We start from the raw sequence: 44,976 nt of genomic DNA on the forward strand, positions 1-44,976 counted from the left end.
GTCGCAAACTCTTGCAGGGTTGCTGCACGAAACCACGACAAACAGCGGGAAACAATACATCGAGCACTGCAAATGTTTGCGATCAGCCCGCCGGACGTTGGTAGGTGATCGCCATCCGCAGCGGATGCGAGCGCCACTCGTTGACCGCCATCCCGGCGATCAGGCCGATGCCCACGACGGACTCCCGGGTCGCCGGCGCGCTGCGGCTCGGTGAGCCGGCGAGCGGTCCTTCGGTCGGCGCCGGCGAGAACTGGGCGATGGCCATCGGCTGGCCCTCGTGCGGCTGCACGGCCAGCAGGACGTGCGGATCCGCCTGCCCGCCCTGGTTCTCGATCGGTTCGAGGGAGAGGTACTCGCCGCGTTCCGCCGCCTCGCCGCACATCTGACCGGCCCACCGGAAGGCGTCCAGGACGTCCTCGTCCGAGAGCTCGGCGTCCGCCTGGTGCAGCGTGACCTGGGTCAGGCGCGTGCCGTGCGCGGTCATCTCGCCGTTGGTGGTGAAGCGGTCGGGGATCATCGCCTCGCCCGTCTCGGGGTCGATCATGAGCATGTCGCGGAACCTGGTCTCGGCGAGCGGCGACCGGCCCATCAGGCCACGGCCGAGCATCTCCCGCAGCTTCGGGTCCGTCATCCGCCAGAACGTCGTCTCCTCGCCGATCTGCAGGCCGACGAAGTCCTTGACCGGCAGGCTCGGCAGCGCGGTCACCAGCGTCTGACCTGGCGCGACCGGTGGCGGCGGCTGAACTTGGAACGGCGGCAGGGAGGCGAACTGCGGATCCACCTGTGCCGTGCGGACCACGTGATGCGCCCACGCCCGTGCGCGCGACAACGGGTGGTCGGGGAACCGTGCGTCGTGGCGTGGGTCATCGCCCGCGTGGAACGGCAGCACGCCCTGCAGTTCAGGCGCGTACGGGTGCGGCTTGATCCAGTTCTGGAACCCGATCTCGGCGGCCAGGATCGCCTCGCGGGTGCCCGTCATGCCGCGTTCCATCGCCCCGAGCTGCAGCACCGCGCTGCAGTTGGCCTTGGGGATGGTGAAGGAGCAGACGAAGCCCTGCCCGTTCGGCTGGTTCGGCAGCGGCATCTTGACGATCCGCAGCAGCGCGGGCACCCCGCCGAGCTGGACGACGTGCGCCTCGATCAGGCAGCCGGTCTCGCCGTGGATCAGGGCGAGGTGGTGCCTGAGCCTCTGCAGGTCGTCCAGTCCGGCGGGTAGGTCCGGGTCCACGCCGTAGTAGGTCAGTTCGGCCTGGTCACCGCTCGGGTGCTGCCAGTTGTTCTGGTCGAGCTGACGGAAGCCGGAGGTGTCGAACGAGATGGGCACCCACCGACACTACGTCTCGCGTCAGGCGGCCCTGAGCGTTTTGGACCAGAGCGAAGCGCCCGTCGCGTCGCGCAGCCACACCGTGAGCTCGTGCTGCGACGCCTTGACCTCGCCGAAGTGCTGGAACCCGTCCAGCGGCGTGGTGTTGGCGGCGGGCGGGGCGTGCACGAACACGGCCTGCGGGCCGAACGTCGGGTCGAGCGTGTTCGGGCCGAACGCTCCGGCGTGCAGCGGGCCGGACACGAACTCCCAGAACGGGTCGAAGTCACCCACGGCCGCGCGGTCTGGCGAGTAGTGGTGCGCGGCGGTGTAGTGGACGTCCGCCGTCAGCCACACGGTGTTCTTGACGCGGCGGCGCTTGAGTTCCCTGAGCACCCACGCGATCTCGTGCTCACGGCCGTTGGGGGCGCCCGGCAGGCCGTTCGCGACGCCCTCGATGTCGGCGCCGTCCGGCACGGTCAGTCCGATCGGCAGATCCGCCGCGATGATCTTCCACGTGGCGGTGCTGCGGCTGAGCGCGTCGACGAGCCACTTCGCCTGCCGGGCGCCGAGGATCACGCCCGGCTGGTCCTTGGGCGAGGTGTTCTTGTCCTTGTAGGTGCGCATGTCGAGCACGAAGATCTCGACGTTCCGCCCGTACGCGAACTTCCGGTAGACGCGGCCGTCGACCGCGCGCTTCCGGTCGATCGGCATCCACTCGTGGAACGCCTGGAAAGCGCGCTGTGCCAACACGTCCACGCGCTTCTCGGTGTACTGCGGAAGTTCCAGGATCTCGCCGGGGTACCAGTTGTTCGTGACTTCATGATCATCCCACTGTGCGTAGACCGGCACCTGGGAAGCGAAGCGCTTCACGTTGTCGTCGAGGAAGTTGTAGGCGAACTGGCCGCGGTACTCGTCGAGCGTCTCGGCCACCTTGGACTTCTCAGGCGTGACGACGTTGCGCCAGATCCGGCCGTCCGGGAGCGTGACGCTCGCCTGCATCGGGCCGTCGGAGTAGACGCTGTCGCCGCTGTGGACGAAGAAGTCGGGCCTGCGGTCGGCCATGGCCTGGAAGATCGGCATGCCGCCGATGTCGGGGTTGATGCCCCAGCCCTGGCCCGCGACGTCGCCGGACCACACGAACCGCACGTCGTCGCGGCCGAGCGGGGCGGTGGTGAAGCTGCCCGTGACGGGTTCGCTGCGGGTGCGGCCGTGCAGGTCCTCGGCCGTGACGCGGTAGTAGGCGGGGCGGCCGGGCAGCAGGCTCGACACCCTGACCTGCCCGGTTCCGCCGGTGTCCGGGGTGAGCAACGGGCCGCGGACGCGGCGGGAGAAACGGAAGTCGGGGTCGTTGGACACCTCGACGAGCATCCGCGAGGGACGGTCGGCGCGCGTCCACACGATGCCGCCGTCCCAGGTGACGTCGCCGGACTGCACGCCGTGGGTGAGGATCGGGCGGTCGGTCTTCGCGAGGCTGATGCCCGAGGGCACCAGCGCCGCGGCCGTGCCCAGTGCGCCTGCCTTGAACAACGTGCGACGGTCGAAGGTCATGCGCGGTTTCTAGTCGCCGGTTCTGGCCAGTTCTGAAACCCGAGGTGAACTTCAGCAGCGCTTGTCGGTCCAGCCACTGACGTAGCCGCCGCCCGGCACGGTCACGCTGGAGACCGCACGGGTGCACTTGTCGAGTGTGGCCGCACCGGCGCCCCACAGTTCCTGCTTGGTGCCGCTGCGGAGGTCGCCGCCGGGGTACTCCTCGGTGCCGTCGATCACCGCGATCCAGTTCGAGACGCGGTAGGTGTGGTTCCTGGCGTAGGAGTCCCAGACCCAGGTGTAGGCGAAGTTCTTGCCGCACCCGGCGAACTGCTTGACCGACGCGATGGTCGCGCCCTGGTACTTCACGTAGCCCGTGGTGCCGATCTGCTGGGCAGAGGCACAACCGGGAACGGTCTCGGCGTGGGCGGTGCCCATTCCTACGGACAGCAGCGTCGCGGCCAGTGCGGCGGCGATGGCGAATGGCTTTCTCACAGCCGCGACGCTGCGGCAGTCCGGTTATGCGGCGGTAAATCTCTTACGTGAGGCGCTTGAGCCAGTCCGTGATGATCTGGCGTGTCGCCGGCGTGGCGTGCACCCACGTCTGGTGGTTGTGGTCGGTGTACTTGACCACGAGCCAGCGGCCGTCCTCGAAGTCGATCGTGGTGAGGAAGGTCTTGGCGCGCTGCCTGCCCTCGCCGTTGCGCTTCGCCGCGTACAGCTTCGCCGTGCCCTGGCGGGGCTGGGCGAGCAACTGGCGCAACGAGATCGACGGCGACGCCTTGCCAGGCTGGTGCACGTTGATCTCGGTCGCGTGCACGTTGATCGACGCGCCACGCCCGGCCGGCACGTCCGGCAGTTGCATCGCGAGGACCTCCGGCGCGTTGTCGGGCCGGATCGGGTGCAGCTGCACGAACCCGTTGTCGTGCACGGCGAGCACACCGTGCTGCGAGTTCGCCGCCACGACCACGGGCCTGGTCTCGTTCGGCGTGACCGCGATCCAGGCCGAGTAGTCGTGCTCCGCCTTGGCGATCAGGTGCAGCGTGCCCCGGACGTCCGGGTGGTCGAGCCCGACCCGGCGCAGCTCACCGATGACGTCGCGCTCGATGAGCACGCGTTCGTCCTCGGTCTCACCAGGCGAGTCGACGGACAGCGCGGGGTGGTACTCCCCCAGTTTCTCCTGCTTCCACAGCACGTCGAAGGCGAGGTCAGACAGTTGGATGGACGACCGAAGCACGTCACCCCCCGATCGTCGGCGGTGCGACCATCGGCATGTCACCGATGATCTCGTTCGTGTTCTCCTCGGTGATGAGGTAGTCGGCGGACTTGTGCTCCAAGTCGTCCTCGCCCTGGCCCTTCTGGCCCTGACCACCCATCCCGCCCATGCCGGCGCCGCCCGCGCGACCCGCCGCGCCTGCCGCACCACCTCGACCGGCCGCGTTCGCACCGGTCTCGCCCATGCCGCCGAACACACCGGCCTTGCCGCCGGGCTGCTGGGCGGACGTGCCACCTGTTCCGCTGCCGAGGCCGCCGGAGCCGAACTTGCCCGCTCCGCCCGCACCCGCGCCGCCGCCGAACTTGCCTGCTCCGCCGGGACCGCCGATGCCACCGGGGCCTCGACCGGGGCCGGTGCCACCAGGTCCGCCGGGGCCTCCCGTGGTGGGGCGGACGGGCACGCCCATGGGCGGGAGGCCGGTGTTGTTCGGCCTGTCGATCACGCCGCCGACCGGGGGCTTGCCGGTGAGGTTGTCACCGACGGAGGGCCTGCCGGTGTTGTTGGTGTTGCTGGTGTTCGTGGTGTCGGACGAGCTGGTGGTGGTGGTGGTGGTCTGGTCGCCGTTCGTGGTGGGCACGGTCCAGCCGGTGCTGGTCGTGCTCTGCGGCGTGCTCGTGGAGTTCGGGAGACCAGACGTGGACGAGCGCGAGGTGGTGGTGCTGCTCGTCGTGGTCTTTTCCTCACCGTTGTTGCCACCGGTGTTGGCGATCTCGACCTGCAACGTGTCGGCCGTGACGCCGGGGAACTCCTTCGGCAGCTCACCGCGGTTGGTGTTGCTGGCGCTCTGGAACTCCTTGTAGACCTCGCGGTTGTGCTTCTCTTCAGCGTTGTAGCTGTTGACCTTGTCCTCGGTGTCGGTGTCCCAAGGAGTCGCGTCGTCCCAGAAGCTCGTGTCCGGCTTGGCCGCCGGCATGTCCTTGAGCTGGTTCTTGTTCAGGTTGAACTGGTAGACCTGGTTCGAGATCGAGTGATCGGCCTGCCGCAGCGCGTCCTGCATCTGGATCATGGCCTGGTTGATCGGGTTGGCGGCGGCCTGAGCGCCGTCCGCACTGGCCCCGGTCCACGCCTCGCCGAGCGTCTCGCCGACCCGCCTGAGCCGCGCCTCGATGCCGGCGTAGCCGCGCTCCAACGCCGCGGCGGTGGTCGCCGCGGCCTGCGCCGACCCCGTACCGGGACCGCTGGTCATCTGGGAGTAGATCTGAGCTCCCGACAACCCCTCGGCTCTGGTGTTGTCCTCGGTGAAGCAACTGGGCGCGGGCCGTGTCATTTCGCACCTGCCTTGATCGTGGTGACGGCGAGATTGGCGAACTCGGTGATAGCGGCACACGGGTCGGCGAACCTAGGACTGCCTTGGTCACTCTGGAGCGAGATGAGCAACGCCTTCTGCTCGGAGACCCCGACGAGCACAGAGCAGTAGCCGTTCTTTCGGCTGTCCGCGACCAGCGCCATGTACGTCGGGTAGCCCTGGATCGCGGGCAGCGACTCGAACTTCTCGTACGTCGTGTCCTTGTTCGGGAGGATGGTGGAGAGGTTCGTACCCTCCGGCAGGATCGTCACGCTGGGGGCCATCTTCGCCGGAATGCTCAATCCCAACCAGGCACAGGAAGCACCGGGTGAGGTGGTGTTCACCCTTCCAGTCACCCCAGGCAGCCCGAACGCCTCAACCTGAGCCGGAGTGACCGTGCTGCACGGGTCGGCTTCGAAGGCCTTGACGTCGAGCGGGTTCTCGATCTTGGGAGCTCCGCCGCTGTCGCTGGTGCTGCTCGACTGGGTGGCGGTGGTCGGCGTGCCGGTCGTACCACCGCTGTCGCCGCAGCCGGCCAGCAGTGCGAGTGCTGCGATGCCTGCGACGATGGTTCGGATGCGCAACAGCTCAGTCCTTCTACTTGAGGTTGTCCAGGTTGCCCTGCTCGGTCTGCTCGTACTGCCGCAGCGTGGCCTTCAAGTTCTCGATCCGAGTGTCGAGCGTCTGCTGCAACTGCTCGTTGGACAGCTGGTGCCCCTTGCCGGCGGCGCTCGCCCAGTTCGCGTAGACCTGACTCGGCATGTCCTTGCCCGCACCCTTGACGGTGATCAGGGCTTCACCGGACTTGTGAGCCAGCGCGAGCTCTTCCTTGACGGACTCGTACTCCTTGATCGCGGCGCGCAGTGTCTCCAGATCGACCTTGGTCCCGCTCATCCCCAGTGCCCTCCCTGCAGAATCGTGCGTCTAGCAGCATAGCGCCAGGTCGCGGGACCCGTCCCGGTTTCAAAGCACGATCGGGTGAACAAGGCGAGGTGGCCGCGGCATTGCGACGAGCAGCGGTACGAACTGCTTTCTCGTTGGTGTTTCCCATCAACGAGAAAGCAGCGGGTATCGGGAAGGAGACGCAGTGGGACCGCATTATTATCTTGCGGCCATCACCGGTAAGTACTCGTGCGAAATCGCGCAGGGCGCCCAGAAGCAGTCCGGTCGCAACAAGAACCTTCGAATTCGCCTGGGCCCGGGAATGGGCGTGTCCGACCCGACCAGTCAGGACTGCTGTTCGGCCTGCTTCTGTTGCTGCGCAGGCAACCGGCCTTCGGCCATCCGCTTGAGCAGGTCCTTGCGCAGCCACAGCAGGTACGCCCAGACGAGCCCGAAGATCACGCCGATCACACCCATCGCGGGCAGTAGCAGCCAGGTGGCGATCAGCAGCACGTGCAGGCCGACGACGGCGCCGATCGCCCACGGTTTGCGGACGAACGCGCACATCGCGATGAACACCGCGATGAAGCCGAAGGCGATCCAGCCGACCAGGGACGTGACGCCGCCGTGCAGTTTGGCGATCACCGGGAGGGCCAGGGCGACGACGATGACCTCAAGGATCAGCGTGCCGGCCATGATGCCCCGGAACGCCTTCATCGGGTCCTTCTTCAGAGGGGCCGGGGTGGTCATGCCGGCTCCTTTCCGAACAGCGCGCGGGCTTCGCCTGCGGTGACGACGGAGCCGGTGACGATCACGCCGCCGCCGGACTGTTCGTCCTCGATGAGGTGGATGGCTTCCTCGATGGCGTCGACCAGGCGGGGGCGTACCTCGAAGCGGTCCTCGCCGAAGATCGGGACGGCCAGGCCGGCGAGGACGTCCGGGTCCATGGCGCGCGGGGAGGAGTTGGTGGTGATCACCAGTTCCTGCACGACCGGCTCCAGCGCGGCCAGGATGCCCTCGGCGTCCTTGTCGGACATGACGGAGACGACGGCGACCAGCTTGCGGAAGCCGAACTCCGACTCCAGCGCGCGAGCCAGAGCCGCGGCGCCGTGCGGGTTGTGGGCGGCGTCGACGAAGACGTTGGGGGCCGAGCGGACTCGTTCCAGGCGGCCCGGAGTGATCACCGAGGCGAAGCCCTCGCGGACCATCTCGATGTCGATCTTGCGCTCGGGACCCGCGCCGAAGAACGCCTCGACGGCGGCGAGCGCCAGTGCGGCGTTCTTCGCCTGGTGTTCGCCGTGCAGCGGCAGGAAGATGTCCTCGTAGACGCCGCCGAGGCCCTGCAGGGTGATCATCTGGCCGCCTACGGCGACCGCGCGCGTCAGGACGCCGAACTCGCTGCCGAAGCGGGCGATCATGGCGTCCACCTCGGCCACGCGTTCGTGGATCACCCTCATGACCTCGGGCGTCTGCTCGGCGACGATCGCGACGGCGCCCGGCTTGATGATGCCGGCCTTCTCCACCGCGATGTCCTCGGGACCGGTGCCCAGGTACTCGGTGTGGTCGATGCCGATCGGGGTGAGCACGGCGACGCGGGTGTCCACGATGGACGTCGCGTCCCACGTGCCGCCCATGCCCACCTCGACGACGGCGACGTCGGCCGGCGCTTCGGCGAAGGCCGCGTACGCCATGCCGGTGAGCACCTCGAACTTGCTCATCCGGATCTCGGACTGGGAGTCGACCATCGCGACGTACGGCTCGATGTCGCGGTAGACCTCGACATAACGCTCCGGGCTGATCGGCTGGTTGTCCAGGCTGATCCGCTCGGTCGCGAGCTGCAGGTGCGGGCTCGTGAACCGGCCGGTGCGCAGGCCGATGCGCGTGAAGAGCGCATCGACCATGCGCGACGTCGACGTCTTGCCGTTCGTGCCCGTCAGCTGCACGACCGGGTACGACGTCTGCGGGTCGCCCAGCACGTGGGCGAGCGCCTTGATCCGGTCCAGCGACGGCTCGAGCTTGGTCTCGGGCCACCGCTGGTTGAGCTCGTTCTCGACGTCGAGGAACTCGTCGAGGTTCGTTTCCACGGTGCTTACGCCTCCGGGAGCGCGGCCAGGCGCTCGTTGATGCGGGCGATCTCGGATTCGGCGGTGGCCTTGCGCTCCTCGATCTTGGCCTTGACGTCGGCGGGCGCCTTGGCGAGGAACGCCTCGTTGCCCAGCTTCTTCGTCGTGCCTTCGAGTTCCTTCTGCGCCACGCTCAGGTCCTTGGCGAGACGCTTGCGCTCGGCGGCGACGTCGATCGTGCCGGACAGGTCCAGCTCGACCTTCACCGCGCCCTTGGGCAGGCCGACCTCGAGCGTCGCGGAGACGGTGAACTCGTCGCCCGGCTCGGTGAGCCGCGTCAGCGACCGCACGGAGGGGACCTGGTCGATCAGGCCGACGCAGCACGCGCCGCGGACCTTGCCCGCGACCTTCTGGCCCGGCTTGAGGCCCTGCTCGGAACGGAACCGGCGGATCTCGGTCGCGAGCTTCTTCAGGCCCTCGATCTCCGCTGCCGCGTCGGCGTCCCGCTCGGCACCCGAGACGGACGGCCACGAGGCGACGACGAGCGACTCGCCGCCGGTCAGCGACGTCCACAGCGTCTCGGTGATGAACGGGATCGACGGGTGCAGCAGGCGCAGCAGGACGTCGAGGACGTGGCCCAGGACGGACTGCGTGGCCTCGGCGCGGCCGTCCGCGATCTGGACCTTCGCGATCTCCAGGTACCAGTCGCAGAACTCGTCCCATGTGAAGCTGTACAGCGCCTCACAGGCACGGGAGAACTGGAACGCCTCGAAGTTGCTGTCCACAGTGGACACCAGGGCGTCGAGCTCGTCGAGGATCCAGCGGTCGGCCGCCGTCAGCTCGGAACGCTCCGGCAACGGGCGCTCGACGGTGGCGCCGTTCGCCAGAGCGAAACGGGTGGCGTTCCACAGCTTCGTGGTGAAGTTGCGGGAGCCGGCCGCCCACTCCTCGGCGACGGCCATGTCCGAACCGGGGTTCGTGCCGCGCAGCAGCGTGAACCGGGTGGCGTCCGCGCCGTAGCGCTCCATCCAGTCCAGCGGGTCGATGCCGTTGCCCTTGGACTTCGACATCTTCTTGCCGTACTGGTCGCGGATCAGGCCGTGCAGGAAGACGTGGTCGAACGGCTGGACCCCGTCCATCGCGTACAGACCGAACATCATCATCCGGACGACCCAGAAGAACAGGATGTCGTAGCCGGTCGAGAGAACCGACGTCGGATAGAACTTGCGAAGGTCCTCAGTGGACTCGGGCCAGCCCAGCGTGGAGAACGGCCACAAGCCCGACGAGAACCACGTGTCGAGGACGTCCTCGTCCTGACGCCAGCCCTCACCGGTCGGGACCTCGTCGTCCGGTCCGACGCAGACGACCTCGCCGTTCGGGCCGTAGAAGACCGGAATGCGGTGGCCCCACCACAGCTGACGCGAGATGCACCAGTCGTGCAGGTTGTCGGTCCAGTCGAAGTACCGCTTGTTCAGCTCGGCCGGGTGGATCTTGGTGCGACCATCGCGGACGGCGGCGGACGCGGCCTCGGCGAGGGTCTCGACCTTGACCCACCACTGCAGCGACAAGCGGGGCTCGACGACCGTGTTGCACCGCGAGCAGTGGCCGACGGAGTGGACGTACGGCCGCTTCTCCGCGACGATCCGGCCCTCCGCGCGCAACGCGGCGACGATCGCCGGACGCGCCTCGAGCCTGTCCATCCCCTCGAACGGACCGTGCGCGGTGATGGTCGCGCGGCCGTCCATGATCGTGAGGTTCGGCAGGCCGTGGCGCTGGCCGATCTCGAAGTCGTTCGGGTCGTGGGCGGGCGTGACCTTGACCGCGCCCGTCCCGAACTTCGGGTCGACGTGCGCGTCCGCGACGATCGGGATGCGGCGGCCGGTCAGCGGCAGCTCGACCTCGGTGCCGATGAGGTGCTGGTAGCGCTCGTCGTCCGGGTGGACGGCGACCGCGGTGTCGCCCAGCATCGTCTCGGCGCGCGTGGTCGCGACGACGATCGACGCGTCCCCGTCGCCGTAGCGGATCGAGACGAGCTCGCCCTCGTCCTCGCTGTGGTCGACCTCGATGTCCGACAGCGCGGTCTGGCAGCGCGGGCACCAGTTGATGATCCGCTCGGCCTGGTAGATCAGGCCGTCGTCGTACATCTTCTTGAAGATCGTCTGGACGGCGCGCGACAGCCCCTCGTCCATGGTGAAGCGCTCACGCGACCAGTCGATGCCGTCGCCGAGGCGCTTCATCTGGTCGAGGATCTTGCCGCCGTACTCCTCTTTCCACTCCCAGACGCGCTCGACGAACTTCTCGCGCCCGAGGTCCTGCCGGGACATGCCCTGCTTGGCCAGGTCGCGCTCGACGGCGTTCTGGGTCGCGATGCCCGCGTGGTCCATGCCGGGCAGCCACAGGACCTCGTAGCCCTGCATGCGGCGGCGCCTCGACAGCGCGTCCATCACGCTGTGGTTCATCGCGTGGCCCATGTGGAGGCTGCCGGTGACGTTCGGCGGGGGCAGCACGATCGTGAACGGCGGCTTGTCGCTCTTGACGTCGGCCTCGAAGTAACGCCGGTCGACCCACCGCTGGTACAGCTCCGCCTCTACCTCCGCCGGAGTCCACGCGGCGGGGAGGTCAGGACGCTGGGTTGCGGTGTCGAGTTCAGTCACAGCCGTGAAGTCTACGGAGGCCAGGGTCTCGACTTGAAACGAGATACCTGATAACGCCCCCGCGGCAACCGCAAGCCGGTCGACAGCGTGGTTCGGAGTGACCGAAGATGTGCCCCGAACATCTGGGGGGAACGTTGCAGTACGACATTGATGATCATCCTGATCTGAAGGACGCGGCCTGGATCCGCGCCGCGAACAAGCGCGCCAGGCGGGACGTCCGCAGGCAACGCCGCAAGGCCAGACGAGGCAGACACAGCGGCAAGGTCGTGTCCGCCATCGCCCTGGTCGTCATCGGCGCGGTGCTGTTCGGGCTCTACCGGGCGGGGAAGTTCGGCGAGGTCTCGATGCCGGACGTGAAGCTGCCGCATGCGGGGGCGAACGTCGAGGTCCCGTTCGCCGGCACGCCCGCGGAGCAGTGGCCCGACGGCGACAAGGGCATCGTCGCACCGGACGCGAATCCGGCGTTCGAGCAGGTCCGGCAGGCGCTCATCGCGTCGCACCTCGACCCGGTGATGCTCGGCGAGCACAAGCCGGACCGGTTCCTCGCGATGCTGGCGCCGGAGGTGCGCGAGTACGTCGTGAAGGAGATCGCGGGCTGGACCACCCGCCTCAAGCAGGGCACGAAGCTGCTCCCGAACGGCATCAAGGTGTCCGGGAAGATGACTCTCGGGGAGAAGGACGGCTATCCGGCCGTGACGGCGGACTACGTGTTCGCCTACGCGTTCGAGCCGCCGGAGCCGAAGAAGCTCCTCAGCCAGATGGAGATGGTCGCGGCGGTCCGCGAGAAGGTCACCTACTCGATCACTCCCGAAGGACTGTGGCCCTCGGACTCGACGGGTTTCCAGTACTCGATCGCGTGCCAGGCGGCGAAGGACGGCTTCCTCGCGCCGCAGTTCACCGAGCCGCCCAAGCACGGTGAGGGCGTCGCCGGTGACGACAGGAAGTACTTCTCCGTGGACGGACAGGTGCCGACCGAGAACAGCTGCGATTGATCACTCTTTCAGAGGTGCCGGACGAGAGTGACGGCGCTCACAATTGACCGTCACGGACCGTTCAAACCCCTTGGGGCCCGTGTCGACGGCGCCGCCGCGTTCTTCGGGGGCGCTGGCGGCGCCGACCTCGATCAGCGAACAATGGACGTATGAGCAGCAAGCCCCCGCAGCACGACGTCGACGAGTCCGCGCTCGAAGTCAGCACCCCCAAGACCTGGGCAGCGGGTATTCCCGGTGTTCTCGTCTCGCTCGACCGCGCGGTCGAGCAGATGGGTGTCGGGCGCACGGTCAAGACGTTGCGACTGCTCAACCAGCGTGAAGGTTTCGACTGTCCTGGTTGCGCGTGGCCCGAACCGCAGGGTCACCGCAAGATGGCGGAGTTCTGCGAGAACGGCGCGAAGGCCGTCGCGGAGGAAGCCACCAAACGACGAATCGGGCCCGAGTTCTTCGCCGAGCACTCCATCGAGAGCCTGCGGACGAAGACGGACTACTGGCTCGGCCAGCAGGGCCGGATCACCGAACCGATGGTCCTCAGGCCCGGTGCGACGCATTACACACCGATCAGCTGGGACGCGGCGTTCACCCTCATCGCCGAAGAGCTGACATCGCTGTCATCACCGGACGAGGCGATCTTCTACACCTCCGGCCGCACCAGCAACGAGGCCGCGTTCCTCTACCAGCTGCTGGTGCGGTCGTTCGGCACCAACAACCTGCCGGACTGCTCGAACATGTGCCACGAGTCGTCCGGCTCGGCGCTGAACGAGACCATCGGCATCGGCAAGGGCTCGGTGTCGATCAAGGACTTCGACCTCGCCGACCTCATCGTGGTCATCGGCCAGAACCCCGGCACGAACCACCCGCGCATGCTCAGTGCGCTGGAGGACGCGAAGAAGAACGGCGCGAAGATCATCGCGATCAACCCGCTGCCGGAAGCGGGCCTGATGCGGTTCAAGAACCCGCAGAACGTCGCGGGCGTCGTCGGCCGCGGCACCGCGCTGAGCGACGAGTTCGTGCAGATCAAGGTCGGCGGCGACCAGGCGCTGTTCCAGGCCATCGGTCACCTGCTGCTGCAGTGGGACAAGCTCGACAGGACGTTCATCGAGGCGAAGACGCACGGCTTCGAGGCGTACGCGGAGAGCCTGCGCGAACTCGACTGGGACGGCGTGCTCACCGCGACCGGCCTGACCCGCGAGCAGATCACGCGCGTCGCCGGGATGTTCGTCGACTCGAAGCGCACGATCGCCTGCTGGGCGATGGGTCTGACGCAGCACAAGCACAGCGTGCCGACGATCCGCGAGGTCACGAACGTCATGTTCCTGCGCGGCATGATCGGCAAGCCGGGCGCGGGCCTGTGCCCGGTGCGCGGCCACTCGAACGTGCAGGGCGACCGCACGATGGGCATCTACGAGAAGATGCCGGAGAAGTTCCTGCTGGCGCTGGAGAACGAGTTCAGCATCTCCGTGCCGCGCAAGCACGGTTTCGACACCGTCGACGCCATCAACGCGATGCGCCAGGGCCGCGGCAAGGTGTTCATCGCGATGGGCGGCAACTTCGTCAGCGCCACCCCGGACACCCCGGTGACCGAGAAGGCGCTGGAGCAGTGCTCGCTGACGGCGCACGTCTCCACGAAGCTCAACCGTTCGCACGTCGTCCACGGCCGCACCGCGCTGATCCTGCCCGCCCTGGGCCGCACCGAGAGCGACGTCCAGCACTCGGGCGAGCAGTTCGTGACGGTCGAGGACTCGATGTCGGTCGTGCACCGCTCCCGCGGCCGGCTCAAGCCCGCGTCGGAGCAGCTGCTGTCCGAGGTCTCGATCGTCTGCCGGCTCGCCCGCAAGACGCTCGGCACCTCGCACCCCGTGGCGTGGGAGGAGTTCGAGAAGGACTACGACGTCGTTCGCGAGCACATCTCCCGTGTCGTGCCGGGCTGCACCGACTACAACACGCGCGTCCGTCAGCCCGACGGTTTCGTGCTGCCGCACCCGCCGCGTGACTCGCAGGAGTTCGCGACGGCGACCGGCAAGGCGAACTTCACGGCGAACGAGATGACGGTCATCGAGATCCCCGAGGGCCGCCTGATCATGCAGACCCTGCGCAGCCACGACCAGTACAACACCACGATCTACGGCCTGGACGACCGCTACCGCGGCGTGAAGGACGGCCGTCGCGTGGTGTTCGTGAACCCCGACGACATCAAGGCCTTGGGGTTCTCCGACGGGCAGATGGTGAACATCATCTCGGAGTGGAAGGACGACCCGACGGGCGTCGTCGAACGCCGCGCCGAGTCGTTCCGGATCGTCTCCTACTCGACCGCGCGGGGATGCGTGGCCACGTACTTCCCCGAGGCGAACCCGTTGGTGCCGCTGGACTCCAAGGCGGACATCTCGGGAACGCCTACCTCCAAGTCGGTGATCGTGCGCCTGGAAGCTATTTAGCCATGACCGTGTGGTGGGGGGGGGGGGGGGGGGGGGGGGCCCACCCCCCCCCCCCCCCCGCCGTGGGGGGGGGGGGGGGGGGGGGGGGGGCGCCCCCCCCCCCCCCCCCCCCCCCCCCCCCACCACACGGTGGCACTTTCTTCTACTCGACAAGCACCGTGTAGTTGCTGGCACCGCCGTTGGGTCCCAGTTGGACCTCCCCCGCCCGGAAGCCCTTGGCGTACAGGCGGAAGGTCTTCGGGGACCCTTCGGTGTTGACCAGCTGCTGGCCGCTGTCGAGCCACAGCGCGTCCATCCACGGGCGTTTGCCGAGCCGCGTGTCGACCGCGACGTAGACCAGCGCGTCGCGGTTGATCGTGAAGCGCGCCAACGGGTTCTGCGTCGCCGACTTCGAGTCGTTGGCCGTGCGGATCCACTTCGCTCCCGCCACCTCGCCCGGTACCGCGCTGAACGTGAAGTCGCGGTCGCCGTACTGCGCGACACCCGTGCGCAGGCCGGTCTGCACCGACCAGTCGCCCGCGTTCCCGGTGTCCGCCACGGTCAGTCCGCTCAGTTCCAGTTCCGCGGGCTGGTCGCCGACGGTCAGGATCGCGACGGCCGAGCGCGTGATCTGACCGGCCGCGCCGATCACGTTGATGTTCGTCGACCCGTGCGGTGTGTCCGGCAGCGTCGCCACGGTCATCGTGGACGTCTGACCTTGGTTGATCGTGGGCGGACTGAACTGCACGACGGTCCCGGCGGGCACGTTGTCGGCGTTGAGGCTGATCGGGCCGGGCGAACCGGTCGAGGCCGCGCTGACGGTGAACGACGCCGTCTCCCCCGGCTTGACCACGCGCGACGCGGGGTCGACCGCGAGGCTGAAGTCGTTGTTCACCCCGCACTTCTCGGTCGAACCGGTGTTCTGCACGCGTGGCGAGCCCGAGTTGCGGACGCAGAAACCGTTGGTGTTGCGGAAGAGGAAGTCCGTCGGACTGCTCGTGCCGCGTTCCCAGCCGAACGTGTCGAACGTGAGGTCGGTGGAGTTGTCGGCGATCACCGCGGGCCTGCCGTCGTTGCTGGTGAACGACACCGCGCTGGCGAGGAACTTGATGCGGTCGGCGTAACGGACGTACCAGCCGTACGCGGGCCGGGTGCCGATGCTGTTCGGGTTGTAGTTGGTGCGGTCGTTGCTCGGCGGGTTCGTCGACATGGTGCCGTTGCCGCCGGGCACGTTGATCTTGACGTTGGTGAAGGTCACGTCGGTGACGTGGCCGTCGACATCGCCCATGATCGTCGGGCTGAACGACGGCGAGGCGCCGTTGATAGTGATGTTGTCGTAGGTGATGTTCTTGATGGTGCCGACGCCGGGACTGTTGCCGCAGCGTTTGCGGGCGCCGACCTTGAGCATGATCGGCGACCGCACGCCGCTGACGGTGATGTCCCGGTAGTGCACGTCGGAGATGACCGCGCCGTCCATCGAAACGAGTCCGAGCCCCGACTTGTTGGACCCCTTGACGTCGATGCGCTGGAAGTCGTAGCCGGTGAAGTCGCCGCACGTCTCCGAGCCGAACATCAACGCGTTGCAACACCCCGCGCTGAGCTTGGTGTCGTAGACCTTCACGTTGCCGTTGCTCAGTTTCTGGCCGAGCGCGTAGTCGCTCTTGAACGCCAGTGCGTCGTCGTTGCCCGCGAAGTTGCCGTTGGTGATCGTGACGTTGGTGGTGCTGATGACGTTCCAGCCGTCGCGGTCGCTCGCGGTGTCGATCGTGAGCCGGTCGGACGTGACGTTGCGGCAGCCGTTGATCAGCATCGCGAAGTGCCCGCCGCGGCGGAGCTTGATGCCGCTGACCGTGAGGTTCTCGCAGCGCGTCAACGAGATGATCTTGTCGGCCTGCCCGCTGTCCGGATTGCCCGTGATCAGCGCGCCACCGCCGTCGATCGTGCCAGCGCCGACGAACCCGATGTTGGTCAGCCGGTCGCCCCAGATCATGGCGTTGTGGAAGTGGCTGTGCCCGTAGTCCTGGTACTTGTCGTTGGGGTTGGGCTCCGGCTTGTCGTAGCCGCTGCCGCTCGCGCCCATGATCGTGGCGCCGGAGTCGAGCTGGAGCGTGACGTTGCTCTTCATGTGGATCGAGTTGGGCGAGCGGTACGTGCCGGACGGGAACCGCACGGTCCCACCACCCGCCGCGTTCGCCGCGGTGATCGCCCTGTCGATGGCCGCTGTGTCGTTCGCGCTGCCGTTGCCGGCGGCCCCGTAGTCCCTGACGTTGAAGTCCGCCGCCTGAGCGGGTTCCGCCAGCATCGTGATGCCCAGCAGTGCCGCGGTCACCGCCACGCCGAGTCTCCGTAACACGGATGTCCTCCCCGTTGTAACGTCGTGAAAACGTTTACGGCGGCGGGGAGGTCACACGCTACGCCGGTCGAACGCGCCCGAACAGCCTCCAGCGGCGACGACCCGTGGCGAGTAAGCCTCCGCCGACCCGCTTCTCGGGCCGCGTGGCTTCCTCAGGTGCGCGAACGAGCCTGCGCGCGGCCGCGTCGGCCTCGAAGTCGGCCTGGCGCTGCTTTGCGATAGCGAACGTGTCGTGGTGCGAGAACATGACGATTCCCCTCAGTTCGTTGGTGCTACTCGGGCGAGATGGTGGCGCTCAGGAAGAAGCGGACCGGTTTGGAGTTCTCAGGGCGCAACTCCGGGTTCTCCACGCGCTGCTCGAACCGGTACATCACCGCCCGCAGTTCCTCCTGTGCTTGCTTGAGTTCCTCAGGAGTGAGGAACGCGGTGGCTCCCGTGATACCCACGTGCTCGCGCCAGTCCGCCGGCAGGTGGTCGTACTGCCGCATGCGCTCGCGGGTGCGCTCGAACTCCTGATCAAGGAAGGCCAGCGCGGCGGTCTCCGCCGCGAGCGCGGCCTCGCCCTCCAGGCCCTCCGTGGTGATCGACTGGTGCCGGTTGACGATCCGCCAGGGCTTCTGCCTGCCGGGACCCTCCACCTCGACCACGAACCCGTACTTGGCCAGCATGTTCAGGTGGTACGAGCAACTGGCGACACTCTCTCCCACCCGCACCGAGCACTGGGTCGCCGTGCTCGGCCCCTCGTCCGTGAGCAGGGTGAGCAGCTTCCACCGAACGGGGTGCGAGAGCGCCCGGAGCGCCTTGGGGTCAGTGATCGGACTGTCGGTCATGACACCACGGTACCCACATCAATAAACCTTTAGCAAGGTTCCTTGATATATAAATCCTGATATAAACCGCCCAAGATCCGCCAGGCTGTGCGCATGACACGGGGACAGCTGTGGCTGCTGGGGGCGTTCGGTGCGTTGGTGGCGGTGACGTGGATCAACCCGCCATGGCCCGCCGAGCAGGCGTTGCACAGCTCGTTGACGGCGGTGGCGATCGTGGCGTTGTGGTTGCTCAGGAAGCGCCTCGACACCGCGCAGTGGGCGTGGGCGCTCGCCTTCCTCGCGCTGCACACGATCGCGGCGAGGTGGATCTACTCGTTCGTCCCGTACGACGACTGGACGAACGCGCTGTTCGGCGTGCGGCTGTCGGAGGCGTTCTCCTGGGATCGCAACCACTTCGACCGGCTCGTGCACTTCGCGTACGGCGTGTGCCTGACCGCGATCCTGCGGCGGAGGTGGGTGCGGTCGGTGGAGATCGTGCTCGCGACGAGCGCGCTCTACGAACTGCTGGAGTGGGCGATCGCGATGACGCTCGCCCCCGATGTCGCCGAGGCCTACAACGGCCAACAGGGCGACATGTGGGACGCGCACGCCGACATGGCGCTGGCCGCGTTGGGCGCGCTCGTCACCAGTCTGGCGAGTTGCGCGCTACGGCGGTCACGAGCGGAAGCGACTCGATCACCGGCACCCGCAGCAACTCCGCCGGAACGTCCGGGTCGCGAACCGGCTCGATGAGCTCACGCAGCAGTGCGCCGACGACGTCGTCCGCGGCCTGGTCGACCTCGTGGATGAGGTCGCGCAACTGGTCCGCAGCCTCGTTGAGCACCCGCGGCCGTTGCGGTTCCTCCAGCATCAACGCCGCGAGCCGCAGCACCCGGCGGCAGGTGCGCAGACGAAGGCTCCTGCTCGCGGACTCGCGCGTGCCCGCGAGGCCCAGCCGACCGCGCGTGCGTTCGATCCACGGCTCGACCGTCTCGCGCCGCCAGATCGGGCCGGACGCGAGTTCCGCGTCAGGCTCAGGGATGCCGTGCGAGCGTCTCTTGCGCCAGACAGCCACCAGCTGCCGACTGAGCCCCATGGCGTCGGCGATCTCCGCGATCCCGTAGAAGTCCCCCACGCCGCCAACTGTAACCAGAGATGACGCGGAGTGTCATCAAAAATGTCTCAAATGCGTTCGAGAACCGCGTTCGCCGCGTTGTGGCCGCCGATGCCGCTCACGCCGCCACCGCGCCGGGAACCCGCGCCGCAGACGAAGACGTTGTCCACGTCGGTCTCCACACCCCACTTGCCGACCTGGTCGTCGCTCTCGGCGAACGGCCAGTCGAGCTCGCCGTGGAAGATGTTGCCACCTGGCAGGCCGAGCTCCTCCTCCAGGTCCAGCGGAGTGCGCGCCTCGATGCACGGGTTGCCCTGGGCGTCGACCGCCAGGCAGTCCTGGATCGGCTCCACGAGATGCGCGTTGAGCTGGTCGAGGTAGCGCTTCACCAGTTCGTCGCGCAGCTCGGTGTTGCGGCCCTCGAACAACGACGCCGGCAGGTGCAGACCGAACAACGTCAGCGTCTCGTGACCGGCGAGCGACGGCCCGAGGATCGACGGGTCGGTCAGCGAGTGGCAGTACATCTCACCCGGCAGCACCGACGGCACCTGGCCCGCGGCGCTCTCCAGGTAGGCGGTCTCCAGCTGGTCGTAGGACTCGTCGAGGTGGAACGTGCCCGCGAACGCCAGCCGCGCGTCGACCCCGGACTTCAGCTCGGGCAGCCTGCGCAGCAACATGTTGATCTTCAGCTGACACCCCGGCGCGTCGTGGACTTCGAGGCCCCGCAACCGTCCCAGCACCGACGGCGCCACGTTGGACAGCACGAACCGGGCCTCGACCGTCTGGTCCCCGTACGTCACTGAAGCGGTCCTGCCGTCCGACTCGACGGAGGTGACCTCGGCGCCGGTGATGATCCGCGCACCGGCCTCGCGCGCGACCCGTTCCAGTTCGGCGGTGACCCCGCCCATGCCGCCGACCGGGACCTTCCACTCACCGGTGCCGTTGCCGATCACGTGGTAGAGGAAGCACTTGTTGGCGCGCAACGAATGCAGCGACGAGTGCGTGCCGATCAACGCGTCCGTGGCGACGACCCCGCGCACCAGGTTGTTGTCGAACAGCTCCTGCAGCGTGGCGCCGATCGGCCGTTCGAAGACCTGCTCCCACAACCGGCCGCGCACCACCTTGTCGACGTGCACGCGCAGATGTTCCCGTGACACCAACGGTTCCAAAAGAGTCGGCGCCAATGCCTCCGCCATCAGCTCCAGGTCGGCGTACCAGCGTTGCCACCGCTCCCAGTCCTCCAGCGACCCGCAGACGGCCTCGAACGACGCCACCGTCGCCGCGCCGGGCGAGCGTTCGACCAGCAGCCCCGACCTGCCGTTCGGCGTGTACGAGGAGGCCGAACGAGACTTCAGTGCCAGCTTCAGCCCCAGATCCGACACGATCCGGTCGGGCAGCAGCGACACGAGGTACGAGAAGCGCGAGAGCCGGGCGTCGACGCCCTCCCACGGTGAGGCGCTCACCGCCGCCCCGCCGACGTGCGGCAGCTTCTCCAGCACCCTGACCGATTTCCTCGCCTTCGCGAGGTACGCGGCCGCCACCAGCCCGTTGTGGCCGCCCCCCACGATCACGACGTCGTCCATGCCCCGGAATCCCTCCCACGTAGCCTGGTCGCTGGGGAACATAGCGTTCCGAAGGAGATGTGCACATGGGCCGAGTGACGGTGCGCCGAGCGGTCGAACGCGTGTCGCCGAGCGGTCGGCGCCGCAGGATTGACGCGCTCGCCGCCGAGGAACCCATGGAGTTGCGGGTCAACGGCAAGGCTTTGGCCGTCACGATGCGCACTCCCGGTCACGACGTGGAGCTCGCGCACGGCTTTCTGCTCAGCGAAGGTGTCATCGGGTCGTCGGAGGACATCTCGATCGCGCGGTTCTGCGAGGGCACCGGGCCGGACGGGATGAACACCTACAACGTGCTGGACGTCGCGCTGGCCGAGGGTGTGCCGCCGCCGGACACGGGGGTGGAGCGGAACTTCTACACCACGTCGTCGTGCGGGGTGTGCGGCAAGGGCGCGCTGGACGCGGTGAAGCTCAAGACCCGCTACTCCCCCGCACTGGACGAGGTGAAGGTCACGGCCGAGGCGTTGACGGGCTTCCCGGACGCGTTGCGGGAACGGCAGAAGGTCTTCGAGAGCACCGGCGGGCTGCACGCGGCCGGGCTGTTTGTCGATGGCGAGCTGCTGGTCGTGCGCGAGGACGTGGGCCGGCACAACGCCGTCGACAAGGTGCTGGGCTGGGCGGTGCTGCAGAACCTCGTGCCGTTGCGCGGCGCGGTGCTGATGGTGTCCGGTCGGGCGTCGTTCGAGCTGGTGCAGAAGGCCGCTATGTCCGGGATTCCGGTGCTCGCGGCGGTGTCGGCACCATCGTCGCTCGCCGTCGAACTGGCCGAGGAGCAGGGCATGACTCTTGTCGGCTTCCTGCGCGGCGACTCGATGAACGTCTACACCGGTGGGGAGCGCGTGGTTGAGACCGCTTGACGGTGTCGTGGTGGTGAGCCTGGAGCAGGCCGTCGCGGTGCCGTACGCGACGCGGTTGCTGGCTGATCTCGGCGCGCGGGTCGTCAAGATCGAACGGCCTGGCGCCGGCGACTTCGCGCGTCACTACGACTCGTCGTGCGGCGAGGTGTCGTCGTACTTCGCGTGGACGAACGTCGGCAAGGAGTCGGTGTCCCTGGACATCTTCCACCCCGACGGCCGAGAGGTGCTGGAACGGCTCGTCGCGCGCGCTGACGTGCTGCTGTGCAACCTGTCGCCACGGGTGTGGGAGCGGCTCGCGCTGGAGCTTCCCGCGACGTTGATCGTCGGTGAGCTGTCCGGCTACGGCTGGGACGGCCCGTACGCGGACCGCAAGGCGTTCGACGCGCTGGTGCAGTCCGAGGCCGGGCTGGTGTCGCTGACCGGGGAGGGCGACGTGATGGCCCGCGCCGGGATCTCGGTCGCGGACATCGCGGCGGGCGTCCAGTTGCAGGCGGCGGTGCTCGCGGCGTTGCTGCAACGGGGCCGGACGGGTGAAGGCGCCCGGTTGCGGTTGTCACTCTTCGCAGCGATGGCCGAGTGGATGCACCAGCCGATGCTCTACGCCGCCGGAACGGGTGCCGCGGCCCCGCGGTCGGGCGCGCACCACCCGAGCATCGCGCCGTACGGTCCGGTGGCCTGCGCGGACGGCGCCGTGCACCTGGCCGTGCAGAACGACGGGCAGTGGCAGCGTCTCTGCGACCTGATCGGGCTCGCGCCGGAGGAGAGGTTCGCCACAGTGGCCTCCCGCGTGGAGCATCGCGCGGAGCTCCAGAAACTGCTCGAACAGGCGTTTTCGGACCTCACCGCGGCCGAGTCGCTGACCGCTCTGGACGCCGCCGACGTGCCGGCCGCGCTGACCCGCCCGGTCACCGACCTGCCCACCCACCCGCAGCTCGACACCTGGGTTGACGTGCGCGTTCCCGGCGGAACGGCCCGGATGCTGCTGCCGCCGGTGGCCGGTTTCGAGTGGACACCGGGTGCGGTCCCCGCCCTCGGCGAGCACAATGACGACGTGCTGACGTGGCTGGGCTATTCGAGTGAGGAACTGTCTTCCTTACGCGTGCGTTCCGTCCTCTGAGAAGGAAACGAGGAACGGTGCCCACGCGATGAGGTGAGCATGGGGGAACCGAGGTACAGCCGCCGCACCCTCCTCGCGGCGATCGGCGTGGTCATCGCGACAGCCACCGGCGTCGCGACGTACGTGTCGTCGTCCAACGCCGTAGAGCAGCAGATCGCGACCGCGGACCGGGTGAGGACCGCCTCGGCAGCGAAACCGGCGATCCGCTTCGAACGCGTGTACTCGGCCGCCCGCCACCGTGACGTCACCCTCGCCTTCTACCTCCCGGCCGGCGCGAACCCCCGCGGCCTGCCGATGTCGATCCTGCTGCACGGTCTGCACGGCGACGCCCGGCACGCGGCCGTGGGCAACCTGCCCGAGGTCCTGGCCGGCGCCGTCGCGAAGGGCTCGGTGCCCGCGTTCGGCTTCGTCGCGGTCGACGGCGGCGACAACTACTGGCACGAGAACGTCCCCGGCGACAACGCGATGGCGATGCTGCTCGACGAGGTCCCGCGCTGGCTCAAGGAACGCGGCTACGGCGAGCCCTTCGCGGTGACGGGGGTGTCGATGGGCGGCTTCGGTTCGCTGCTCTACGCCCGCCGCAGGGCCGAACGCGGGGACCCGATCGCGGCCGCCGCGGTCATCTCCCCCGGCCTCATCACGACGTGGCCGGAGATGGCCAAGCGCAGGGCGTTCAAGAACGAGGGCGAGTGGGCGTCGCTCGACCCGTTGCGCCACATCAGGTCCACCGGCCCGACCGCGCTGGGCGTGTGGATCGGCGACCGCGACAAGTTCATCGAGGGCACCCGCCGGTTCATCCGCGAGGTGCGGCCCGAGGTGAGCGCGGTGAAGGGCGGCGGCCACGATGACGGGCTGTACCGGAAGGTGACGCCCGACGTCGTGCAGTTCCTCGCCAAGTACGCCAAGCGCGCCGTCTAGACCCGGCGGGCCGCGCGACCCCAGTGCAGCCACTTCACCCGGTCCTGCTCGTCGCGTCCGCACAGGACGGCCACCGCGTGGTACCCGTCCGCGCTCTCGACGGCGATCAGCGCGTCGTCCCGCAGTCCGGTGAACTCGTGCTCGTCCCCGTCGACGAAGGCTTCCCAGTCGGGGTTGAGCCGCTCGTACCGCAGCTTGACCCTGCCGCCGTCGCCTTCGGTGACGTGCAGTTCCAGGCCGGTGGACCGGTACACGCCGACGACCCGTTCGACGTCCACCGGCACCGGCCACTGCGGCGGCGTGGGGAAGGAGGGCACCGCGATGCCCGCCAGGTCGCCCAGCACGTCGTCGTAGACCGCACGGGCCAGCGACAGGCTTTCGCCGCCGTTGGTGAGCACGGCGATCGCGAGCCCCGCCGCGGGGATCACCCGCAGGTAGGCCCGGTATCCCAGCGTCGATCCGGTGTGGCCGATGCCGGTGACACCGTTCGTGTACTCGTGCAGTGCCCAGCCGAGCCCCTGCTTGCCGCCGTGCCCGAAGTCCGGCGGCACGACCTGAACCTCGCGCATCGCGTCGAACTCACTCGTGCCGAGGTGCATCCGCACGAACTCCAGCAGGTCGTGCGCGCTCATCGCGAGCACCGTGCCCGCCGGCGCGTCGCCCTCGGCCATGAACTTGCCGGCGGGCTTCAGCTCCTTGCCCACGTGCCCGGTGGCGACGGTCTGCACGGCGTACTCGGCGTGGCTCGCGGCCGCCGTGCGCAGACCGAGCCGGTCGATCAGCCGTTCCCTGATGACGACGCGGAAAGGCTTGCCGCGCAACACTTCGACGATCCGGCCGAGCAACGTGAAGCCGCTGTTGCAGTAGGTGTAGAACTCGCCCGGCGGAGCCTCCTGCCGCGCGTCCGCCAAGCGCTCGACGTACTTCTCGAGCATGTCGTCACCGTTGCCGGTGTCGTGGAACAGATCGCCCTGAAAGCCCGCGGTGTGGGTGAGGAGGTGGCGCGGCGTGATGATCCGCGCGGCCTCGTCGTCGGCGAGCGTGAACTCCGGCAGGACGTCCCGCACCGGACGGTCGAGGTCGAGCAGACCCTCGTTCACCAGTTCCTGGACGAGCGTCGCCGTCCAGACCTTGGTGATCGACCCGATCTGGAAGAGGGAGTCCGTCGTCACCTTCTCGCCGGTGACGTTGTTCAGCACACCTGCTGCCATGTCAGTGATTTCGCCGTTGTGCAGCACGGCGACTTGGGCGCCGACGACGCCGTGTTCCGCGATCAGTTCGTCCAGATTGATCATGCTTCTCCCCCAGGAGTTCTCAGATCCGGGCGGCTGCCCGCCCGAAGTGCAGCAGGTCGTTCATGAGCACCAGCACGGTGTGCGGTTTCTCCACGGCGATCAACGCGTCGTCGCGCAGCGCCACGAACTCGCGTTCCTCGCCGTCGAGCCGGACCAGCACGCGGCCGCCATCTGCTTGCGTGACAACCACTTCATGGCCCGCGCAACGGTAGGTGCCCACCACTCGCTCCACGTCCACCGGCTCAGGATCGGTGGGCGGGACCGGCGACTCGGCCCTGCGCACGCCCGCGAGTCCGCTGAAGACGTTCTCGATGACGGAGTCGAACACCGCCTGCGGCCGACCACCACTGGCGACCAGGGCGACCGCGACCCCGCGTTCCGGCGCGACCCGCAGGTACGCGCTCAGCCCCTTGTTACCGCCGTTGTGGCCCACGACCAGGCCACCGGAGTAGTCGTGCAGCTCCCAGCCGTGGCCCCAGGACGCGCGATAGCCGAAGTCCGGCAACGACACCCGTGGCTCGCGCATGACCGCGAACGCCGGTGTCGCCAGGTGCATGCGCGCGAACGCGAGCAGGTCCCGGGCGCTCATCGCGAGCGCCGACCCGGCGGGCCAGTCGGACTCCGGTCCCGGATCGGTGACCGGCTGTCCGTCCACGTGCCCCGCCGCGACGTGCAGTGCGGCGCCCTCCGCGTAGGTCGTCGCGACGGTGAGACCGAGCGGTGCAGCGAGCCGTTCCTTGAGGACGGTGTTGAAAGGCTTGCCGCGCAACACTTCCACGATCCGGCCCAGCACGGTGAACCCACTGTTGCAGTAGGACCAGAGCTCGCCAGGCGGGGTGATCTGCTGAGCATCGGCCAGGCGCGCCACGAACTTCTCGACGGCGTCGTCGCCGGAACCGGTGTCGTGGAACAGATCACCGTCGATGCCGGACGTGTGGATCAGCAGCTGCCGTGGTGTGATCACCGGCCGGAAGCCCGGCAGGACGTCGCGCACCGGGCGGTCGAGGTCGAGCCGGCCCTCGTTCGCGAGCTCCTGGACGAGCGTCGCCGTCCAGACCTTGGTGATCGACGCGATCTGGAACAGCGAGTCGGTCGTCACCGGTGCGCGCGTGTCGGCGTTCAACACACCCGCGGCGACGTCGGCGATCTCGCCGTCGGTCAGGACGGCGAGCTGGGCGCCGACGACGCCGTGTTCCTCGACGAGCTCGTCAAGGTCGATCACGTTCCCCCCAAGGAAGTGATGTCTAGCGCGGTGAGAGCGGCACCGTCTTCGACCGCACCCACTTGAGCACCGCGGGCCACTCCCCGTAGCCCGCGTCGATGTTGATGTGCCCGGCGCCCGGCAGCACGTCGATCTCGATCCGCAACGCCTCGGCGAGCTGCTTGGCGGCCTCCATCGAGCAGTGCGGGTCGCCCTCACCCGCGATCAGACGGGTCTCGGTGGCGGCACGGCGCAGGCCCGCCGGGTCGAGCGGGGCCGGGAAGAACGACTTGATGGCCGGTTCCGGGTGGTCCAGCTCGGGCGGGGCGACCAGCAGCACGCGGTCGACGTGGGCGATGTTCTCGCGGGCCGCGTGGTGCAGCCAGAGGTAGCAGCCGAGCGAGTGCGCGACGACGACCCGTTCGCGATCGGCCGGCAGCGCTTCGAGGTGGGTGTCGAGCTCACTGAGCCAGGTGTCGCGGTCGGGCGCCTCGGGGCTGCTGAAGTGCGGCAGGTCGGCGAGGCCGCCGTGCTCGGACACCGTCTGGGCCAGCCAGCGCTGCCAGTGGCCGGGGCCGGAACCGGTGTAGCCGTGGAGCAGAAGCACGTGAGGCAACGACATGCCTCCACCTTAGGACCTCGCAACGACGAAGGGCGCCCGGTCTGGAGACCAGGCGCCCTTTCGACTTGATGGCCTTTAGGCCGACTTCTCCCGACGCTCCCGGCGCGAGGGCTGCCGGGCCACGATGGTCGGGTTCACGTTCTCCTTCACCGTCTGCTCGGTGATGACGACCTTGGCGACGTCCGTGCGGCTCGGGATGTCGTACATCACGGGCAGCAGGACCTCTTCCATGATCGCCCGGAGGCCACGAGCACCGGTCCCGCGCAGGATCGCCTGGTCGGCGATCGCTTCGAGCGCGGTCTTGGTGAACTCGAGCTCGACGCCGTCCATCTCGAAGAGCTTCTGGTACTGCTTCACCAGAGCGTTCTTCGGCTCGGTGAGGATCATCACCAGTGACGGCTTGTCGAGGTTCGTGACGGAGGCGACCATCGGCAGACGCCCGATGAACTCGGGAATCAGACCGAACTTGATCAGGTCCTCCGGCATGGAGTCGGCGAAGAAGTCCGACGCCTCCACCTCGGCCTTGGAGCGGACCTCGGCACCGAAGCCAAGGCCTCGCTTGCCGACGCGGTCCTGGATGATCTTCTCCAGGCCTGCGAACGCACCCGCCACGATGAACAGCACGTTCGTCGTGTCGATCTGGATGAACTCCTGGTGCGGGTGCTTGCGGCCACCCTGCGGTGGCACCGACGCCGTCGTGCCTTCCAGGATCTTCAGCAGTGCCTGCTGAACGCCCTCACCGGAGACGTCGCGCGTGATCGACGGGTTTTCACTCTTCCGAGCGATCTTGTCGACCTCGTCGATGTAGATGATGCCCGTCTCGGCGCGCTTCACGTCGTAGTCGGCGGCCTGGATGAGCTTCAGGAGGATGTTCTCGACGTCCTCACCGACGTACCCGGCCTCCGTCAGCGCCGTCGCGTCGGCGATGGCGAACGGCACGTTCAGCATCTTCGCGAGCGTCTGCGCGAGGTAGGTCTTGCCGCACCCGGTCGGGCCGAGCATCAGGATGTTCGACTTCGCCAGCTCGACGCCGTCGTCACGACCCTCGCGCCCGCGGTCGCCCGCCTGGATGCGCTTGTAGTGGTTGTAGACGGCGACGGACAGGGTGCGCTTGGCGTCACTCTGGCCGATGACGTACTGGTCGAGGAACTCGTGGATCTCGGCGGGCTTCGGCAGCTCGTCGAGCTTCACGTCACCGGCTTCGGCCAGCTCCTCCTCGATGATCTCGTTGCAGAGATCGATGCACTCATCGCAGATGTAAACGCCGGGGCCGGCGATGAGCTTCTTCACCTGCTTTTGACTCTTTCCGCAGAAAGAGCACTTCAGCAAGTCGCCGCCGTCACCGATACGCGCCATGACCGCTGACCTCTGTCCCCTCCGGCGCACACCTGCTGTAGTGCGCCTGCTGACTTGCTGTGGCAGTCCCACTGGCTGTGGGTGCTGAGCCCGTTCTCCTGACGGTACCTGGCCGCCCCCGTTTCAGGGGAGGACCTGCGTCCCCCCGACGCGCCGATCAGGCCAGATAACCGGTCACGTCGGCGTGTCGGGTGGGCGCGCAGTGCCCGGGCTCTGGGGTTTCCCAGAGCATGGGCACCAGGCCCGGGGTCTGGGGTGGCCCCAGAATCACCGGGAGGCGGATGGGCGAGCGCTCTTCGCGAGCACCTCGCCTGTCCGCCGTCGCTCAGGACTTGGCGGAAAGCTTGCGGTAGGGCAGCACCGTGTCGACGATGCCGTACTCCCTGGCCTCTTCGGCCGTCAGAATCCGGTCGCGCTCGATGCTCTCGCGAACCTCCTCCGCCGTCCGGTTCGTGTGCCGCGCGAGGGTGGATTCCATCAGGCGGCGCACGCGCTGGATCTCGTTCGACTGGATCTCCAGGTCGGACACCTGACCGTACGCGCCCTCCATCGAAGGCTGGTGGATCAGGATTCGCGCGTTGGGCAGTGCGTGGCGCTTTCCGGGCGTGCCAGCGGCCAGCAGCACGGCCGCGGCGGAGGCCGCCTGGCCGAGGCAGTACGTCTGGATGTCCGGGCGGACGAACTGCATCGTGTCGTAGATGGCCATCAGCGAGGTGAACGAGCCACCCGGCGAGTTGATGTACATCAGGATGTCGCGGTCGGGGTCCTCGGACTCGAGCACCAGCAGCTGCGCCATGACGTCGTTCGCCGAAGCGTCGTCAACCTGCACGCCGAGGAAGATGATGCGCTCCTCGAAGAGCTTGTTGTACGGGTTCGACTCCTTCATGCCATAGCTGGTGCGCTCGACGAACGACGGCAGCACGTACCGCGACTGAGGCATGTGGAACTGGCTCACTTGAGGTCTCCTAGCTGACGTCAGTTGTTCGAGTCGCCGACGGGCTGAGCCCTGGTGACGACCTTGTCGACGAAGCCGTACTCGAGCGCTTCCTGCGCCGTGAACCAGCGGTCGCGGTCGGAGTCGCGGGTGATGGTCTCGAGCGTCTGGCCGGTGTGCTCGGCGATGAGCTCGGCCATCTCGCGCTTGGTGCGCGTCAGCATGTCCGCCTGGATCGCGATGTCCGCGGCCGTACCGCCGACACCGGCCGACGGCTGGTGCATGAGGATCCGGGCGTGCGGAAGCGCGTGGCGCTTGCCGGGTGCGCCGGCCGAGAGCAGGAACTGCCCCATCGAGGCGGCGAGGCCCATCGCGTACGTGGCCACGTCCGGCTGGATGAGCTGCATCGTGTCGAAGATGGCCATGCCCGCCGTGACGGAACCACCCGGCGAGTTGATGTAAAGCGTGATGTCCTTCTCGGGGTCCTCTGCGGCGAGAAGCAGCAACTGAGCGGTGATCTGGTTCGCGATGCCCTCTTCGACCTGTGAACCCAGGACGATGATCCGCTCGCGGAGCAGCCGCTCGTACACCGAGTCGTTGAGGTTCATCCCGGCGGTGGCCGACCGCATCTCGGGGGTCGGGAAGGAGTGCTGCGTCACGTCTGCCTGCCTAACTCCAGGTGGAACGAATCTGGATGTCAAAACTCTCTGCGATCGACCTTAACGAAGACGGGCGGCGTCAGATGCCCGACACCGCCCGCGTTCGCTAAGGGCTTTACTTCTCCGAGTCCTCTTCGGACTTGGTCTCGCCGAAGAGCTCGTCGAGGTCCAGCTTCTGACCGGTCGAGTCGCTCACCTCAGCCTGGCGCACGACGCTCGCGAGAGCCTTGCCCCGGCGCACGTCGGCGAAGATCGCGCCGAGCTGACCGGACTGCTGCGCGCGCTTGACGTACTCGTCGGGCGAGATGCCGAAGCGCTGCGCCTGGTAGATGATCCGCTCGGTCAGCTCGCCGTCGGACACCGTGACCTGCTCGGCGTCGGCGATCGAGTCGAGCACGAGCTGCGTCTTGACGGCCTGCTCGGCGGCGGTGCGGAGCTCGGCGTCGAACTCCTCCTCCGACTGACCCTGCTCGGTCAGCCAGGCGGCGAACTTCGCGTCGTCGTGGTCGAAGGCGTGCACGGCGTCGTGCTTGCGCGCGTCGATCTCGCCCTGGACGATGCCCTCGGGCAGCGGGACCTCGGTGGTCTCCAGCAGCGCCTCGAGGACCTTGTCGCGGGCCTGCACGCCCTGCTGCATCTTCTTGACGCGGCCCAGGCGGGTCCGCAGGTCGGCCTTGAGCTCCTCGAGCGTGTCGAACTCGCTGGCGAGCTGCGCGAACTCGTCGTCGAGCTCGGGGAGCTGACGCTCCTTCACGCTGCTCAGCACCACGGTGACCTCGGCCTCGCGGCCCTCGTGCTCACCGGCGACGAGCGTGGTGGCGAAGGTCTTGGTCTCGCCGTCGGACGCGCCGACGAGCGCGTCGTCGATGCCCTCGACGAGCTGGCCGGAGCCGACCTCGTAGGACAGGCCGCTGGTGCGCGCCTCCTCGACCTCTTCGCCGTCGACGGTGGCGGACAGGTCGACGACGACGAAGTCACCGGTCTCGACCGGGCGGGTGACACCGGTCAGCGTGCCGAAGCGAGCGCGGAGCTCGTCGAGCTGGGTGGTCACGTCCTCGTCGGTGACCTCCTGCTCGTCGACCGTCACGGCGAGCTCGCCGAACGCGGGCACGGTGATCTCGGGACGGACGTCGACCTCGGCGGTGAACTCGAGCGTCTGACCGTCCTCGATCTTCGTGACCTCGAAGTCGGGACGGCCGAGCGTGCGCACCTCACCGGCGTTGACGGCTTCCAGGTACTTGGCCGGGATGGCCTCCTGGATGACCTCGTCCAGGACCGGGGCGCGGCCGATGCGGTTCTCCAGAACCTTCGCGGGGGCCTTGCCGGGGCGGAAGCCGGGGATGCGGACCTGCTTCGCGAGCTTCCGGTACGCCTGGTCGAAGTTCGACTTGAGCTCGTCGAACGGCACCTCGACGTTGATCCGGACCCTCGTCGGGCTCAGGTGCTCGACGGTGCTCTTCAACGTGGACTCCTCGTAACGAACAAAGAACGTGCAAGACAGCCGGTACCACCACCTGGGCGCCCGGATTTCCAGCGAGTCTAGGCGAGACCCGTGCTGTGACCGCCGCCACCCCGGTCCGCACGGAACCGCGGAGCCTCCAGACCCCTCTCACCCGGCACCCGCAAGATCAACCGCCGCATCGCGACCGTTCGTCTCCGGCGGTGCTTTTTTGTTCGCCGAGCGAACCACTTAACGCAAAAGAGTCGCCCCGCTACCGCCCGTCAAAGCGTCCGTCTCAATTTCACTCTTTCGGCCGAAACAGCCTTTCCCGACCGATCAAGATGACTCCATAAGCACCAATCGTTCTGGCGCGGCTGACAGGTAGCGTTACTGCTCCCGCACCATCCGTAACAGGACCACGGGAACGAACGAGAAAAAGTCGTCGCACCGTTTTACCCCGAGGATCCGCCTGATGGAGACACGCCAGCTTCTCGCGTTCACGACCGTGGTTCAGACAGGGAGCTTCACCAAGGCCGCAGCCACGCTCAACTGCTCGCAGCCGACCATCACCACCCGCATCAAGGCGCTGGAGGAGGGCCTCGGGGTCGTCCTTTTCCGACGCCTTCCCAGAGGGATCCAGATGACCTCCGCGGGCGTGGAACTACTGCCGTTCGCGCGAAACATCATCAACCTCACCGAAAAGGCCCGAAAAGCCATCACGATGAACGGTGAGCCGCACGGCAAACTCGTCATCGGTTCCGCACAGAGTTTGACCGACTACCGTCTGCTACCGCTCATCGAATACATGTGCTGGCGCTACCCGTCGGTCCAACTCTCGCTGCACTCCCGCAACGCGCTGAACAACCTGAACTCGGTGCGCGACGGCCAACTGGACTGCGCGTTCTTCATCGGCGCGATCGAGCCCCGCGAGGGCCTCGAGACCACGGTCCTGTGCCCCGAGCCCCTGGTGATGATCGCGGGCCCGAACCACGTGCTCACCCAGCGCCAGTCGCTGTCCGAGGACGACCTCACGAGCAGCACGCTGATCCGTGCCGAGAACGGCGCCTCGTACCACGAACTCTTCGAGCACTCCCTGGGCTACGACGACACCCGTGCCCCCGTTCTGGAGCTGGACTCGGTGGACGCCGCCAAACGCGCGGTGGCGTCGGGCCTGGGCATCGCGCTCATGCCGGAGGTCACCGTGTCCGCCGAGCTCGCCGACGGCAGGTTGGTCCGCTTGCCCTGGTCCTCGACGTTCCGCGTCTACACGCAGTTCGGCTGGCGCCAGGACAACTCGACGAACCCGGCGGTGACGGCCCTGGTGTCCGCGGCGGCCCAGGTGGTGAGCGACCAGGTCGCCTCTCTCACCTGACGTGTGAGGTGGGGTGGTCTCACCCCACCTGCACCGCCGGTGCCGTCCCGGTGCTCCCCCTGACCACCAGTTCGGGCAGCACGTCCTCAACGTCGGTCGGCGAGGCCCCGCCGATCACGGCCACCAGCGCCCGAGCCGCACGGGCCCCGAACGCGAACGTGTCCCGGGACAACGCGGTCAGCCGCCCGTGCTGGCACAGCACCGAGTCGTCCCAGGCCACGAGCGACAACTCGGACGGCACGGCGACCCCGAGCGACGCGGCCACCTCGGCTCCGGCCACGGCCATCACATCGTTGTCGTAGACGATCGCCGTGGGCGGAGCGGCCATCGCCAGGAGCTCTCGCGTGGCCCGCGCCCCGGACTCGGCCGTGTAGTCCCCGGCCACCACGACACCGTCCACAACGGACGAGGCGAACGCCGAGTCCCGCCGAACGGTGTGCAGCAACGAGGACAACCCGGCCACCCGCGCGATCCGCCGATGCCCCAACGACTTCAGGTACTCGACGACAGACGTCATGGCCGCGTAGTCGTCAGCCCAGACCGAGGCCAGTTCCCCGTGGTGCCCGGCGCCACCCACCACCACGGCCGGCAACCCCAGCGCGGACATCAGGTCGACCCGGGGGTCCGAGACCAGCAGGTCCACCAGGAACACCCCGTCGACCCGGTGCTCGGCCCACCACCGCTGGTACAGCGCGATCTCGGCCTCGCGCGAGTCCACCACCTGCAACAGCAGCGCGCAGGACATCTCGGACTGCATCCCGGCGATCAGCTGGAAGAAGAACGCCTCGTCCCCCAGCGCGCGGGGCGGCCGCACCAGCACCAGCCCCACGGCGTCGGCCGAGGCGGAGGACAGCGCCCGGGCGGTGACCGAAGGCCGGTACCCCAGGGTCGACGCGACCTCCAGGACCCGCGACCGCGTCCGCTCGGACACGCCCGACCGGCCGTTCAACGCCAACGAGACAGCGCCTTTGGACACCCCTGCCGCCGCCGCGATGTCCTTGATCGTTGGCCTCTTCACCGCACCCGCACCCTGTCCAGAACGAGACAACAAGACGTTCGGAGGCTAGCCGGAGATAAACCGGTTTAGCTAGGGTCCGCGACCAAGGAGGTGGGTGTCAATGAAGAGGCGCACGTTCCTCGCGGGCCTGGCGGCGGTGCCCGTGGCGGGATGCGGACTGTCCGGGACGTCGAGCACGTCCACAGGCGGAACCGGCCAGGTCACGGGCGAGATCACGTTCCAGACCTGGTCCCTCAAGCCCAAGTACACCGACTACGTCAACGGTGTCATCGACGCTTTCCAGAAGCAGCACCAGGGCACCTCGGTGAAGTGGGTCGACCAACCCGCGGACGGGTATCTGGCGAAGGTCATGGCGGACGCGAGCGCGGGAAGTCTTCCCGACGTCATCAACGTGCCGCCGGACCTGAGCTTCCCGCTCGCCAAGGCCGGCCAGCTCGTCGACCTCGACGAGTCTCTCAAGGAGGCCAGGCCCGAGTACCTCGGCAACGCCTGGCAGGCGTTCGAGATCCCCGGCAAGGGCGGCTGCTACGGCTTCCCCTGGTACCTCAACACCGGCCCGATCTTCTACAACAAGGCCCTGTTCAGCCAGGCGGGCCTCGACCCGAACAAGCCGCCCACGAACTTCAGGGAACTCGAAGAGCAGGCGCTGAAGCTCGCCGAGAAGAAGATCGCGATCCTCGGCCAGACCCCGAGCATCGCCGACTTCGGCCTCTACGGCGTGAAGCTGTTCGAGAACGACAAGTTCACCTTCAACGAGCCCAAGGGCGTCGAGTTCGTCGAGAGCTACAAGCGCATGTACGACGCGGGCGCGCTGATTCCCGAGGCGCTCACGCAGAACTACACCGGCGCCGGCGCGAAGTTCATGGCGCAGCAGACGGCCCTCAACTCCGGCAGCGCGTACGACCTCGGCAAGTTCAAGACCGACGCGCCGAGCCTCTACGCGAACATCGGCATCACCACGCCCATCACGAACACGGGCAGCGCCAACATGTTCCTGCACGGCGTGAGCGTGCCGAAGAGCAGCAAGAACCAGGCGACGGCGCTGGCGTTCGGCAGGTTCGTCACCAACGCCGACAACCAGGTGAAGTTCGCCAAGCTCGCGTCGATCTTCCCGAGCACGTCGAAGGGCGGGGACGACCCGTACTTCACCACGGAGGACGGCACCGACGAGGCGCGCGTGCGGGTGGCGGCGGCCAAGCAGCTCAAGACCGCGGTGAACTACACGCCGGTGCAGTTCAGCGACCAGATGCGCGAGGCACTTCTGCAGCAGCTGGCCGACGCCATGCTCGGCAAGAAGTCGCCGAAGCAGGCGCTGGACGACGCTGTCAACGAGTGCAACCGGCTCCTGAAGTAGGCAGCCGCAGATGACTCATCGCCCGTACACGCCGTGGCTGTTCCTGGCTCCAGGACTGGCCGTCTGCCTGCTGTTCGTCCTCTTCCCGTTCCTGAACATGATCGTGCTCGCGTTCACGGACGCTAGTGCGCTCGGCGGCGGCCAGTTCACCGGTGTGGACAACTTCGTGCGGATGTTCGGGGACCCGAAGTTCTGGGCGGCGGCGCGCAACAGCCTGCTCTACATGGTGGGCGTCGTCCCGCCGCTGGTGCTGTTGCCGCTGCTGGTCGCGATGCTCGCGCAGAAGATCGTGCCGGGCATCGGGATCTTCCGGACGGCGTTCTTCACGCCGGTGATCGCGTCCACGGTCGTGGTCGGGCTGATCTGGACGTGGCTGCTCGACAGTCGCGGCCTGGTGAACAGCATGGTGGAGGCGCTGGGCGGCAACAGGATCCCGTTTCTGACCGACTCGACGCTGCTGCTGGTCAGTTCGATGGTGGTGACGGTCTGGCGCGGCCTCGGCTACTACATGGTGATCTACCTGGCCGCGCTCGCGAACGTGCCGAAGGACCTGCACGAGGCCGCGATGGTCGACGGCGCGGGACCGGTCAGGAGGTTCTGGTCGGTCACCGTGCCGAGTCTGCGGCCGACGATGGTGCTCGTCGCGGCACTGAGCGCGGTCAACGGGTTCCGCGTGTTCTCCGAGGTCTACCTGCTGTCGGGCGGGTCCGGCGGTCCGGGCGGGGCGAGCACCACGCTGGTGATGCTCATCCAGTCCGTCGGCCGCGGGCTCACCGGTGAGGTCGGGTACGCCTCGGCGCTGAGCGTGGTGCTGTTCGTGATCCTGCTGGGCCTGCTGCTGATCACCCTCAAGCTCAACCGGCGGGAGGATCAGCTGTGAAGCGCGCCCACGTCTACCTGGCACTGCGTTATCTCGGGCTGCTGGGCATCCTCGCGATCAGCATCGGGCCGTTCCTGTGGCAGTTCGCCACGAGCATCAAGGGCCCCAACGAGGACGTGTTCGTCCCCGACTTCATCCCGGACGACCCGACGTTCGGCAACTACGCGGCCGTGGCCGACGTGGTGCCGGTCTGGAACTTCGCGCTCAACTCGCTCGGGGTCGCGAGCGTCAACGTCGTCACGAACTGCCTCGGCGCCGCCATGGCCGGCTACGCGTTGGCGCGGCTCAAGTTCCGGGGCCGCAGGTTCGCCGCGGTGATCTTCGCCAGCAGCATCCTGGTGCCGTTCGAGGCGATCATGATCTCGCTGTTCCTGGTGATGCGCGGGTTCGGGCTCACCAACACCCTCACCGGCGTCGTGCTGCCCGGCGCGATCGCCGCCCTCAACGTCCTGTTGCTGCGCAACGCGTTCCTCGCACTCCCCGCCGAAGTCGAGGAGGCCGCGGTCATCGACGGCGCCAACGCCTGGCAGCGCTTCACCCGGCTCGGGTTGCCGTCGGTGAAGGGCACGCTGGTCGTGGTGGCGCTGTTCTCGTTCATGTTCAGCTGGGACGACTTCCTCTGGCCGCTCATCGTGCTGAGCGACCAGGAGAAGTACACGCTCACCATCGGCCTGGCGTACCTCCAGGGCACGTTCGTGCAGAACCAGCGGCTGGTGGCGGCGGGCACGATCATCGCCGTCGTGCCGCTGATCCTGTTGTTCCTGTTGCTGCAGAAGCACTTCTTCCGCGGAGTGGGAGAAGGCGCGATCAAGGGCTGACACCCCGAGGAGCTCAACCTTGCGTTTCGGCGTGAACTACACCCCGTCCCAGGGCTGGTTTCACCACTGGCTCGACTTCTCCCTCGACGACGTCAAAGCCGACTTCGAGTCCATCTCGGCGCTCGGCCTCGACCACGTGCGGGTCTTCCCGCTGTGGCCGGTGTTCCAGCCCAACCGCGGACTGGTGCGTCCCCAGGCCGTCGAGCAGCTCTCCCAGATGCTCGACGCGGCCCGCGAGACAGGTCTCGACGTCCAGGTCGACGTCCTGCAGGGGCATCTGTCGAGCTTCGACTTCTACCCGTCGTGGGTGCAGACCTGGCACCGCCGCAACATCTTCACCGACCCGGACGTCATCAGCGGGCAGAGGTTCTACGTCCGCACGCTCGCCGAGGCCCTGCGGGACAAGCCGAACTTCCTCGGCTTCACCCTGGGCAACGAGGTCAACCTGCTCACCGAGTCGAACCCGTGCTCGCCCCAGCAGGCCGGCGAGTGGATCGACGCGCTGCTCGCCGAGTGCGAGAAGGCCGCTCCGGGCCACCCGCACGTCCACTCCGAGTACGACGCCGTCTGGTACGAGAGCGAGCACGCGTTCCTGCCGGAGCACGCGGCCAACAAGGGCGCGATGACGACCGTGCACTCGTGGGTCTTCAACGGCACCGCGCAGCGCTACGGATCGCTCAGTCCCGAGAGCGTCCACCACGCCGAGTACCTGATCGAGCTGGCGAAGGCGCACGCCGAGGACCCGCAACGGCCCGTGTGGCTGCAGGAGGTCGGCGCCGCCCAGCCCGAGATCACCGCCGAACAGGCGCCGGAGTTCGCCGAGCAAACGCTTGCGAACGCACTGACCTGCTCGAACCTGTGGGGCGTCACGTGGTGGTGCTCGCACGACGTCGACCGTGCGTTGGTGGACTTCCCCGAACGCGAGTACGAGTTGGGGTTGTTGACGACGGAACGCGAGGTCAAGCCGCTCGGCGAGGCGATCGCCCGGATCGTGCGCGAGGCAGCGCACGTGCCGGCCGAGCGCACGCCGATCAAGCTGCACGGCGACCGGCCCTCGTGGGGTCCGGGCGGAGCTTTCTTCGACGAGTGGATGGGCCTCGCGCGGGACGGCGTGCGGGCCTCGATCGAACTGGGGTGACCACGTGCACGACGAACGCGCGCTGCTGGAAGAACGACTCAACCGCACGCTGAAGGAACGCATCCGCCCGGCCGTCTACGGCGAGACCGCGCCGCTGGAACTCGCCGTCTGGACCGTTCCGGACGAGCCCGTCCCGGTCGAAGAGGCCCTGGAAGCCACCTACGAACCCGCGCGCGTCGGCGACGCCTGGGGTGCGCCGTGGAGCACGAGCTGGTTCCGGCTCACCGGCAGCGTCCCGCAGGCGTGGCAGGGCAAGCAGGTCGAGGTCGTGCTGGACCTCGGCTTCACCCACCCCGGCCCCGGTTTCCAGTCCGAGGGCCTCGCGTACACGGCTGACGGCGTGCCCATCAAGGGCATCGAGCCGCGCAACACCTACCTGCCCGTCGACGGCTCCGAGGTGCTGTTCTACCTGGAGGCCGCGGGCAACCCGACGATCCTCGACTTCCACCCGTTCCTGCCGACCGCGCTGGGCGACAAGGCGACCGCGGGCACCGAGCCGTTGTACAAGATCCTCAAGGCCGAGCTCGCGGTGTTCCAGCCGCAGGTGTGGCACCTGATGCTCGACATCGAGGTGCTCCAGAGTCTGATGAAGGAGCTGCCGGACCACGACCCGCGCCGGCACAAGGTCCTGCACGCGCTGGACCGGGCGATGGACGCGCTGGACCTCAACGAGGTGGCCGCCACCGCCGACCTCGCGCGGGCGGAGCTGGCCGGCGTGCTCGCGTTGCCCGCCAACGCCTCCGCGCACAAGGTCTCCGCGATCGGCCACGCTCACATCGACTCCGCCTGGCTGTGGCCGTTGCGCGAGACGGTCCGCAAGTGCGCGCGCACGTTCTCGAACGTCACCAAGCTGATGGACGAGTACCCGGACTTCTACTTCGCGTGCTCGCAGGCCCAGCAGTACGAGTGGATGAAGGACCACCACCCGCACGTGTGGGACCGCGTCCGCGAGAAGGTCCGGAGTGGACAGTTCGTGCCGGTCGGCGGCATGTGGGTCGAGTCGGACACGAACATGCCCGGCGGCGAGGCGATGGCCCGTCAGCTCGTGCACGGCAAGCGGTTCTTCCTGGACAACTTCGGCGTCGAGACCGAGGAGGTCTGGCTGCCCGACTCGTTCGGCTACAGCGCGGCACTCCCCCAGCTGATCAAGCTGTCGGGCTCGCGCTGGTTCCTCACCCAGAAGCTGTCGTGGAACCAGATCAACAAGTTCCCGCACCACACGTTCTGGTGGGAGGGCATCGACGGCACGCGGATCTTCACGCACTTCCCGCCCGTCGACACCTACAACTCGTCGCTTTCAGGCGAGGAGCTGGCACGGGCATCACGCCAGTTCGCCGAGCACGCCAAGGCATCGCGGTCCCTGGTGCCGTTCGGCTACGGCGACGGCGGTGGTGGCCCCACCCGCGAGATGATGGAGACCGCGCACCGCGTCGCGGACCTCGAAGGCTCGCCGACCGTCCGCGTGGAGCCTCCGCGCGAGTTCTTCCAGGCCGCGCAGGACGAGTACCCGGACGCGCCGGTGTGGGCGGGCGAGCTGTACCTGGAGAAACACCGCGCCACCTACACCACGCAAGCCAGGACCAAGCAGGGCAACCGCCGCAGCGAACACCTGCTGCGCGAGGCCGAGCACTGGTCCGTCGCGGCCGCCCTGGCAGGCGCCGACTACCCGTACGACGAGCTCGACCGGTTGTGGAAGACCGTGCTGCTGCACCAGTTCCACGACATCCTGCCGGGCAGCTCGATCGCCTGGGTGCACCGCGAGGCCGAAGCCACCTACGCCCGCGTGGCGTCCGAGCTCAAGGCGCTGACGGCGTCCGCGATCGACGCGCTGAAGGGCGACGGCGACGACGAGCTGACGTTCGACGTGCTCGGCGGAGGCCCCCCGAGGCCGTTCGTGGCACCGGCTGACGGCGTGATGGACAACGGCCGGCTGCGCGTCACGATCGACACCGAGGGCATCGTCACGTCCGTTCTCGACCTCGAAGAAGACCGCGAAGTCCTGCCACCGCACGGTTTCGCGGGCATGCCACAGCTGCACCGCGACAACCCGAACCAGTGGGACGCCTGGGACATCGACCCGTTCTACCGCAACTGGAAGGCCGACCTGATCCCGTCCGAACGCGTCGACGACTCCGACGGCGTCGTGGTGCGGGCGAAGTTCGGCGACTCCGTCCTCACCCAGACCATCCGGTTGCGCGAGGGCGCCAAGCAGGTCGACTTCGACACCGAGGTCGACTGGCAGGAACGGGAGAAGCTGCTCAAGATCGCGTTCCCGCTCGACCTGCGCGCCGAGGTCTCCACGGCGGAGACCCAGTTCGGCCACCTGCACCGCCCGGTGCACACGAACACCTCGTGGGAGGCGGCGAAGTTCGAGATCTGCGCCCACCGCTACCTGCACGTCGGCGAACCCGGCTACGGCGTCGCGGTGGTCAACGACTCGACCTACGGCCACGAGGTCACCCGCACCACCCGCGAAGACGGCGGAACCACCACGACCGTGCGCCTGTCCCTGCTGCGCGCACCGAGGTTCCCCGACCCCGAGACCGACCAGGGCGAGCACCGCTTCCGCTACGCCCTCGTGGTCGGCGCGGGCATCCCGGAGGCCATCGACGCCGGGTACCGCATCAACCTGCCGCCGCGGGCAGTCCGCGGCTCGAACGCACCGGAGGAGTTGGTGCGCACGGACAACCCCGCGGTCAGGGTCGAGGCCGTGAAGCTGGCCGACGACCGGTCGGGCGACGTGATCGTCCGGCTCTACGAGGCGCACGGCGGCCGTGCCCGCGCCTCGATCAGCACCTCCTTCGCCCACACCCGGATCCAGGAGACCGACCTGCTCGAACGGCCCCTGGCCGACGCGTCGGCAGAGGTGGTGCTGCGCCCGTTCCAAGTGATCACCCTGCGGATTGCGAGGTAACGCATGAGGAAGCTGTTCCTGGCCCTGCTGCTGGTGGCGCTCGCCGCGCCACCGGCCCAGGCGGCCACCCAGAAGCGCACCGTCGTCTACTACCAGACCCAGTACAGCAACGGCGCGACCGGAACGTACGTCTCGCCCAAGCCCCTGCTCGACCGCAACACCGGCGTCACGGACGTCCTGGTCGCCGCGATCCACCTCAACGACAACAGGATCGTGCATCTCAACGACCACCCGCCGTCCCACTCGCGCTACACGCAGATGTGGGCGGACCTCGCCGCGATGCAGGCCCGCGGCGTCAACGTGATCGGCATGGTGGGCGGCGCCGCGCCCGGCTCGTTCACCCGGCTCGACACGCAGTTCGACACCTACTACCCGTTGCTGCGCGACACGATCCGCACCTACAAGCTCAACGGCGTCGACCTCGACGTGGAGGAGCGCATGTCGATCGCGGGCATCCGGCGCGTGATCGACCAGCTGAAGACCGACTTCGGCGCGAACTTCATCGTCACGCTGTCACCGGTGGCGAGCGCGCTCTGGGGCGGCGGCAACCTCTCCGGCTTCAACTACGAGGAGCTGTACCGCAGCCACGGCTCGAAGATCGCGTGGTTCAACGGCCAGTTCTACAACGGCTGGGGCAACGCGGGCAGCACCGCGAACTACGACCAGATCATCAACCGGCGGCTGATGCCGGCGAACAAGGTCGTGCTCGGCGTGCTCACCAACTCGGCCAACGGCGGGTCGGGCTACGTGAACATGACGACGCTCGGCAACACCGTGCGCAGCCTCAAGACCAAGTACACCAACTTCGGTGGTGTGGCGGGCTGGGAGTACTTCAACTCGCTACCCGGCGGCACCGCGGCGCCGTGGCAGTGGGCGGCGGACGTGACGGCCATGCAGAAGTAGGCCGGACACAGCAAAGAGGCGGGGTGCTTTCGGCACCCCGCCCCTTTCGACGCCTACTGCGGATGCAGGGCCGACGTGGCCCGGGCCTCGTTGTCCGCCGGTTTCGCGTCCTTGATCTGCTCGTTGGTGAACGTGGCGACCGCGCGGAACGTCACCTGTCCTTCCGCCACGTCCTGCGCGGTGAAGGTGTAGACGAACGGGAACTCGGTCGTGCCGCCCGGTGACACCTGCTGCGTGAGGTGACCCATCAGCTGGTCCTGCCCGCTGAAGGGACCGGCCCGGAAGAACCAGACCTTGACCTCCTCTGCCCGCAACGGGCTCGCCACCGTCACCCTGACCTGCTTCGTCTCACCGGGCGTGATCCCCGCCGGCACCACGAACCCGGTGATGGCCACGTCGTGCGTCTCGATCCTCACGGTCACCGAGGCGGTGCCGGTGCGGCCGTCGCGGGTCGAGCCGGTCATGGTGACCTGGTACTCGCCGTCCCGCTGATACCGGTGCGTGTAGTAGTCGCCCTCGATCGGCGACGAAGTGCCGTCACCGAACGAGATGGTGCCGCTCACCAGGTTCCGGTTGTGCGTGTCGCCGGAGTACACCGAGAACCCGATTTGAGCTCCGGCCGCCCGGCCGTCGGAGCCGTAATACGGGTTGATCTGCGGGGACAGCGCGCGGGCGGTGCCGATCTCCAGCCGGAAGGCCGTGGCGTTCTGCGCCGACTCGGTGACGCGGATCAGGTAGCTCTCGCCCTCGGTCGCGGCGAAGACGGCGTCCTCGTACCCGGTGACGCAGTCCACTTCGGACAGATCGCCGGCGCGGTGGACGCTGATCGAGCCGCGGTCGATGCCCACGCTGACGTACCGGGTGCGGGTGGCCGTGTACCGGTACCAGACCGACTGCGTGGCCTGCGGGTTGCAACTCGGCGGTGTCTCGCCGGGTTCGGAACCCGCCAGCCGGAGGTCGCCGGTGTGGGTGGCGGGCAGCGTGGTCACCCGTGCCGCGGACCGGTTGTCGTTCGGCTCCGGGGACACCGTGCGGAGGCTGAGCCCGAGCGGTCCGCTCTCCCACGCGGACCCTTCCCTCACCATGACGTGGTAGACGGTCCCCGCGGTGACCTGGAAGGTGCTCTCAGGCGTGTAGGTGCAGGTGCCCGGCACCGTGGTCAACGCACCGCGCTGCCCGGTGAAGACGCCGAAGGACGTGTAGCGGCGATCGCTCTGCAGGCGCAGCCGGACGATCCCGTCGGCGGGCGCGGTGTAGCGCAACCACAGGGTCGAGTCGCCGAAACCGTCGCAGGCGTACGGGTCGTCGGAACTGCGGGTGGCACCGGTGGTGTCGAGCGCGCCGGTGAAGGGCAGCGCGGTGATCTCGGTCGCGCTGTCGAAGTCGTCGCCCGCCGGTGCGGCGAGCGCGACTCCGGGTGCGAACGTCGCGATCACCGCCGCGGCGAGAGCGGCGAGCGGAACGCGCAAGTGCTTGATGTGTCTCATGATCCCCCCAGATCAGTTCAGGACGGCGGCGGTCGCCGGCCTGCCCACGGTGGTCGCGACCGCCGTCACCACGTTGCCCGCGAAACGGGAGTCGCTCGACGACGTCAGCCGCACGGACGCGCGGAACGCGACCTTGCCGATCCGGGCGTCCTCGGCGGTGAAGGTGTGCGCGAACGGGACGTCGATCGTGCCGGACGCCGGCAGGTCGACGGTCTGTTCGCCGATCAGCGTCCCGAACCCTCCGTCGAGCCGGTGGAGCGAGACGACCGCGCGTTCGGCGAACGCGTCGTTGCGCACCTGCACGGTGATCGGCTTCTGCTCGCCGGGCGCGGCGTTGGCCGGCGTGGTGAACCCGGTGATGGTGGCGTCGTGCGCGGGACCGGGGTTCGTCAGCAGCACGAACGTCGGGATCGACACGACCTCGTTGTCCGGACGGGAGTCCCGCGCCGGTGACGGGAGGTACACCGCGGCGCGGAACGCCACCTTGCCGACCGCCGCGTCCTCGGTGGTGAACCGGTAGGGAAGCGAGACCTCGGCGGTGCTGTCCGCCGCCATCTGGACGGTCCGCTCGCCGATGTACTTCCAGTCGTTGTCGACGCTCTTGTAGAACTCGACGCGCGGACTGTCCGCGTACCGGTGGTTCGCGAGTCCGACGGTCAGCGTCCCCGGCCTGCCGGGAATGGTCCCGCTCGGCGTGCTGAACGACGTGATGCCGACGTCACGTGTCTTGACCACGATGGTCTGCGTGCCGGAACTGGTGCGTCCGTCGGCCGACCTCGACCGCACCGTCACCGTGTACGAGCCTTCCGCGGTGTAGCGGTGCTGCTGTTCCTTCACTCCGGTCGCGGGCAGAGTCGTGCCGTCGCCGAAGTCCCACTCGCTGGTCACCGGCGAGTCGAAGTCGTACGCGTGGCTCACCTCGAACCTGGTCGCCGTGTCGTAGACCGACTGGTCGCCGTAGTTCGTGTAGCTCACGAACGTCCTCAGTTCCGGCGCCTCCGACAGCTTCAGCCGGGCACCGGTGATCGACGACCCGGTCAGCTGCAGGTGGTAGGTCCTGCCCGCCGTCAGCTCGACGACTCGCCCGCCGTAGCCGGGGAACGGGGCGCAGCTGCGCGCTCGCAGGTCCTCGAACGTGGTTCCCTCGTACACCGTGACGTACGCCGACTCGGTCTCGGTGAGGAGGAACTCGTTCCGCGCCGGCGTGTAGCGGTACCAGACCGAAGCGGCTCCCTCGGAGGAACAGCTGCCGAACGGCTCGTCGGGTTGCGCGGACGCGGCCCCGAAGTCGGCCGGCTCGCCGGTGAACGGCAGTGACGCCACGACCTTCGCGTCGGCGAAGTCGTCGTTGGCCGGGGCGGTGACCCGGTCGACCGTGAGCTTCAGCGCGCTGCCGAGCCGGCGGTCGTCGTTGACCATCAGGTGGTAGGTGGTGCCTGCCGTGATCCGCACCGTCGCCGCGCTGGTCACGAAACCGGCGCAGTAGTCGAGTCCAGCAGGCCGCAGGTCACCGCGTTCACCGGTGTAGGCCCCCGCTGCCAGGTTGTTTCCGCCCCGCGCGGCGCTGAAGCGCAGCAGGCCGTCCTCAGTGGCGGTGTAGGTGAACCACACCGAGCCCACGACAGGGCTGTTGGAGCAGTCGAGCCGCGGGTCGTCGACCGCCCGCGTCGGGGAGGTGTCCTGCTCGGCCGTGAACGGCAGCGTGCTGATCACCGTCGGCGAGTCGAAGTCGTCGTTGCCGGGCGGGTCGGCGTGCGCCACCCCCGGAGCCAGTACCGCCAGTGTCGCGACGGCGATGCCGAGCACGGCCGCGCGTGATCTGGAAAAGGGCATGCCTCAGTTCCCCCATATCCCCCAGGCCTCCACGTTCGCTCGTGGAGTCCGTCCGACCTAAGCGCACCCGAGGAGATCACGAAACCCCGTCGTGCCCGAAATGCGCCGTTCGGTCCAAGACCTTACCCGGCCACCCGGAGCCCCTGACGGGCTGCGGCAGCACCGGCGTAAGGGATTTGCGGCGATGCCTTAGGTGATCGTCCGATGTGAGGGCCCACCCCTCAGGAGCAATCTCATCGTTGTCAGCAAGCGAGAGAAACGCACTGAGGAGTGAGTCAGATGGAGTGGACGCCCGAGGCGATCAAGGCGGAGATGGACTACCGGCAGGCAGCCCTGCGGGAGGACGCCCGCCGCGTCCAGGAGTACTACCGCAACGGCGGGAAGCCGCGGTCGTGGTGGCACCGCATGACACATCGGCACGAGCCTGAGGTACCCAACGGTCACCAGGCCGCCTGATGCCGGGGGTAGCCGTGGGGGGGGGGGGGGGGGGCCGCCCCGCCCCCCCCCCCCCCCCCCGCCGCGGCCCCCCACCCGAGGGCGAGGGGGCCCCCCGCCGGGCCGGGGT

At 68.2% G+C, this 44,976-nt stretch carries 38 protein-coding genes; 14 read left to right on the top strand and 24 right to left on the bottom strand.

Annotated features, from left to right (window positions below; translation table 11 throughout):
* Nucleotides 1-82: 82 nt before the first annotated feature.
* The 10 genes from ACIRG5_RS37790 to ACIRG5_RS37835 all read right to left on the bottom strand — a co-directional run bounded on the left by ACIRG5_RS37790 (nt 83) and on the right by ACIRG5_RS37835 (nt 10,993).
* Nucleotides 83-1,324 carry a hypothetical protein gene (locus ACIRG5_RS37790; protein WP_402914093.1) on the bottom strand — a complete coding sequence of 414 codons (1,242 nt, stop codon included), beginning with the start codon at nt 1,322-1,324 and terminating at the stop codon, nt 83-85.
* Nucleotides 1,325-1,345: 21 nt separating this feature from the next.
* Nucleotides 1,346-2,854: an alkaline phosphatase D family protein gene (locus ACIRG5_RS37795; RefSeq protein ID WP_402914096.1), complete on the bottom strand. Its 1,509-nt coding sequence runs from the start codon at nt 2,852-2,854 to the stop codon at nt 1,346-1,348.
* 51 nt (nt 2,855-2,905) lie between these two features.
* Nucleotides 2,906-3,328 (bottom strand): hypothetical protein, encoded by a 423-nt coding sequence (locus tag ACIRG5_RS37800; protein ID WP_402914098.1) that lies wholly within the window; start codon nt 3,326-3,328, stop codon nt 2,906-2,908.
* A gap of 43 nt (nt 3,329-3,371) precedes the next feature.
* Nucleotides 3,372-4,070, bottom strand: coding sequence for an ESX secretion-associated protein EspG (locus ACIRG5_RS37805; protein ID WP_402914099.1), 699 nt, complete (start codon nt 4,068-4,070; stop codon nt 3,372-3,374).
* Between the two features lies 1 nt (nt 4,071).
* Nucleotides 4,072-5,376 carry a hypothetical protein gene (locus ACIRG5_RS37810; RefSeq protein ID WP_402914100.1) on the bottom strand — a complete coding sequence of 435 codons (1,305 nt, stop codon included), beginning with the start codon at nt 5,374-5,376 and terminating at the stop codon, nt 4,072-4,074.
* Entirely contained in the window at nt 5,373-5,978 is a 606-nt protein-coding gene (locus tag ACIRG5_RS37815) for a DUF3558 domain-containing protein (RefSeq protein ID WP_402914102.1), read from the bottom strand. Before ACIRG5_RS37815 ends, ACIRG5_RS37810 begins: the two co-directional genes overlap by 4 nt.
* A gap of 13 nt (nt 5,979-5,991) precedes the next feature.
* Nucleotides 5,992-6,288 carry a PE domain-containing protein gene (locus ACIRG5_RS37820; RefSeq protein WP_402914105.1) on the bottom strand — a complete coding sequence of 99 codons (297 nt, stop codon included), beginning with the start codon at nt 6,286-6,288 and terminating at the stop codon, nt 5,992-5,994.
* Nucleotides 6,289-6,621: 333 nt separating this feature from the next.
* Nucleotides 6,622-7,026 (bottom strand): DUF4233 domain-containing protein, encoded by a 405-nt coding sequence (locus tag ACIRG5_RS37825; RefSeq protein WP_402914107.1) that lies wholly within the window; start codon nt 7,024-7,026, stop codon nt 6,622-6,624.
* Nucleotides 7,023-8,360 (bottom strand): bifunctional folylpolyglutamate synthase/dihydrofolate synthase, encoded by a 1,338-nt coding sequence (locus ACIRG5_RS37830; protein WP_402914110.1) that lies wholly within the window; start codon nt 8,358-8,360, stop codon nt 7,023-7,025. Before ACIRG5_RS37830 ends, ACIRG5_RS37825 begins: the two co-directional genes overlap by 4 nt.
* Before the next feature lie 5 nt (nt 8,361-8,365).
* Nucleotides 8,366-10,993 (bottom strand): valine--tRNA ligase, encoded by a 2,628-nt coding sequence (locus ACIRG5_RS37835; RefSeq protein WP_402914112.1) that lies wholly within the window; start codon nt 10,991-10,993, stop codon nt 8,366-8,368.
* A gap of 134 nt (nt 10,994-11,127) precedes the next feature.
* On the opposite strand from ACIRG5_RS37835, the gene ACIRG5_RS37840 reads away from it, so the two are divergent.
* Together ACIRG5_RS37840 and ACIRG5_RS37845 are read left to right on the top strand one after the other, a co-directional pair.
* Nucleotides 11,128-11,985 (top strand): hypothetical protein, encoded by an 858-nt coding sequence (locus tag ACIRG5_RS37840; RefSeq protein ID WP_402914115.1) that lies wholly within the window; start codon nt 11,128-11,130, stop codon nt 11,983-11,985.
* Nucleotides 11,986-12,134: 149 nt separating this feature from the next.
* Complete coding sequence (locus tag ACIRG5_RS37845) at nt 12,135-14,420, top strand: FdhF/YdeP family oxidoreductase (protein WP_402914117.1); 2,286 nt, start codon at nt 12,135-12,137, stop codon at nt 14,418-14,420.
* Between the two features lie 142 nt (nt 14,421-14,562).
* Here ACIRG5_RS37845 and ACIRG5_RS37850 read toward each other — a convergent pair whose 3' ends face one another.
* Nucleotides 14,563-16,752, bottom strand: coding sequence for a glycosyl hydrolase family 28 protein (locus ACIRG5_RS37850; RefSeq protein ID WP_402914119.1), 2,190 nt, complete (start codon nt 16,750-16,752; stop codon nt 14,563-14,565).
* Between the two features lie 272 nt (nt 16,753-17,024).
* Nucleotides 17,025-17,582 (bottom strand): ArsR/SmtB family transcription factor, encoded by a 558-nt coding sequence (locus tag ACIRG5_RS37855; RefSeq protein ID WP_402914122.1) that lies wholly within the window; start codon nt 17,580-17,582, stop codon nt 17,025-17,027.
* A 93-nt stretch (nt 17,583-17,675) separates the two neighbouring features.
* On the opposite strand from ACIRG5_RS37855, the gene ACIRG5_RS37860 reads away from it, so the two are divergent.
* The gene (locus ACIRG5_RS37860) at nt 17,676-18,314 is read left to right on the top strand and encodes a DUF2238 domain-containing protein (RefSeq protein ID WP_402914124.1); all 639 of its coding nucleotides are present in this window, start codon (nt 17,676-17,678) and stop codon (nt 18,312-18,314) included.
* On the opposite strand, the gene ACIRG5_RS37865 is transcribed toward ACIRG5_RS37860, so the two are convergent.
* Together ACIRG5_RS37865 and ACIRG5_RS37870 are read right to left on the bottom strand one after the other, a co-directional pair.
* Entirely contained in the window at nt 18,205-18,696 is a 492-nt protein-coding gene (locus ACIRG5_RS37865; protein WP_143139052.1) for a hypothetical protein, read from the bottom strand. The two genes, ACIRG5_RS37860 and ACIRG5_RS37865, sit on opposite strands and share 110 nt — an antisense overlap.
* Nucleotides 18,697-18,743: 47 nt before the next feature.
* Nucleotides 18,744-20,258 (bottom strand): phytoene desaturase family protein, encoded by a 1,515-nt coding sequence (locus tag ACIRG5_RS37870; RefSeq protein WP_402914127.1) that lies wholly within the window; start codon nt 20,256-20,258, stop codon nt 18,744-18,746.
* Nucleotides 20,259-20,323: 65 nt separating this feature from the next.
* On the opposite strand from ACIRG5_RS37870, the gene fdhD reads away from it, so the two are divergent.
* From fdhD to ACIRG5_RS37885, 3 genes are read left to right on the top strand one after another with little or no spacing between them, the layout of a single operon-like run.
* Nucleotides 20,324-21,151 carry a formate dehydrogenase accessory sulfurtransferase FdhD gene (gene fdhD, locus ACIRG5_RS37875; protein ID WP_402914129.1) on the top strand — a complete coding sequence of 276 codons (828 nt, stop codon included), beginning with the start codon at nt 20,324-20,326 and terminating at the stop codon, nt 21,149-21,151.
* Nucleotides 21,138-22,268: a CaiB/BaiF CoA transferase family protein gene (locus ACIRG5_RS37880; RefSeq protein WP_402914132.1), complete on the top strand. Its 1,131-nt coding sequence runs from the start codon at nt 21,138-21,140 to the stop codon at nt 22,266-22,268. The genes fdhD and ACIRG5_RS37880 overlap by 14 nt, the downstream gene beginning before the upstream one ends.
* A 39-nt stretch (nt 22,269-22,307) precedes the next feature.
* On the top strand, nt 22,308-23,186 hold the full coding sequence (locus ACIRG5_RS37885) for an alpha/beta hydrolase (RefSeq protein ID WP_402914135.1): 879 nt from the start codon (nt 22,308-22,310) through the stop codon (nt 23,184-23,186).
* Here ACIRG5_RS37885 and ACIRG5_RS37890 read toward each other — a convergent pair.
* The 7 genes from ACIRG5_RS37890 to tig form a co-directional block, all read right to left on the bottom strand.
* Nucleotides 23,183-24,481: a serine hydrolase gene (locus tag ACIRG5_RS37890; RefSeq protein ID WP_402914138.1), complete on the bottom strand. Its 1,299-nt coding sequence runs from the start codon at nt 24,479-24,481 to the stop codon at nt 23,183-23,185. The genes ACIRG5_RS37885 and ACIRG5_RS37890 overlap by 4 nt on opposite strands.
* Before the next feature lie 19 nt (nt 24,482-24,500).
* Entirely contained in the window at nt 24,501-25,703 is a 1,203-nt protein-coding gene (locus ACIRG5_RS37895; RefSeq protein WP_402914139.1) for a serine hydrolase domain-containing protein, read from the bottom strand.
* Between the two features lie 22 nt (nt 25,704-25,725).
* Entirely contained in the window at nt 25,726-26,304 is a 579-nt protein-coding gene (locus ACIRG5_RS37900) for an RBBP9/YdeN family alpha/beta hydrolase (protein ID WP_402914141.1), read from the bottom strand.
* A 75-nt stretch (nt 26,305-26,379) separates the two neighbouring features.
* The gene (gene clpX / locus ACIRG5_RS37905; RefSeq protein WP_093605708.1) at nt 26,380-27,660 is read right to left on the bottom strand and encodes an ATP-dependent Clp protease ATP-binding subunit ClpX; all 1,281 of its coding nucleotides are present in this window, start codon (nt 27,658-27,660) and stop codon (nt 26,380-26,382) included.
* A gap of 325 nt (nt 27,661-27,985) precedes the next feature.
* Nucleotides 27,986-28,600 (bottom strand): ATP-dependent Clp protease proteolytic subunit, encoded by a 615-nt coding sequence (locus tag ACIRG5_RS37910; protein WP_090071479.1) that lies wholly within the window; start codon nt 28,598-28,600, stop codon nt 27,986-27,988.
* A gap of 35 nt (nt 28,601-28,635) precedes the next feature.
* On the bottom strand, nt 28,636-29,223 hold the full coding sequence (locus tag ACIRG5_RS37915; protein WP_189160236.1) for an ATP-dependent Clp protease proteolytic subunit: 588 nt from the start codon (nt 29,221-29,223) through the stop codon (nt 28,636-28,638).
* A 145-nt stretch (nt 29,224-29,368) separates the two neighbouring features.
* Nucleotides 29,369-30,715, bottom strand: coding sequence for a trigger factor (tig, locus tag ACIRG5_RS37920; RefSeq protein ID WP_402914143.1), 1,347 nt, complete (start codon nt 30,713-30,715; stop codon nt 29,369-29,371).
* Nucleotides 30,716-31,166: 451 nt separating this feature from the next.
* On the opposite strand from tig, the gene ACIRG5_RS37925 reads away from it, so the two are divergent.
* The gene (locus ACIRG5_RS37925; protein ID WP_402914146.1) at nt 31,167-32,066 is read left to right on the top strand and encodes a LysR family transcriptional regulator; all 900 of its coding nucleotides are present in this window, start codon (nt 31,167-31,169) and stop codon (nt 32,064-32,066) included.
* 19 nt (nt 32,067-32,085) lie between these two features.
* On the opposite strand, the gene ACIRG5_RS37930 is transcribed toward ACIRG5_RS37925, so the two are convergent.
* Complete coding sequence (locus ACIRG5_RS37930) at nt 32,086-33,084, bottom strand: LacI family DNA-binding transcriptional regulator (RefSeq protein WP_402914149.1); 999 nt, start codon at nt 33,082-33,084, stop codon at nt 32,086-32,088.
* A gap of 100 nt (nt 33,085-33,184) precedes the next feature.
* On the opposite strand from ACIRG5_RS37930, the gene ACIRG5_RS37935 reads away from it, so the two are divergent.
* Genes ACIRG5_RS37935 through ACIRG5_RS37960 form a run of 6 tightly spaced genes read left to right on the top strand, consistent with a single transcriptional unit; the run spans nt 33,185 to nt 41,091 of the window.
* Complete coding sequence (locus ACIRG5_RS37935; RefSeq protein ID WP_402914152.1) at nt 33,185-34,438, top strand: ABC transporter substrate-binding protein; 1,254 nt, start codon at nt 33,185-33,187, stop codon at nt 34,436-34,438.
* A 10-nt stretch (nt 34,439-34,448) separates the two neighbouring features.
* Nucleotides 34,449-35,318 (top strand): carbohydrate ABC transporter permease, encoded by an 870-nt coding sequence (locus ACIRG5_RS37940; RefSeq protein ID WP_402914154.1) that lies wholly within the window; start codon nt 34,449-34,451, stop codon nt 35,316-35,318.
* Entirely contained in the window at nt 35,315-36,136 is an 822-nt protein-coding gene (locus ACIRG5_RS37945) for a carbohydrate ABC transporter permease (RefSeq protein ID WP_402914157.1), read from the top strand. The genes ACIRG5_RS37940 and ACIRG5_RS37945 overlap by 4 nt, the downstream gene beginning before the upstream one ends.
* A gap of 19 nt (nt 36,137-36,155) precedes the next feature.
* On the top strand, nt 36,156-37,274 hold the full coding sequence (locus ACIRG5_RS37950; protein WP_402914160.1) for a glycosyl hydrolase: 1,119 nt from the start codon (nt 36,156-36,158) through the stop codon (nt 37,272-37,274).
* 4 nt (nt 37,275-37,278) lie between these two features.
* The gene (locus ACIRG5_RS37955; RefSeq protein WP_402914163.1) at nt 37,279-40,188 is read left to right on the top strand and encodes an alpha-mannosidase; all 2,910 of its coding nucleotides are present in this window, start codon (nt 37,279-37,281) and stop codon (nt 40,186-40,188) included.
* 3 nt (nt 40,189-40,191) lie between these two features.
* A complete protein-coding gene (locus tag ACIRG5_RS37960; protein WP_402914166.1) occupies nt 40,192-41,091 on the top strand; it encodes a chitinase in 900 nt (299 codons plus the stop codon).
* A gap of 53 nt (nt 41,092-41,144) precedes the next feature.
* Here the strand turns inward: ACIRG5_RS37960 and ACIRG5_RS37965 are convergent, their stop codons facing one another.
* Both ACIRG5_RS37965 and ACIRG5_RS37970 read right to left on the bottom strand, forming a co-directional pair.
* Nucleotides 41,145-42,578, bottom strand: coding sequence for a PKD domain-containing protein (locus ACIRG5_RS37965; RefSeq protein WP_402914168.1), 1,434 nt, complete (start codon nt 42,576-42,578; stop codon nt 41,145-41,147).
* A gap of 12 nt (nt 42,579-42,590) precedes the next feature.
* Nucleotides 42,591-44,411: a PKD domain-containing protein gene (locus ACIRG5_RS37970; RefSeq protein ID WP_402914171.1), complete on the bottom strand. Its 1,821-nt coding sequence runs from the start codon at nt 44,409-44,411 to the stop codon at nt 42,591-42,593.
* A 279-nt stretch (nt 44,412-44,690) separates the two neighbouring features.
* Here ACIRG5_RS37970 and ACIRG5_RS37975 point away from each other — a divergent pair, with 279 nt between their 5' ends.
* Complete coding sequence (locus tag ACIRG5_RS37975; RefSeq protein WP_319981727.1) at nt 44,691-44,867, top strand: hypothetical protein; 177 nt, start codon at nt 44,691-44,693, stop codon at nt 44,865-44,867.
* Nucleotides 44,868-44,976 lie beyond the last annotated feature (109 nt).

The organism is Lentzea sp. NPDC102401, from assembly GCF_044765805.1.
Taxonomy (GTDB): Bacteria; Actinomycetota; Actinomycetes; order Mycobacteriales; family Pseudonocardiaceae; genus Lentzea; species Lentzea sokolovensis.

Coding starts and splice junctions, on each gene's coding strand:
- ACIRG5_RS37795 (WP_402914096.1), bottom strand. CDS start 2,854: ATGACCTTCGACCGTCGCACGTTGTTCAAGGCAGGCGCACTGGGCACG.
- ACIRG5_RS37810 (WP_402914100.1), bottom strand. CDS start 5,376: ATGACACGGCCCGCGCCCAGTTGCTTCACCGAGGACAACACCAGAGCC.
- ACIRG5_RS37820 (WP_402914105.1), bottom strand. CDS start 6,288: ATGAGCGGGACCAAGGTCGATCTGGAGACACTGCGCGCCGCGATCAAG.
- ACIRG5_RS37825 (WP_402914107.1), bottom strand. CDS start 7,026: ATGACCACCCCGGCCCCTCTGAAGAAGGACCCGATGAAGGCGTTCCGG.
- ACIRG5_RS37845 (WP_402914117.1), top strand. CDS start 12,135: ATGAGCAGCAAGCCCCCGCAGCACGACGTCGACGAGTCCGCGCTCGAA.
- ACIRG5_RS37855 (WP_402914122.1), bottom strand. CDS start 17,582: ATGACCGACAGTCCGATCACTGACCCCAAGGCGCTCCGGGCGCTCTCG.
- ACIRG5_RS37860 (WP_402914124.1), top strand. CDS start 17,676: ATGACACGGGGACAGCTGTGGCTGCTGGGGGCGTTCGGTGCGTTGGTG.
- ACIRG5_RS37870 (WP_402914127.1), bottom strand. CDS start 20,258: ATGGACGACGTCGTGATCGTGGGGGGCGGCCACAACGGGCTGGTGGCG.
- fdhD (WP_402914129.1), top strand. CDS start 20,324: ATGGGCCGAGTGACGGTGCGCCGAGCGGTCGAACGCGTGTCGCCGAGC.
- ACIRG5_RS37885 (WP_402914135.1), top strand. CDS start 22,308: ATGGGGGAACCGAGGTACAGCCGCCGCACCCTCCTCGCGGCGATCGGC.
- ACIRG5_RS37890 (WP_402914138.1), bottom strand. CDS start 24,481: ATGATCAATCTGGACGAACTGATCGCGGAACACGGCGTCGTCGGCGCC.
- ACIRG5_RS37900 (WP_402914141.1), bottom strand. CDS start 26,304: ATGTCGTTGCCTCACGTGCTTCTGCTCCACGGCTACACCGGTTCCGGC.
- clpX (WP_093605708.1), bottom strand. CDS start 27,660: ATGGCGCGTATCGGTGACGGCGGCGACTTGCTGAAGTGCTCTTTCTGC.
- ACIRG5_RS37910 (WP_090071479.1), bottom strand. CDS start 28,600: ATGCCTCAGTCGCGGTACGTGCTGCCGTCGTTCGTCGAGCGCACCAGC.
- ACIRG5_RS37915 (WP_189160236.1), bottom strand. CDS start 29,223: ATGCGGTCGGCCACCGCCGGGATGAACCTCAACGACTCGGTGTACGAG.
- ACIRG5_RS37925 (WP_402914146.1), top strand. CDS start 31,167: ATGGAGACACGCCAGCTTCTCGCGTTCACGACCGTGGTTCAGACAGGG.
- ACIRG5_RS37935 (WP_402914152.1), top strand. CDS start 33,185: ATGAAGAGGCGCACGTTCCTCGCGGGCCTGGCGGCGGTGCCCGTGGCG.
- ACIRG5_RS37940 (WP_402914154.1), top strand. CDS start 34,449: ATGACTCATCGCCCGTACACGCCGTGGCTGTTCCTGGCTCCAGGACTG.
- ACIRG5_RS37960 (WP_402914166.1), top strand. CDS start 40,192: ATGAGGAAGCTGTTCCTGGCCCTGCTGCTGGTGGCGCTCGCCGCGCCA.
- ACIRG5_RS37965 (WP_402914168.1), bottom strand. CDS start 42,578: ATGAGACACATCAAGCACTTGCGCGTTCCGCTCGCCGCTCTCGCCGCG.
- ACIRG5_RS37970 (WP_402914171.1), bottom strand. CDS start 44,411: ATGCCCTTTTCCAGATCACGCGCGGCCGTGCTCGGCATCGCCGTCGCG.
- ACIRG5_RS37975 (WP_319981727.1), top strand. CDS start 44,691: ATGGAGTGGACGCCCGAGGCGATCAAGGCGGAGATGGACTACCGGCAG.